General features: G+C 68.5%; 50 protein-coding genes and 7 tRNA genes (1 of these 57 only partly in view). 29 read left to right on the top strand and 28 right to left on the bottom strand.

From position 1 onward, the window contains the following. The 3 genes from rsgA to E0H92_RS13695 form a co-directional block, all read left to right on the top strand. Window positions 1-802: the 3' portion of a ribosome small subunit-dependent GTPase A gene (gene rsgA, locus E0H92_RS13705; protein WP_131496542.1), read on the top strand. Its footprint begins 266 nt before the window's first position; only the last 802 of its 1068 coding nucleotides appear in the window; the start codon falls outside the window, past its left edge; the stop codon is at window positions 800-802. A gap of 30 nt (window positions 803-832) precedes the next feature. Further along, entirely contained in the window at window positions 833-1576 is a 744-nt protein-coding gene (locus E0H92_RS13700) for an SDR family NAD(P)-dependent oxidoreductase (protein WP_131461903.1), read from the top strand. A 177-nt stretch (window positions 1577-1753) separates the two neighbouring features. Continuing rightward, window positions 1754-2578: an EamA family transporter gene (locus tag E0H92_RS13695; protein WP_131496541.1), complete on the top strand. Its 825-nt coding sequence runs from the start codon at window positions 1754-1756 to the stop codon at window positions 2576-2578. A 49-nt stretch (window positions 2579-2627) separates the two neighbouring features. On the opposite strand, the gene E0H92_RS13690 is transcribed toward E0H92_RS13695, so the two are convergent. From E0H92_RS13690 to E0H92_RS13675, 4 genes are all read right to left on the bottom strand, one after another. Next, a tRNA-Val gene (locus E0H92_RS13690) sits at window positions 2628-2699 on the bottom strand. A 3-nt stretch (window positions 2700-2702) separates the two neighbouring features. Then, window positions 2703-2773 (bottom strand) — tRNA-Cys (locus E0H92_RS13685). 14 nt (window positions 2774-2787) lie between these two features. Continuing rightward, window positions 2788-2860: transfer RNA gene (locus E0H92_RS13680), tRNA-Gly, on the bottom strand. A gap of 158 nt (window positions 2861-3018) precedes the next feature. Then, window positions 3019-3906, bottom strand: a complete 888-nt coding sequence (locus tag E0H92_RS13675) for a sigma-70 family RNA polymerase sigma factor (RefSeq protein ID WP_338068856.1) — start codon at window positions 3904-3906, stop codon at window positions 3019-3021. Between the two features lie 75 nt (window positions 3907-3981). Between E0H92_RS13675 and E0H92_RS13670 the strand changes: the two genes are divergently transcribed. Continuing rightward, window positions 3982-4422, top strand: coding sequence for a pyridoxamine 5'-phosphate oxidase family protein (locus E0H92_RS13670; protein ID WP_131496540.1), 441 nt, complete (start codon window positions 3982-3984; stop codon window positions 4420-4422). Window positions 4423-4710: 288 nt separating this feature from the next. Here the strand turns inward: E0H92_RS13670 and E0H92_RS13665 are convergent. Further along, window positions 4711-4782: transfer RNA gene (locus E0H92_RS13665), tRNA-Val, on the bottom strand. A 121-nt stretch (window positions 4783-4903) separates the two neighbouring features. On the opposite strand from E0H92_RS13665, the gene E0H92_RS13660 reads away from it, so the two are divergent. Continuing rightward, window positions 4904-5470 carry a CGNR zinc finger domain-containing protein gene (locus E0H92_RS13660; protein WP_238152678.1) on the top strand — a complete coding sequence of 189 codons (567 nt, stop codon included), beginning with the start codon at window positions 4904-4906 and terminating at the stop codon, window positions 5468-5470. A 276-nt stretch (window positions 5471-5746) separates the two neighbouring features. Here E0H92_RS13660 and E0H92_RS13655 read toward each other — a convergent pair whose 3' ends face one another. Then, entirely contained in the window at window positions 5747-6565 is an 819-nt protein-coding gene (locus E0H92_RS13655; RefSeq protein ID WP_131496539.1) for an aminotransferase class IV, read from the bottom strand. Window positions 6566-6752: 187 nt separating this feature from the next. Between E0H92_RS13655 and E0H92_RS13650 the strand changes: the two genes are divergently transcribed. From E0H92_RS13650 to E0H92_RS13640, 3 genes are all read left to right on the top strand, one after another. Beyond that, window positions 6753-6825: transfer RNA gene (locus E0H92_RS13650), tRNA-Gly, on the top strand. Between the two features lie 32 nt (window positions 6826-6857). After that, window positions 6858-6928, top strand: a tRNA-Cys gene (locus E0H92_RS13645). Between the two features lie 23 nt (window positions 6929-6951). Then, window positions 6952-7023: transfer RNA gene (locus tag E0H92_RS13640), tRNA-Val, on the top strand. A gap of 345 nt (window positions 7024-7368) precedes the next feature. Here the strand turns inward: E0H92_RS13640 and E0H92_RS13635 are convergent. Continuing rightward, window positions 7369-7866, bottom strand: a complete 498-nt coding sequence (locus E0H92_RS13635) for a GNAT family N-acetyltransferase (RefSeq protein WP_131461896.1) — start codon at window positions 7864-7866, stop codon at window positions 7369-7371. Window positions 7867-7981: 115 nt separating this feature from the next. Here E0H92_RS13635 and E0H92_RS13630 point away from each other — a divergent pair, with 115 nt between their 5' ends. After that, the gene (locus E0H92_RS13630) at window positions 7982-8953 is read left to right on the top strand and encodes an NADPH:quinone oxidoreductase family protein (RefSeq protein ID WP_131496538.1); all 972 of its coding nucleotides are present in this window, start codon (window positions 7982-7984) and stop codon (window positions 8951-8953) included. Here the strand turns inward: E0H92_RS13630 and E0H92_RS13625 are convergent. Both E0H92_RS13625 and E0H92_RS13620 read right to left on the bottom strand, forming a co-directional pair. After that, window positions 8942-9541, bottom strand: a complete 600-nt coding sequence (locus E0H92_RS13625; RefSeq protein WP_238173423.1) for a formylglycine-generating enzyme family protein — start codon at window positions 9539-9541, stop codon at window positions 8942-8944. The genes E0H92_RS13630 and E0H92_RS13625 overlap by 12 nt on opposite strands. A 21-nt stretch (window positions 9542-9562) precedes the next feature. Continuing rightward, window positions 9563-11020, bottom strand: a complete 1458-nt coding sequence (locus E0H92_RS13620; RefSeq protein ID WP_131496536.1) for an ArnT family glycosyltransferase — start codon at window positions 11018-11020, stop codon at window positions 9563-9565. A 101-nt stretch (window positions 11021-11121) separates the two neighbouring features. On the opposite strand from E0H92_RS13620, the gene E0H92_RS13615 reads away from it, so the two are divergent. From E0H92_RS13615 to E0H92_RS13600, 4 genes are all read left to right on the top strand, one after another. Continuing rightward, window positions 11122-12201: a GntR family transcriptional regulator gene (locus tag E0H92_RS13615; protein ID WP_131461892.1), complete on the top strand. Its 1080-nt coding sequence runs from the start codon at window positions 11122-11124 to the stop codon at window positions 12199-12201. A 47-nt stretch (window positions 12202-12248) separates the two neighbouring features. Continuing rightward, window positions 12249-13805 carry a sensor histidine kinase gene (locus E0H92_RS13610; protein ID WP_131496535.1) on the top strand — a complete coding sequence of 519 codons (1557 nt, stop codon included), beginning with the start codon at window positions 12249-12251 and terminating at the stop codon, window positions 13803-13805. Beyond that, entirely contained in the window at window positions 13802-14467 is a 666-nt protein-coding gene (locus E0H92_RS13605) for a response regulator transcription factor (RefSeq protein WP_131292518.1), read from the top strand. Before E0H92_RS13610 ends, E0H92_RS13605 begins: the two co-directional genes overlap by 4 nt. 224 nt (window positions 14468-14691) lie before the next feature. Beyond that, on the top strand, window positions 14692-16209 hold the full coding sequence (locus tag E0H92_RS13600; RefSeq protein ID WP_131496534.1) for a ParA family protein: 1518 nt from the start codon (window positions 14692-14694) through the stop codon (window positions 16207-16209). Between the two features lie 42 nt (window positions 16210-16251). On the opposite strand, the gene E0H92_RS13595 is transcribed toward E0H92_RS13600, so the two are convergent. Further along, a complete protein-coding gene (locus tag E0H92_RS13595) occupies window positions 16252-16716 on the bottom strand; it encodes a hypothetical protein (RefSeq protein ID WP_131461888.1) in 465 nt (154 codons plus the stop codon). After that, on the bottom strand, window positions 16713-17357 hold the full coding sequence (locus tag E0H92_RS13590; protein WP_131461887.1) for a DedA family protein: 645 nt from the start codon (window positions 17355-17357) through the stop codon (window positions 16713-16715). Before E0H92_RS13590 ends, E0H92_RS13595 begins: the two co-directional genes overlap by 4 nt. A gap of 133 nt (window positions 17358-17490) precedes the next feature. Between E0H92_RS13590 and thrS (E0H92_RS13585) the strand changes: the two genes are divergently transcribed. Together thrS (E0H92_RS13585) and E0H92_RS13580 are read left to right on the top strand one after the other, a co-directional pair. Next, window positions 17491-19512, top strand: a complete 2022-nt coding sequence (gene thrS, locus E0H92_RS13585) for a threonine--tRNA ligase (protein ID WP_131497411.1) — start codon at window positions 17491-17493, stop codon at window positions 19510-19512. Further along, entirely contained in the window at window positions 19509-20078 is a 570-nt protein-coding gene (locus E0H92_RS13580; RefSeq protein ID WP_131461886.1) for an HIT family protein, read from the top strand. Before thrS (E0H92_RS13585) ends, E0H92_RS13580 begins: the two co-directional genes overlap by 4 nt. A 45-nt stretch (window positions 20079-20123) precedes the next feature. On the opposite strand, the gene E0H92_RS13575 is transcribed toward E0H92_RS13580, so the two are convergent. The 4 genes from E0H92_RS13575 to E0H92_RS13560 form a co-directional block, all read right to left on the bottom strand. Next, window positions 20124-21059, bottom strand: a complete 936-nt coding sequence (locus tag E0H92_RS13575) for a hypothetical protein (protein WP_238173422.1) — start codon at window positions 21057-21059, stop codon at window positions 20124-20126. A gap of 110 nt (window positions 21060-21169) precedes the next feature. Continuing rightward, window positions 21170-21967: a hypothetical protein gene (locus E0H92_RS13570; RefSeq protein WP_131461885.1), complete on the bottom strand. Its 798-nt coding sequence runs from the start codon at window positions 21965-21967 to the stop codon at window positions 21170-21172. A 147-nt stretch (window positions 21968-22114) separates the two neighbouring features. Beyond that, window positions 22115-23035, bottom strand: coding sequence for a hypothetical protein (locus E0H92_RS13565; protein ID WP_131496533.1), 921 nt, complete (start codon window positions 23033-23035; stop codon window positions 22115-22117). Window positions 23036-23092: 57 nt separating this feature from the next. Continuing rightward, a complete protein-coding gene (locus tag E0H92_RS13560) occupies window positions 23093-24043 on the bottom strand; it encodes a hypothetical protein (protein ID WP_238173421.1) in 951 nt (316 codons plus the stop codon). 109 nt (window positions 24044-24152) lie between these two features. On the opposite strand from E0H92_RS13560, the gene pgsA reads away from it, so the two are divergent. Genes pgsA through E0H92_RS13545 form a run of 3 tightly spaced genes read left to right on the top strand, consistent with a single transcriptional unit; the run spans window position 24153 to window position 26786 of the window. After that, window positions 24153-24809, top strand: coding sequence for a phosphatidylinositol phosphate synthase (pgsA, locus tag E0H92_RS13555; protein ID WP_131461883.1), 657 nt, complete (start codon window positions 24153-24155; stop codon window positions 24807-24809). Next, entirely contained in the window at window positions 24809-25678 is an 870-nt protein-coding gene (locus E0H92_RS13550) for a phosphatidylinositol mannoside acyltransferase (protein ID WP_131461882.1), read from the top strand. The genes pgsA and E0H92_RS13550 overlap by 1 nt, the downstream gene beginning before the upstream one ends. 10 nt (window positions 25679-25688) lie before the next feature. Continuing rightward, window positions 25689-26786 carry a glycosyltransferase family 4 protein gene (locus E0H92_RS13545; protein WP_131461881.1) on the top strand — a complete coding sequence of 366 codons (1098 nt, stop codon included), beginning with the start codon at window positions 25689-25691 and terminating at the stop codon, window positions 26784-26786. Here E0H92_RS13545 and E0H92_RS13540 read toward each other — a convergent pair. Further along, complete coding sequence (locus E0H92_RS13540) at window positions 26762-27724, bottom strand: helix-turn-helix transcriptional regulator (protein ID WP_131461880.1); 963 nt, start codon at window positions 27722-27724, stop codon at window positions 26762-26764. The genes E0H92_RS13545 and E0H92_RS13540 overlap by 25 nt on opposite strands. Before the next feature lie 62 nt (window positions 27725-27786). Between E0H92_RS13540 and E0H92_RS13535 the strand changes: the two genes are divergently transcribed. After that, window positions 27787-28929: an epoxide hydrolase family protein gene (locus E0H92_RS13535; RefSeq protein WP_131496532.1), complete on the top strand. Its 1143-nt coding sequence runs from the start codon at window positions 27787-27789 to the stop codon at window positions 28927-28929. On the opposite strand, the gene E0H92_RS13530 is transcribed toward E0H92_RS13535, so the two are convergent. Further along, entirely contained in the window at window positions 28922-29329 is a 408-nt protein-coding gene (locus E0H92_RS13530) for an HIT family protein (RefSeq protein ID WP_131461878.1), read from the bottom strand. The two genes, E0H92_RS13535 and E0H92_RS13530, sit on opposite strands and share 8 nt — an antisense overlap. A 56-nt stretch (window positions 29330-29385) precedes the next feature. Here E0H92_RS13530 and E0H92_RS13525 point away from each other — a divergent pair, with 56 nt between their 5' ends. From E0H92_RS13525 to E0H92_RS13515, 3 genes are read left to right on the top strand one after another with little or no spacing between them, the layout of a single operon-like run. Beyond that, entirely contained in the window at window positions 29386-29850 is a 465-nt protein-coding gene (locus tag E0H92_RS13525) for a hypothetical protein (protein WP_131461877.1), read from the top strand. Next, entirely contained in the window at window positions 29847-30722 is an 876-nt protein-coding gene (locus tag E0H92_RS13520; protein WP_131461876.1) for a tetratricopeptide repeat protein, read from the top strand. Before E0H92_RS13525 ends, E0H92_RS13520 begins: the two co-directional genes overlap by 4 nt. Next, window positions 30719-31984, top strand: coding sequence for a tetratricopeptide repeat protein (locus E0H92_RS13515; RefSeq protein ID WP_131461875.1), 1266 nt, complete (start codon window positions 30719-30721; stop codon window positions 31982-31984). The genes E0H92_RS13520 and E0H92_RS13515 overlap by 4 nt, the downstream gene beginning before the upstream one ends. A gap of 1 nt (window position 31985) precedes the next feature. On the opposite strand, the gene E0H92_RS13510 is transcribed toward E0H92_RS13515, so the two are convergent. After that, window positions 31986-34148: an elongation factor G-like protein EF-G2 gene (locus E0H92_RS13510; RefSeq protein WP_131496531.1), complete on the bottom strand. Its 2163-nt coding sequence runs from the start codon at window positions 34146-34148 to the stop codon at window positions 31986-31988. Between the two features lie 120 nt (window positions 34149-34268). Here E0H92_RS13510 and E0H92_RS13505 point away from each other — a divergent pair, with 120 nt between their 5' ends. Both E0H92_RS13505 and E0H92_RS13500 read left to right on the top strand, forming a co-directional pair. Then, the gene (locus tag E0H92_RS13505; RefSeq protein ID WP_131496530.1) at window positions 34269-36161 is read left to right on the top strand and encodes a DUF2207 domain-containing protein; all 1893 of its coding nucleotides are present in this window, start codon (window positions 34269-34271) and stop codon (window positions 36159-36161) included. Between the two features lie 28 nt (window positions 36162-36189). Then, window positions 36190-38094 (top strand): DUF2207 domain-containing protein, encoded by a 1905-nt coding sequence (locus tag E0H92_RS13500; RefSeq protein ID WP_131496529.1) that lies wholly within the window; start codon window positions 36190-36192, stop codon window positions 38092-38094. A gap of 1 nt (window position 38095) precedes the next feature. On the opposite strand, the gene E0H92_RS13495 is transcribed toward E0H92_RS13500, so the two are convergent. The 3 genes from E0H92_RS13495 to E0H92_RS13485 are packed head-to-tail and all read right to left on the bottom strand — an operon-like array spanning window position 38096 to window position 41595. Continuing rightward, window positions 38096-38623: a ferritin gene (locus E0H92_RS13495; RefSeq protein ID WP_131461871.1), complete on the bottom strand. Its 528-nt coding sequence runs from the start codon at window positions 38621-38623 to the stop codon at window positions 38096-38098. A 51-nt stretch (window positions 38624-38674) separates the two neighbouring features. Further along, entirely contained in the window at window positions 38675-40582 is a 1908-nt protein-coding gene (locus tag E0H92_RS13490; protein ID WP_131496528.1) for a DUF2264 domain-containing protein, read from the bottom strand. After that, a complete protein-coding gene (locus E0H92_RS13485; RefSeq protein ID WP_238173420.1) occupies window positions 40579-41595 on the bottom strand; it encodes a hydroxyacid dehydrogenase in 1017 nt (338 codons plus the stop codon). The genes E0H92_RS13490 and E0H92_RS13485 overlap by 4 nt, the downstream gene beginning before the upstream one ends. Window positions 41596-41746: 151 nt before the next feature. Here E0H92_RS13485 and E0H92_RS13480 point away from each other — a divergent pair, with 151 nt between their 5' ends. The 3 genes from E0H92_RS13480 (at window position 41747) to thrS (E0H92_RS13470) (ending at window position 45081) form a co-directional block, all read left to right on the top strand. Further along, the gene (locus E0H92_RS13480; RefSeq protein WP_131461869.1) at window positions 41747-42661 is read left to right on the top strand and encodes a proteasome assembly chaperone family protein; all 915 of its coding nucleotides are present in this window, start codon (window positions 41747-41749) and stop codon (window positions 42659-42661) included. Window positions 42662-42824: 163 nt separating this feature from the next. Further along, the gene (locus tag E0H92_RS13475; RefSeq protein ID WP_131496527.1) at window positions 42825-43670 is read left to right on the top strand and encodes an acyl-CoA thioesterase; all 846 of its coding nucleotides are present in this window, start codon (window positions 42825-42827) and stop codon (window positions 43668-43670) included. Between the two features lie 103 nt (window positions 43671-43773). After that, entirely contained in the window at window positions 43774-45081 is a 1308-nt protein-coding gene (thrS, locus tag E0H92_RS13470; protein WP_337590444.1) for a threonine--tRNA ligase, read from the top strand. A gap of 44 nt (window positions 45082-45125) precedes the next feature. On the opposite strand, the gene E0H92_RS13465 is transcribed toward thrS (E0H92_RS13470), so the two are convergent. From E0H92_RS13465 to E0H92_RS13450, 4 genes are read right to left on the bottom strand one after another with little or no spacing between them, the layout of a single operon-like run. Beyond that, a complete protein-coding gene (locus tag E0H92_RS13465; protein ID WP_131461866.1) occupies window positions 45126-45983 on the bottom strand; it encodes a MaoC family dehydratase in 858 nt (285 codons plus the stop codon). Between the two features lies 1 nt (window position 45984). Further along, the gene (locus tag E0H92_RS13460; RefSeq protein WP_131461865.1) at window positions 45985-47331 is read right to left on the bottom strand and encodes a 3-oxoacyl-ACP reductase; all 1347 of its coding nucleotides are present in this window, start codon (window positions 47329-47331) and stop codon (window positions 45985-45987) included. An 8-nt stretch (window positions 47332-47339) separates the two neighbouring features. Next, window positions 47340-48617, bottom strand: a complete 1278-nt coding sequence (locus tag E0H92_RS13455) for an acetyl-CoA C-acetyltransferase (RefSeq protein ID WP_131496526.1) — start codon at window positions 48615-48617, stop codon at window positions 47340-47342. Beyond that, entirely contained in the window at window positions 48614-49390 is a 777-nt protein-coding gene (locus tag E0H92_RS13450; protein WP_131496525.1) for a TetR/AcrR family transcriptional regulator, read from the bottom strand. Before E0H92_RS13450 ends, E0H92_RS13455 begins: the two co-directional genes overlap by 4 nt. 84 nt (window positions 49391-49474) lie before the next feature. On the opposite strand from E0H92_RS13450, the gene E0H92_RS13445 reads away from it, so the two are divergent. Beyond that, complete coding sequence (locus tag E0H92_RS13445; protein WP_238152674.1) at window positions 49475-50785, top strand: acyl-CoA dehydrogenase family protein; 1311 nt, start codon at window positions 49475-49477, stop codon at window positions 50783-50785. A gap of 13 nt (window positions 50786-50798) precedes the next feature. Here E0H92_RS13445 and E0H92_RS13440 read toward each other — a convergent pair whose 3' ends face one another. The 3 genes from E0H92_RS13440 to istA all read right to left on the bottom strand — a co-directional run bounded on the left by E0H92_RS13440 (window position 50799) and on the right by istA (window position 54528). Beyond that, entirely contained in the window at window positions 50799-51953 is a 1155-nt protein-coding gene (locus E0H92_RS13440) for a tyrosine-type recombinase/integrase (RefSeq protein WP_131496524.1), read from the bottom strand. 524 nt (window positions 51954-52477) lie between these two features. Further along, window positions 52478-53281: an IS21-like element helper ATPase IstB gene (gene istB, locus E0H92_RS13435; RefSeq protein WP_131496523.1), complete on the bottom strand. Its 804-nt coding sequence runs from the start codon at window positions 53279-53281 to the stop codon at window positions 52478-52480. Further along, window positions 53281-54528 carry an IS21 family transposase gene (gene istA / locus E0H92_RS13430; protein WP_131496522.1) on the bottom strand — a complete coding sequence of 416 codons (1248 nt, stop codon included), beginning with the start codon at window positions 54526-54528 and terminating at the stop codon, window positions 53281-53283. Before istA ends, istB begins: the two co-directional genes overlap by 1 nt. Window positions 54529-55168: 640 nt before the next feature. On the opposite strand from istA, the gene E0H92_RS13425 reads away from it, so the two are divergent. Beyond that, window positions 55169-55495 carry a hypothetical protein gene (locus E0H92_RS13425; protein ID WP_131496521.1) on the top strand — a complete coding sequence of 109 codons (327 nt, stop codon included), beginning with the start codon at window positions 55169-55171 and terminating at the stop codon, window positions 55493-55495. Window positions 55496-56217: the final 722 nt, after the last annotated feature.

The raw sequence follows: 56217 nt of genomic DNA, 5'->3' as shown, positions 1-56217 counted from the left end.
GCCGCGCCGTACGACGATCGTCCGGGCGGAGGTCGGCGGCTCGTCCCGCGGCCAGGTACTCGCGTCGAACGTCGACGTGATCGCGATCGTCGTCGGACTCGTCCCGGAGCCGAACATCGTCCGCATCGAGCGGTTCCTGGCGCTGGCCTGGGAGAGCGGTGCGCGACCGGTCGTCGTCCTGACGAAATCCGACCTCGTCGGGGACGCCGAGTCGGTGGCCGAGGACGTAGCGGTCGCCGCGCCCGGTGCCGACGTACTCGTCTGCAGCGCCACCACCGGCGCCGGGATGGACGACGTACGGGCGCTGCTGGACGGGAACGCGACGCTAGCGCTGCTAGGTTCCAGTGGCGCCGGCAAGTCGTCGCTGGTGAACGTACTGGCGGGTGTGGAGCTGCTGGACGTGCAGGACATCCGCGAGGACGGGAAGGGCCGGCACACCTCGGTACGGCGCGAGCTGATCGCGCTGCCCCAGGGCGGGGTCGTGATCGACACACCTGGGCTGCGGGGGATCGGTCTGCAGGAGAGTGGTGAGGGCATCGCCGCGGCTTTCCCGGACATCACGGCGTTGGCGGAGCAGTGCAAGTTCAAGGACTGCTCACATGTGATGGAACCGGGGTGCGCGGTCCAGGCCGCGCTGGAGGACGGGTCGCTGCCGTACCGGCGCTACGACAGCTGGGTGAAGCTGCAGCGCGAGGCGGCGTACATGGCTCGTCGCACGGACGTCCGGCTGCGGAACGAGGCTAAGAAGGAGTGGGTCCGGGCTGCGAAGTCCTATCGCCGGGAGTGGAAGCCGCGACCGTGATGCCGTGCCTTTGATGGCAGGATCGGTTCTATGAACCGATCGGTGCTGGTGACAGGGGCTTCGCGGGGGATCGGTGCGGCGGCGGCGCGGGCGTTCGCTGCCGCGGGTGACCGGGTGGCCATCCACTACAGCGCCTCCGCGGACGCCGCGGCGCAGGTGCTGAAGGAGCTGCCGGGTTCGGGGCATCTGACGGTGCAGGCGGATCTGGCGGACCCGGCGGCCATCGAGGCGATGGTGTCGGATGCCGCCGCGGCGCTGGGCGGGATCGACGTACTCGTGAACAACGCCGGCGTGTATCACCCGCACCGGATCCGCGAGACGACGTACGCCGAATGGCAGCAGGCCTGGGCGGACACGCTCGCGGTGAATCTCGTGGGTCCGTCCAACGTCACGTGGTGCGCGGTACGGCACATGGCGCGCGGCGGCCGGATCGTGAACGTGTCGTCGCGCGGCGCCTTCCGCGGCGAGCCGAACCAGCCCGCGTACGGCGCCTCGAAGGCGGCGATCGTGTCTTTCACGCAGTCGCTGGCGCGGGCGCTGGGGCCGGAGGGGATCGCGGTGACCGCGATCGCGCCGGGCTGGACGGTCACCGACATGGCCGCGGTGAACCTGGCCGGTGACGGGTACGACCGGCGCCGGCTGGAGAGCCCGCTCGAGCGCGTGGCCGACCCATCGGAGGTCGCGGCCGCGATTCTGTACCTGGCGTCGCGTGAGGCCGAGTTCGCGACCGGGACCGTTCTCGACTTCAACGGCGGGTCGTACCTGCGGATGTAAATCCGTTCGCTCGATGGTTCCGGGCTGGTTAGGGTCCTTCTCGTGCATCGCATCATCACTCCGCCGGCCGCCGCTTAGCGGACGGCGTCCTCGCGCTCAGGCCTGGTGGCCTGGGCTTCTTCGGGCTGTTCGCAGACGCCCCGACCATTCGTTGCGAACACCTTCCCGGAGTGTCCGATGCATCATCGTCGCTCGACGAGGCGCGCCCTCGTCTACGTCGTCCTAGCCGCCCTCGCCTGGGGCACCGGCGGCCCAACCGGCGCCCTGCTATCCCAGCACGCCGACCTAACCCCACTAGCCACCTCTTTCTGGCGCCTATCCGCAGCCGCCGCCTGGCTGGCCCTCGCCCGCGTCGCCGCAAGCCGCGACCCTCTCCGGCCAGTGCTTGTCGCTGGCCCGCTCCGCTACGTCCTGAGCGGTTTGGGTCTGGCGGTGTGCCAACTCGGCTACTTCACCGCAATCCCGCGCGTCGGCGTAGGCATAGCCACCGTGATCGCCCTAGGCGCAGCCCCACTCCTCATCACCCTCGCCACCCGAGAACGACTGACCCCAGCCCTCTTCGCCGCCCTGGCCGGCCTAATCCTCCTGTCAGCAACCAGCGGCACAACGAACCTCACCGGTATCGCAGCAGCCGTCCTCTCCGCAGCCGGCTACTCCCTGACAACCCTCCTCAACCGCAACACCTCAGACCCCCTAACCACCGCACTCCTGGGCTTCACCGCAGGCGCCCTCTTCCTGGCCCCCTTCGCCGCCCTGCCCACCACACCCATCGGCTGGCTGCTGATCGCCTACTTCGGCCTGATCCCAACAGCAGTCGCCTACACCCTCTTCTACATCGGCCTAAGAACCCTCAAAGCCTCAACAGCCGCAGTGCTAGCGCTCCTAGAACCAGTAGTAGCCGCAGCCATCGGCGTACTCGCCTTCCACGAACACCTCACCCCGCTAGCACTGCTAGGCGCCGCCGTACTCCTGCTAGCAGTAGCAGCCCAAAGCCGCCGCTGAAATGCGAACAGGCGGTGAGTGCTTTCGCACCCACCGCCTGTTCGTTGCGTGGACGATACTGGGATCGAACCAGTGACCTCTTCCGTGTCAGGGAAGCGCGCTACCGCTGCGCCAATCGTCCTCGAGGTGGAGACGGGATTCGAACCCGTGTACACGGCTTTGCAGGCCGTTGCCTCGCCTCTCGGCCACTCCACCAGGTGGCCTCTCCGAGCGGACGACCGGGTTCGAACCGGCGACCTCAACCTTGGCAAGGTTGCGCTCTACCAACTGAGCTACGTCCGCACTGCGCTCCGTCGCGTTTCCGCTCGGTGCGAGAGCAGAACAGTAGCGCACTTTCCGCCCGGACAAAAACCCGATTTCACCGCCTCGGGACGAGTCTGAATCGCACCCCATCCGTCACACGAGTCCCATCGATCCTGTCCACTCGCCACGCCGTTCGGTCACCCCTTCAACGACACCAGATCGACGTTTTCGAGGTACTCCGCATCGCCCCGGAGATCGATCGCGGCGACACGCCCGTCGACCACGGTGAAAGAGAACACAACCAGTGGTTCACCACGCTGCATCCACACCAGGCCAGGCATTCCGTCGACGAGCACCAGCTTCGCCGCGGCCGCCCGACCGGAGAACACCTGTGCCACACGGTCGGCTCCCGCGAGCCCCGGCGTACCGCCGTAGGCAGCTGCGCCCGCGTCACTTCGTACGACGACCTCCGGGTCCAGCACGTTCAGCAGTGCTGAGAAGTCCGCACCCCGGGCCGCGGCGAGGAAGGCGGTGACGACCTCCTTCTGCCGCACCACGTCGACGTCGGTCGGTTCCGGCGTACCGCGGACCCGCCGTCGCGCGCGGCTGGCGATCTGGCGCGCGGCGGCGGGCGACTTGCCGATGATCGGCGCGATGTCCTCGAACGGTACGGCGAACAGATCGTGCAGTACGAACGCGAGCCGCTCGGCCGGCGACAGCGTCTCGAGAACCACTAGCAGTGCTAGCCCAACCGAATCGGCCTGTACTGCTTCGAGCTCGGGATCCGGTACGACGTCGTCCGCGATCCCCGGGGAGTGGTCGCCGACCGGCAGCTCGGGCCGTCCGCGCCGGGTCCGCAGCATGTCCAGGCAGATCCGCCCGACCACGGTCGTCAGCCAGCCGCCGAGGTTGTCGATCGTCGCCGTGTCGCTGCGACTCAGCCGGATCCAGGTCTCCTGGACCGCGTCCTCGGCCTCGGGTTCGGAGCCCAGGATCCGGTACGCGACAGCTCGCAGCCGGTCCCGGTTCTGCTCGAACCGCGTCGCGAGCCAGTCGTCCCCGCCCATTCCGACCACATCCTTCACCTGTCACACTGACCGGCCGAGCGCCGTCATGCGATTGACGGAGTACGAGCACCACATGTGACAGAGGAGTGAGCGATGACGGCAGAGGCCCGCCCGTTGGAGGTCCGCAAGCAGGACGTCCTGAACCGTCTGGAGAAGGACGTCGATGCGTGGGTTTCCACGGCGTCTCCGGACGGTACGCCGTACCTCATGCCGCTCTCGTTCCTGTGGAGCGACGGCACGCTGCTGCTGTCGACGGCGCGGACGAACCCGACGGCGCGGAACCTGCTGGCGAATCCCGTCGTACAGCTGACGCTGGGGGAGGTGCGCGACGTGATCCACGTGGCCGGCACGGTTGCGGTCGGCGACGTGTCGGAGGCCGAGGGCGACGCGTTCGCGGCGAAGGCCGGCTTCGACCCGCGTCCGCTGGCGAACTACCCGTTCTTCCGGGTCACGCCGACGAAGATCCAGGCCTGGCGCGAGGTCAACGAACTCAAGGACCGCGTCCTGCTGGACCACGGCACCTGGCTCGTCTGACCCGCGATCCGAACCCGCGGGTGAGCAACCGCCCAAACCAACCACCGCAGCCGAGCGAAGCGAAGGCGTCTAGGCGCGGGGCGGTTGGACGTGTGGTGAGCGACCCGCGAACTGGACCCACGCAGGTGAGCGAACTACCCAAGCCAACCCCCGCAGCCGAGCGAAGCGAAGGCGCAAGGGGGTGCGGGTGGCGGAGCCCCCGCCGCGCGGCAAGCGAAGCGCAGCCGCACAAATGACGAAGGCGAGCCGCTCCGCGCTTTCCGCGGACACGACTCGCCATCGCCTTCGTGGGCGATACTGGGTTCGAACCAGTGACCTCTTCGGTGTGAACGAAGCGCGCTACCACTGCGCCAATCGCCCGGGGTGGTGCTGATGTTTCTTGTGTGGTGTTGCGGGTGAAACCATAGCGCATGATGAAGCGACGATCTAATCGGGCCGGGCTACTCTTGCTGCAGGACGGAGACCCCGTCACGTTGGAGACGTGATTGTGACTTTCTCGCACGACACCGAGCAGGCGCTCGGGACGCTGGTCCGGCTGGTCAACACGATGCCCGGGCCGAACAGCCAGGTCGATTCGCTGGAGGCTCTGGAGGAACTGGAGAAGTTCGTCCAGGAACGGGAGTTCAGTGCGGTCGACACGCTGACGGAGAAGGACCTGGCCGAGGTCCGCGATCTGCGGCCGTTGTTCGCGCCGGTGTTCACCACGGATTCGGACGCGTCGGCGGCGTCGATGATCAACGCGATCATCGCGCGCGGTACGTCGACTCCGCGGCTGACCAACCACGACGGGCACCCGTGGCACATCCACTACTCCCGCGACGGCGCGTCTTTGGCGTGCCGGATCACGGTGGAGTGCGGGATCGCGCTGGCGCAGGTGATTTCGGCGGGCGAGCGTGAACGCCTCCGCAGATGTGAGGCGCCGGATTGCGACGACGCCCTGATCGACCTGTCCCGCAACCGTTCCAAGCGCTACTGCGACGCCCGCACGTGCGGCAACCGCTTGCACGTAGCCGCCTACCGCGAACGCCGCAAAGCCTCGGGCGAGTAACCGAACCGGCCGGCCACGCGGTCCCACGGCATACGTCCCACCACACGCACCACCGGTCTGCACCCGAGAGCCGGTCGGCCTCGCTCGACAACGCGAACGGATAACCCTTGCCGTTGGGGGTTCTCTGTTGGTGTGCCAGGGGAGAACCCCCGACACGCGGAGTTATCTGCTCGCGTTGGAACGGGCTTGGTGGCGGTGGGCCGGTCGGCGCCTGCCGGCGCTCTTTCCGGAAGTTTTTGTGCGTCTGATGGCAGTTATGTTCCGGAAAGGGCGGGGCTACGGGTTCGGGTTTTCAATCGAGCGTTCGGTGAAGATTTTGGCGACCTGAGCGGTGATGGTGCCGGGGGCGGGGAGGTCCCGGTTGTCGGCGCGGTGGATGGCCTGGACGTCGCGGGTGGTGGATGTGAGGAAGATCTCCTCCGCGTCGAACAGGTGCTCCAGCGGTACGTCGCGCTCGACGCCGCCGAACCATTCGAGGACGAGGCCGCGGGTCACGCCGGCCAGTGCGCCCGACTCGAGGGTCGGTGTGACGAGTTCACCGTCGTACACGCAGAAGATGTTCGAGCCGGTGCCTTCGCTGAGGTCGCCGATCGTGTTCGCGAAGATCGCCTCGCTGCCGCCGCGCTCCTTCGCGTAGGCGAGCGCGCGGACGTTCTCGGCGTACGACGTGGTCTTCAGGCCGGCGACCGCGCTGCGTTCGTTGCGCACCCACGGGACCGTGATGATCGCCGACACCGGCGACGGGCGCTTGATCTCCTGCGTCGCGATCAGGACGGTCGGGCCCGACGTACCGCGGTCCGACGACAGCGGAGAGACGCCGCCCGTGTACGTGATCCGCAACCGCCCGAACGGGATCCCAGGATCCGCCGCGACCACCGCGTCGATACCGGACTCGATCGCCGCGACATCCGGCGCCGGGAGGCCGAGCCCGACCGCCGAACGGACCAGCCGGTCGAGATGCCGCCGGACCGCGAACGGCCGGCCGCTCTCGATCTTGATCGTCTCGAAAACGCCGTCGCCGGTGGTCAGCCCGTGATCCAGCGGCGAGACCGTCGCCTCGTCGTCCAGCAACGCGCCGTTGAGCCAGATACGCATGTGGTGCTCCTTCCGCGGAACACCTTAGTGCGCAGGTGATCCCGGTCCGCGCGGGAGTCCGGGCGGGAGTCCGAAGGTGAGCAGTTGATGACCGTACGTCGACGGACCGGGGACCCCCGTTTTTGAACTCAGGCGGAGATGGGCTAATGTTCTTCTCGCGCCGGAGACACCGAAAACCGGTCGCACTGCGGACGTAGCTCAGTTGGTAGAGCGCAACCTTGCCAAGGTTGAGGTCGCCGGTTCGAACCCGGTCGTCCGCTCGGAGAGGGTTCGGCAGGCCAGCTTTCTCAGTGGTGGAGTGGCCGAGAGGCGAGGCAACGGCCTGCAAAGCCGTGTACACGGGTTCGAATCCCGTCTCCACCTCGAGAACCCCACCAGGTTCCCTTGGACGATTGGCGCAGCGGTAGCGCGCTTCCCTGACACGGAAGAGGTCACTGGTTCGATCCCAGTATCGTCCACGAAGCCGATAGGCGAGGTGTGTCGCGCAGATTCCTGCGCTGACCGCCTCGCCTTCGTCATTTGTGCGGCTGCGCTCCGCTTGCCGCGCGGCGGGGGCTCCGCCACCCGCACCCCCCTTGCGCCTTCGCTTCGCTCGGCTGCGGTGGTCCAGTTCGCGGGGCACTCACCACACGTCCAACCGCCCCGCGCCTAGACGCCTTCGCTTCGCTCGGCTGCGGGGGTTGGCTTGGGTAGTTCGCTCACCTGCGTGGGTTCAGTTCGCGGGTCGGTCACCACGCGTCCGACCGCCCCGCGCGTGGGTGCCTTCGCTTTGCTTGGCTTCGGGGGCGGGTTGGGCGGTTCGCTCACTGCGCGTCCGACTGCCTCGGTGTGTGGAGGAAGCGGCGGCTGGTGGTGGGGGGTAGTTCCTGCATGCCGGCGGATTGCATTACGTGGGCTGAGGCCGCGTTTGTCAGGTGGCATTCGCCCCAGACTGTTACGTCCAGGTGGGTGAGGGCGGCGGCTAGGGCTTCTGTGGCGTAGCCGTTGGTGCGGTGGGTGGGGTGGATGGCGTAGCCGAAGCTCCAGTCGGCGGTGGGGTCTTCGCTGGCGCCTAGGCCTAGCCAGCCGACGGGGGTGGCGTCGGTTCGGCGGGTGAGGATCAGTTGGAGGTGGGTGCCGTCTCGGTTCGTGCCGCTGGTGTGGAGGTCCAGCCATGCGCGGACGGCCGGCTCGTCGCGGGGGCCGAAGTCGTCCATGAAGCGGGCGACGCGGGGGTCGGTCCACAGTTCGACGAGGGTCTGGAAGTCGGACTCGATCGGCCAGCGGAGCGCCAGCCTGGGGGTGATGAGTGGCAGCTCCATTCCGGCAAGTTAGCTGCCGACGTCGTTCGGGAGCGACCGGATTTCGCGCCAACGGTTCGATTGACGACGAACAGATGTACGATCATCATCAAACAAGTCAGAGGATGGTGAAGTCATGCGGGCGCTGGAACAGCCTTCGTTGGACGGTCCGGGAGCGATGCGGTTCGTGGAGGTCGCGGTGCCGGTGGCGGGGCCGGGGGAGGTCCTCGTGAAAGTCGGTGCCGCTGGAGTGAACTTCGCCGACGTGATGCAGACGCGAGGCACGTACGACGGCGGTCCGAAGCCGCCGTACCTCGCGGGCTTCGAGGCAGCCGGGACGATCGTCGCCCTGGGGGACAACGTGACGAACGTGGCGCTCGGCGACCACGTCATCGGTACGGGTGCCGGCGCGTTCGCGGAGTACATGCTGATGCCCGCGAACGCCGTCGTACCGGTGCCCACCGGCTGGAGCGACGACGAAGCCCTCGGTCTGGTCCTGAACTGGGCGACCGCTCTCGCGTCTCTCCGCCTAGGGCAACTGACCGCGGGCGACACCGTGCTGATCCACGCCGCCGCCGGTGGTGTCGGGCAGGCGGCGGTGCGGATCGCCAAGCACTACGGCGCGACGGTCATCGCCACCGCGTCCGCGTCGAAGCACGACGTCGTACGGCGGCTTGGCGCGGATCATGTGATCGGGGCCGCGGACCTGGTGGCCGAGGTACGTCGGCTGACGGGCGGGCGTGGTGCCGACATTGTGCTCGAATCCGTGGGCGGTGAGACGTTCCGGCACAGCGTCGAGGTCGCGCGCCGGGTGACCGGGAAGGTCGTGGTGATCGGGGCCGCGGCGGGTGAGTCGTCGATCAGCAACTGGGAGCTCAACTTCAAGCACCCGGTGCACGTGATCGGCCAGCACCTGACCACCACGATCCAGCACGCGCCCGAGCTGTTCGCCCAGGTCCTCGAAGAGCTCGACGAACTGATCGACGCCGGTGTGTACCCACCCGGCCGCCCGACCGTTTACGACCTCGCTGACGGCCCGAAGGCCCTGGCCGAACTCGAAGCCCGCGCCACCGTCGGCAAGCTCGCCCTCCGGCCGTCAGACGACTGACTGCGCGACCCGAAAGCCGAGGTCCTCGATCGCGAACGTCGGATGCGATCGCCGGCGAACCGTGGAGCCAAGAGAGCGCTCCGAGTCCGCGAAACCGCCGCCGCGGAAGATCCGGTACGAGCCGTACGCCTCCGGGTCGTACAGATCCCAGCACCACTCCCACACGTTGCCCAGCATGTCGTGCAGCCCCCAGGCGTTCGGCGTACGCAGGCCGATGGGATGCGGATGGCCGTCGGAGTTCTCGGCGTACCAGGCGATCTCGTCGAGCGCGCCGTACCGATAGCCCGGTGTGCCGGCGGTGCACGCGTACTGCCACTCGGCTTCGGTGGGCAGCCGGTAGCCGGGGGAGGACTGATCCCAGTCCACCTGCTCGCCATCGATCGTGTAGGCAGCGGGCAGGCCAGCCTCGGACGACAACTGGTTGCATATGGCAACCGCGTCGTACCAGTTGACGCCCGTGAGTGGCAGTCCGCCGCGAGTCACCGGGCACCGGGCCAGACGGAACGCGGGCAGGTTCACGTGCCACCTCTTGCGGACGCGGTCGTCCCGCAAGAACACGAGCCCGGCAGGAAGGTCAACGAGGTCCACAACGTCCAACCGTAAGGGTGGTCAGTAGAACTGCCGGACCTTCGGCCACAAGGTGGACCACGGTTCCGCTGGTGCGCTGCACAGGACCAAGGCGGTTCCGTCCTCGTCGTTCGAGACGGTGCTGTCCACCGTGCCGACCTGATTGCAGTCCCGGAAGTGCGACTCGAAGCCCGGGTTCCGTTCGATCTCGACGAGCAGCACCGGGCCGGTGTTGGTGTCCGGCGGCCGCGACCAGTCCCAGAAGCTCATGTGCGGGGAGTACGGCGTTGGCAGGCCGTGCGCGGGCCCGTAGCGCATGAGTGCTCCGGCCTCGCCGTAGTTGCCGGTCAGGAGAGTCGCTCGCTCCGGGGACGAGATCTGTCGCCAGGCGCTCGCGACGGACGTGGTGAACGCCGGCCACCCGATCTGCTCGCCCTGCTCCTTGTTCACCGGGATGACGAAGTCGGCCGCTGACGCGGGTAGCACCGGAAGCGTGAAGACGGCGGACGTCGCGGCCGTCAGGACGAGACCGACGACGGCCTGGGTTCGGTGACGATCCACCCAGCGCAGCGCAGGCTCACAACCGGCCGCCACGAGCACGAGCAGCAGCGGTAGCGCGTAGTACGACTTCCCGCCGGTGACGAGCACGACGACGCACAGCACCGGGTAGGCGAGCGCGACGGAGCGAGCCCATTGGAGCTGCCGCCAGATCCGCAGGAAGCCGGCCACCCAGATCGGGACCAGGAACGGTGACAGCTGCAGGAGTTGGAGCGGGACGAACATGATCCGGTTCTCGGCGCCGTCGTCCTCGCTGATGCCGGTGGCCACCGTGAGCTGTGGCCAGTCGTGCTGGAACTGCCACAGCACGTTCGGCAACGCGATCAACCCTGTGACCGCCACGCCCGCGACCAGCCACCAGGACCGCAGCACCCCGCGCGGCCCGACGATCAGCAGCGAGATGAGCAGGGCGCCGATCGGCAGTACGACGAGGTACTTGTTCTCCACCGCGATGCCGGCCGTCAGCCCGAGCGCGAGCCACCACCGGCCGTCACCCGTCCTCAGCAGCTTCACCGCGAACAGAGCGATCAGCATCCAGGCCAGCAGGTCGTACGTCGCCGTAGACACCAAATGCCCGACGCCGAGGACGAAGCCGGACACCGCGGCGCAGATGGCCGCCAGGATCTGACCGCGCCGCTCGCTGCCGAACTCCCGCGCGATCAGCGCGACGACGACGATCGTGGCGACGGTGCTCAGCGTCGACAGCACCCGCAGCCCCATCACGGTGTCGCCGAAGACGGCCGTCGACACGCGCGCGATGAACGGGGTCAGCGGCGGCTGGTCGACGTACCCCCAGCTCAGATGCCGCCCGGCGACCATGAAGTACAGCTCGTCGCGGTGGTAGCCGTAGCGTCCGGACAGCGCGGTCAGCACCGCGCCGACGATCAGCGCGACAGTCATCACGGGCCGGACCGCGAAGGCGGTCGCCGATGGGCGGGTCATGACGGAATGGTGGCAGTCCCGAAGGGCCGCCACCACCGTCCACCGACGGTTCCCGTGGATGATTGGATATGTCAACCGGACAACTCGCGAGGGGATGTGCTGTGGCACTGCTGTACGAGCGGATCTGTGCTCACGTGCTGGAGCAGCTTCGCCGTGGCGCGCTGCGGCCGGGGGACCGGGTCCCGTCGGAGATGGAGCTGGCGACTCAGTTCACGGTCAGCCGCATCACGTCCAAGCGTGCTCTGGAGGTACTGCGGGAGGCGGGTCTGGTCGAGCGCATCCGGGGCAAGGGGACCTTCGTCGTACGCCGGCTGCCCGATCTCACCGACCTGACCGTGCCGCTTCGCACGAGCCCACGGCGTGAGACGCTCTCGATCGCCTACATCGTGCCGTCGATGTCGGAGGCGTTCGGGCTGGACCTCCTCAACACGATCGAGGAGCGCTGCGCGGAGCACGGCGCGCACCTGCTGGTCCGGCGTACCCATGGGCGTCAGACGGACGAGGAGAAGGCCGTCGATTCGCTGGTGGCGACCGTGGACGGCTTGATCGTGTTCCCGGTGTACGGCGACTTCTACAACGCCAGTCTGCTGCGGCAGGTGCTTGACGGCTTCCCGGTGGTACTGGTCGACCGTCAGCTGTCCGGTATCCCGGTGTCCGCCGTACTGACGGACAACGTGGCCGCCGCGCGGGCTCTCACACAGCGGCTGCTGGACCAGGGGCATGAACACATCGCCTTCGTCTCGCCGCCTGCCGTCAACACGTCCTCGATCGAGGAGCGGCTCGAGGGCTTCCGGTCCGCCTTCGCCGGCCACAAGCACGCTCAGCCGTACGAGCTGACCGACCTGCGGAGCACTCTGCCCGGTTCGACGACCACCGAGAGCGTCCGTGCGGAGATGGACAAGATCCGGTCGTTCCGCGAGCAGAGGCCCGAAGTGACGGCGTACTTCGCGTGTGAGTACAACCTGGCGCGCATGGTGGACCGGGCCCTGGGCGGCGACCGTGTGATCGCGTGCTTCGACTCACCGGGGGACTCCATCGGCGGGCCGCCGTACCTGCACGTCCGGCAGAACCAGACGGAGATGGGCCAGCTTGCCGTGGACCTCCTGCTTGCGCAGCTGCGTGGCGAGCAGGTGCCGAACCTGTCGTACGTGCCGTTCGAGCTGATCGATGCGGAGACCTGACTTTCGGCAGTACGGCGCGCGCCGTGCGACTGTGTAGCGTCTACGTCATGAAGTGGCGGCGCCTGGGGGATGTGGGTCTGTGGGCCGCGCTGAGCTTCCTGGTGCTCGCGGAGAGCGGTGCACGGCACGACCCGTACTGGTTCCGTGCTGTCTGCCTCGCCGTACTGGCGTTTGCGGTCTTTGGGCGCCGTCGGTGGCCCCTGGTCGCTTTGGGCGTCGTGGCGTGGACGGAGATCGTCGTCCTCGCCTTCGCACTCGGTACGACGAACGGTGTGCAGATCGCCCTGGTACCCGCGATCAGTCTGCTGAGCTACCTGGCCGGACGGCGTGAGACGCAGCTCAAGCACTTCGTCCTGCTGTGCAGTTGGTCGCTGCTCGGGATGCTTCTGCTCGCCCTGACGGTGCGCAGGGGAGCTCAGGCGACAGAGGCCGTGCTGACGTGGCTCCTGCTGCTTCTGCTCGCGCTACTCCTGGTCGTGCTCCCGTGGCTGATCGGCCGCTACAGGGCACAGCAGGCCCTGCTCGCCTCGGCGGGCTGGGAGCGGGCCGAGCGGATCGAACGCGAGCAGCAGATGGAGATCGACCAGGAGCGCCTGCGCGAGAGGTCCCGGATCGCGGAGGACATGCACGATTCGGTCGGTCACGAGCTCAGCCTGATCGCACTGCGCGCTGCAGCCCTCGAACTCGACCCCTCCCTGCCAGACGCGCACCGACGGGCTGCGGGTGAGCTACGCGAGTCAGCCGCCACGGCGACCGAGCGGCTCGGGGAGATCGTCGGTGTACTGCGGGAGCAGGACGCACCGGTCGTTCCGCACGACGAAACCGTGCGTGCGTTGGTGGATCGGGCTGCGGCGTCCGGTCTGGCGGTGCAGCTGACCGAGGACGTCGACGGCGTACTGGCGCCGATGGTGGACCGTGCCGTGCACCGCGTGGTGCAGGAGTCGTTGACGAACGCGAGCAAACACGCACCTGGCGCGTCCGTGACAGTCAGCGTGACGACGCACGAGGACGCCGTACAGGTGGACGTTGTCGACACCGGGGCGAGTCAGCCGGTGGCTGCGCCGTCAGGCGGGCGTGGCCTCGACGGCTTGCGTGAACGAGTCCGGCTGGCCGGGGGTTCATTCACTGCGGCTCCACGACCAGACGGTGGTTTCCAAGTCACTGCCACGATGCCGCGTGCGGGAGGCCGACCGGAGCCACCCACTGCCGCGGTGGAACGAGCCACAGTACGGCGGAGCGCGCAGCGTGGCCTGATCACGGCCATTGCCGCTCCGGTCCTGCTCGGTGCGGTGGTGAGCGCGGTTGCCCTTGGCTACTACCTCGTCGCGGGCTACAGCGCCATCCTGCGACCCGCGCAGTACGACGGACTCACCATCGGCCAGTCCGAAGCAGACGTGGAGAAGGTGCTGCCGCGGATGCAGATGATCGACCCGCCGGGGGAGGGCTACCACCCGCCGGCCGACTGGAGCTGCCGGTATTACCGGCCGGCCGCTCCGTTCTCCACCAACTACGTGTACCGCCTGTGCTTCGCGAATGGCGCACTCGTCGCCAAGGCCGTCGTACAGAGCGGTTCCGTCCCACCGACCCCGGAAGGCAACGGATGATCAGGGTGATGCTCGCCGACGACGAGGCGATGGTGCGGGCCGGTGTCCGCGCGATCCTCGGCACCGACGACGAGATCGAGGTCGTTGCCGAGGCAGCCGACGGCGTGGAAGCGGTCGAGGCGGTACGGCGGCACCGGCCGGACGTCGCCGTACTGGACATCCGGATGCCGCGGATGGACGGACTGGCGGCCGGCGCGGAGATCCGGCGGACGGTCCCGGACACGGCGGTCGTCATCCTCACGACCTTCTCGGAGGACGCCTATATCGCCCGTGCACTCGGCGACGGCGCAAGCGGGTTCCTGCTGAAGTCCGGTGATCCGCGGGAGCTGATCGCGGGGCTGAAGGCAGTCGCCGACGGCGCCGCCTACCTGTCTCCGAAGGTCGCGCAGCGGGTGATCGCCGAGCTGAGTGCGGGGTCCGGCGGCGGTGCGATGGTGCGTGCGGCGGCTGCCAAGGAGCAGGTCGCCGCATTGACTCCCCGCGAACTGGAGGTGCTCGGGCTGGTCGGCGCGGGTCTCTCGAACGCCGAGATCGCGGCCCGGCTGTACTTGGTCGAGGGGACTGTGAAGGCGTACGTGAGCGCCGTACTGCTGCGGCTCGGCGTGAAGAACCGGGTCCAGGCGGCGATCGTCGCCTACGAGGCGGGTCTGGTGACGGGCTGACCGGCCTGAGCGGGTGGATCTGGCCGCTTCGGGTCATCGGGACGCATGGTCCGGGCGAGCCTGGATACTGGTTGCGGAACCGTCATCGAACGCTCCGGGTGGTGACGTGGTGAGGACACCGGGTCATGGGATAGTGGACCCTCCCGGCGACCTCACCTCTCCGGACCACCCAGCAAGCCTCCAGGGGCCACCCGCCCCCTCGTACAGAAACGGGGATCCAGGTCGTGACCGACTCGCACAACTCCGGACAGCACAAGGACCGGGAAGCGGCGGCGGCCGAGGTCCGGAGAATGTGGCAGCCGACCCCCTCCTGGTCTCAGCCGGACCCTAGCCAGACCGCCGACGCCGAACCCGTCGAGGAGACCGAAGAGCAGCAGCCGGACGCCCTGTCGCAGGAGTTCCCTGGCGACGCGTGGTCCGGACCTGCGACCAAGCCCGTCGACCAGCCTGCGCCGTGGACCCAGCCGAGCACGCCCGCCCCGTCGTGGACGCAGCCGGCCGCTGAGTCCGGTGCCGCGTCGTGGAGTCAGCCGGAAGAGCAGGACGACGAGGTCGAGCCGGCCGCCACCGAGGAGGCGCCCGCTCACGAGGCCGGTCCTAGCAGCCCTGTGTTCGGCGGTTCGTCGTTCCATGGCTCCGGGCAGGAGCAGGGCGCGCAGTCGCAGGCAGCTCAGTTCCCGCCTGCTCAGCCCCCGCAGCCCGCTCCGGGTCCCCAGCAGGGACAGGGCGGACAGCCGCTGTCGCCGGCGGCCCAGCACTTCTTCCCGCAGGGTGTCCCGGGTCAGCAGGCGCAGCAGCCGCCGCAGAATCTGTCGTACCGTGCCGACGAGCTGATCCAGGCGTTGCCGTTGCCGCGGGAGGCTCCGGCCGAGCGTGGCGTGCGGAGCATGCTGAAGCTGCGTCCGGGCACCACCGAGCGTTCCGAGCGGATCGCCCGGGCGACCGCCGCGACGGCCTTCCGCCGCCCGGTGACGATCGTCGTGGCGAACCCGAAGGGCGGCTCGGGCAAGACGCCGACCACGCTGATGCTGGCCGGTGCGCTCGGTCAGGCCCGTGGCGGCGGTGTCGTCGCCTGGGACAACAACGAGCTGCGCGGCAACATGCACCTGCGGACGCACGACACGAACTCGCGGTCCACCGTCACGGACATGCTGCTGGCGATGCCGATGCTGACCCAGCCGGACGCCCGGCTCGGCGACGTCGCGGCGTACCTGCGGCACCAGGTGGCCGGTCAGTACGACGTGCTCACCTCGGCGACCACGACGTACGCGCAGATCGAGGCCAAGGACTTCGACCAGATCCACCGTCTGCTGAGCCGGTTCTACAAGGTGCTCGTGATCGACACCGGGAACAACGAGGGCTCCAGCAACTGGCGCGAGGCGATGAAGGCGGCCGACGCCCTCGTCATCCCGATCAAGTGGAAGAGCCTGTCCTGCGCGGCCGCCGTGCAGATGCTGGAGGAGCTCGACAACCAGGGCCCGGAGGCGCAGCGGCTGATCCGCCGCGCGATCATCGCGGTCTCCAACGGCCCAGGCGATGTGAACAAGGAGGTCGAGAAGCAGCTCCGCCCGTACTTCGAGTCACGCGCGGCCGCCGTCATCGACATCCCGACGGACATGCACGTCGCGGCGGAAGGTCCGCTGGACCACAACGCCCTGCAGCCCGCCACCCGCCGCGCCGCACTGGAGCTGGCCGCCCGTGTGTCGGAGCAGATCACTACCGCTCTCAACACCCCACGCTGACAAGAAGTCCGGCGGCGCAACGCGGCGCCGCCGGACCTTGGCTCACGCGCAGAGGTTGATGTACCAGACGTCGTCCCAGTTGGTGATGAACTTCTTGCCGACCGACATGTACCGCAGGTGCTCGTGGCGCGAGCCGAGCAGTTCGACGCGGCGGGTCTGGTTGTTGAAGTAGTTGGTCGTCCCGAGCCAGTTGGTCAGGCTGTAGACCTGGCACCGGTAGAACTGGAACAGCGAGTAGCTGGTGCTGCTCGAGCTCGTGTACCTGATCCAGGTGCAGAACCGGCCCGCCGGACACCGGTTCACCCAGGCGGTGGCCTGCGCCTGGCTCCAGTTGTACTTCGTGTCCCAGATCTCGGGACTCGGGCTGACCGCCGGCCACTTGTACGGCGCCTGCACCACCGCCGAGGCGCCGTCGGGCCGCGGCTCGACAGCGACCGCACTCGGGGCGGACAGGCCAAGTACGAGGGCGGCCGCAACCGCCGATGCTGCGAGGATTCTCTTGATCATGCGACCAGTGAACGGTCCTGCTCTTTCAAGTCGCTTTCAGGGCGGTTCTTGCGGAGGCGGTGGCGGATCAGCTCGACGATGAGGGTGACTGCCAGGGCGAGGCCGATGCCGAGGGCTACGCCCTTCAACGGGTTGTCCTCGAAGGCTTTGCCGCCGATGTAGCCGACCAAGGTGCAGTACACACCCCAGCTGATGGCCGCGAGGGCGGCGTACGGCGTGAAACGGCGGAGGGGGAAGCGGACCGAGCCCATGGTCAGGGTGACCGCGGTGCGGCCGCCGGGGACGTAGCGGGCGACGACGAGGACCAGGCCGCCGCGTTCGGCGAGTGACCGGCGGGCCCACAGGACGGCGGCGTGGCGTTTGGTGCCAGGCTTCACGCGGTCGAGCAGCCGGCCGCCGGCACCGCGGCCGAGGGCGTACGACACGTGGTCGCCGATGAATGCGCCGACCGCCGCGACGACGATCACGGCGTACAGATTGGGTTCGCCCGAGGCGGCCGCGAACACGCCCGCGGTGACGACCAGGGTCTCGCTCGGGATCGCGGGGAAGAACCCGTCCAGCGCGGCGAACCCCCACAACGCGAGGTAGATCCACCACGAGGACATCAGTTCGTCGGCGAAGTGCAGGATGGCGTCGCTCATACCTAGAACCTAGAAATGCGGGCACCCCCGGCACATCGGACGAGCGGCTGGTCCCGACCCCTACTTTCGTCAGGTGTGTCGATACCATCTGTCCGTGACCGGTAATCGGCTGGTCGAGACCCTGGGAGTGAACGTGTCGGAAGTCAAGGTCCACCTGATCGGCGTCGAGGGCGAGGCTGAGCGGAGTGTGACCGAGACGACGACGATCGGGGAGCTGTTCGCCGAGATCTTCGGCCAGGACCGCTCCGCCATCGCCGCCCGGGTCAACGGTGAGCTGCGGGACCTGTCCCGGGTGGTCGCCGACGGCGACGAGATCGAGCCGGTCAAGGCGGCGTCCGACGACGGCCGCGCGATCATCCGGCACTCGACCGCGCACGTCCTCGCCCAGGCGGTGCAGGACCTGTTCCCGGAAGCCAAGCTGGGCATCGGCCCGCCGGTGGAGAACGGGTTCTACTACGACTTCGACGTACCGACGCCGTTCACGCCGGAGGACCTGACCAAGCTCGAGAAGAAGATGCAGCAGATCATCAAGGAGCGGCAGCGGTTCAGCCGCCGGGTGGTCTCCGACGACGACGCGCGCACCGAGCTCGCGGCCGAGCCGTACAAGCTGGAGCTGATCGGTATCAAGGGCTCCGCGGCGGACGCGGCCGAGGGGGCATCCGTAGAGGTCGGCGGTGGCGAGCTGACGATCTACGACAACGTCCGCCGCGACGACAGCGTCGCCTGGAAGGACCTGTGCCGCGGCCCGCATGTCCCGGCCACCGGGTACCTCGGCAACTTCAAGCTGATGCGTACGGCGGCGGCGTACTGGCGGGGGAGTGAGAAGAACCCGCAGCTGCAGCGGATCTACGGCACCGCCTGGGAGTCGCGGGACGAGCTCAAGGCGTACCTGACCAGGCTCGAGGAGGCCGCCAAGCGCGACCACCGCAAACTCGGCACCGAGCTCGACCTGTTCAGTTTCCCGGACGAGATCGGCTCCGGTCTCGCGGTGTTCCACCCCAAGGGCGGTGTGCTGCGGAAGGTGATGGAGGACTACTCCCGCCAGCGGCACGTCGAGGACGACTACGAGTTCGTCTACTCACCGCACATCACCAAGGGCCAGCTGTTCGAGACCTCCGGTCACCTGGACTGGTACGCCGACGGCATGTACCCGCCCATGCACCTGGACGAGGAGCGCGGCGCGGACGGGCAGATCCGCAAGCAGGGCCAGGACTACTACCTGAAGCCGATGAACTGCCCAATGCACAACCTGATCTTCGCGGCCCGCGGCCGGTCGTACCGGGAGCTGCCGCTGCGGCTGTTCGAGTTCGGCACGGTCTACCGGCTGGAGAAGTCCGGTGTCGTGCACGGTATGACCCGCGCCCGCGGCTTCACCCAGGACGACGCGCACATCTACTGCACCCGTGAGCAGATGCGTGACGAGCTGCGCAACCTGCTGACGTTCGTGCTCGGGCTGCTCGCCGACTACGGCCTGGACGACTTCTACCTAGAGCTCTCCACCAAGAACCCGGACAAGTTCGTCGGCTCCGACGAGGTCTGGGAGGAGGCCACCCAGACGCTCCGGGAGGTCGCCGAGGGCTCCGGCCTGGAGCTGGTTCCGGACCCGGGCGGCGCCGCGTTCTACGGCCCGAAGATCTCCGTCCAGGCCCGGGACGCGATCGGCCGGACCTGGCAGATGTCGACGATCCAGCTGGACTTCAACCTGCCGGAGCGGTTCGAGCTGGAGTACACCGCGCCGGACGGTTCCCGGCAGCGGCCGGTGATGATCCACCGTGCGCTGTTCGGTTCGATCGAGCGGTTCGTCGCGGTGCTGACCGAGCACTACGCCGGCGTGTTCCCGCCCTGGCTGGCCCCGGTCCAGGTGATCGGCATCCCGATCACCGACGGGCACGTCGACTACCTGTTCGAGATCGCCAAGCAGCTGAAGGCACAGGGGATCCGGATCGAGGTCGACGCGTCCGACGACCGGATGCAGAAGAAGATCCGGAACGCCCAGAAGGCCAAGGTCCCGTACATGCTGATCGCCGGCGACGAGGACATGGCCGGCGGCTCGGTCTCCTTCCGCTACCGCGACGGCACCCAGAAGAACGGCGTACCGATCGCCGACGCCGTCGCCGAGATCGTCGAGTCCGTAGCGAAACGCGTCCAGGTATGACGGACCACCCCGACTCGCCGTACACGCCTGAGGAGTTGGCGCGGCAGGATGGGGTCGGGGTGCCTGACCCGTTCATGCGGTTGTGGACGCCGCACCGGATGGCGTACATCGAGGGTGAGAACAAACCCACGAGCGACGAGGCCGGTGCGGGGTGCCCGTTCTGCCGGTTGCCGGGGCTGCCGGATGTGGATGCGCTGATCGTGCATCGAGGTGAGGCGGCGTACGCCGTCCTGAACCTGTATCCGTACAACCCGGGACACCTGATGGTCGTGCCCTACCGGCACGTCGCCGACTACACCGAGCTGACCGAGGCGGAGGTCGCCGACGTCTCGGCCCTGACCCGGCAGGCGATGCAGGCGATCCGCACGGTGTCGGGGGCGCACGGCTTCAACATCGGCATGAACCAGGGCGAGATCGCCGGCGCCGGCATCGCCGCCCACCTGCACCAGCACGTGGTCCCGCGCTGGGCGGGCGACACCAACTTCATGCCCGCCATCGCCCACACGAAGGTCCTGCCCCAACTCCTCCCGGACACCCGCGCGCTGCTCGCGAAGTCCTGGCCGTAACGAACGAATCGCCCCACCCGAGGGTGGGGCGATTCATTCAGAGAATCACTCGCCGTTGAGGTCCTGGCCGGTGAAGTTCTTCCAGAGGAAGTACGTCGGGTCGGTGAAGCTGCCCGCGGCCTTGCCGAGCGACTGGATCGTCGTGGCGGTGCCGTTGGCGTGACCCACGTGGTACAGGTAGCCGGAGTCGCTGTCCTTGTCGATCGCCAGCAGCAGCGTGCCGTCGCCGCACGGCGCCGCGACCAGCGACTCGAAGCCCTGCCAGGTCGAGCCCCGGACCTCCTTCACCACACCCGGGATGACCTGTCCGCCGGCCAGCGGCAGCCGGGCGGTGTACAGCTTCCCGCTGGTCATCGTCATCAGGAACGTGTCGTACGTCGAGGTCTGGCTGATGAGCGTCATCGCCTTCACCCCGCTGTACCCGGACTGCCAGCCGGTGACCTGCCGGCTCGTGACGCCGTCCTTGGAGACGACGTTGCGGCGGTACAGCGTGCCGTCGGTGTGCAGCGAGTACTCGGTGTCCCGCTGCGTGGTCGCGGTGACCACGGTCGAACGGTCGAGCGACCGGTACACGTCCCAGCCGCCACCCACGCGGGTGACCTGCTTCTGCGAGACCGTGCCCCCACCGGCCGGCGTCAGGTACGACGTGTCGTACAGGCTCGACCCCATGATGACGGGACCGGTGTGCGCGTCACCGCCGACCTCCGTCGCACCGAACCGCATCGTCGCGCTCAACCGCACCTGCCCGTCCGGGTAGATGTCCTTGGCAACGATCTTGTCCTCGATCTTCGCGGCGTCGGTGCCGAACGTCTGCAGCCGGTGATCCCCGCCCGCCGTCACCGAACCGATCTTGATACTGCACGTGGCGCCCGACGTGCTTGCCCCGCCGGTGGGCTGTGCCGCGGCGAAACCCCCGCCCAGCAAGGCCGCGCTGACAACCCCGGCCGCGACCGCTCCGCCGTACCTGGCCCACTTGATCATTCTGTTTCCCCCTGCTCGTGTGTATCGGACGGCAGTGAGATGCGGCCATGACCGAAAAAGTTCGGCCCGACTCCGAAGAGCCGGGCCGAACCCTTTGAATCAGTGCCGAATCAGTCGCCGGACGGGTGTTCGTTGGTGTCGCCCTGGAAGTGGAAGTAGACCGGGTCCTTGTAGGTTCCCGGCATCTTGCCGATCATCCGGATCGGCGTGGCGGCACCGTTGGCGTGGCCAACGTCGTACAGATAGGCCGAGCCGGTGTCCCGGTCGATCCCGAGTAGCAGCGTGTCGAACCCGCAGGGCGCCGAGACGAGCGACTCGAACCCCTGCCAGGTCCCGTTTCGAACCTGCTTCACCACGCCCGGGATGATGTGCCCGCCGGCCAGCGGCAACCGGGCTGTGTAGAGCTTGCCGGACGTCAGCGTCATCAGGAACGTGTCGTACGTCGCTGTCTGGCTGATCAGCGTCATCGCCTTGACGCCGCGGTAGCCGGACTGCCATCCGGTGATCTGCCGGCTGGCAACGCCGTTCTTGTAGGTGACGTTACGGCGGTAGAGAGTGCCGTCGTTGTGCAGTGAATACTCGGTCTCGCGGTGTTGGGTGGCGGTCACGTACGTGGACCGGTCGAGGGTCCGATACACCTGCCAGCCCGGCCCGACCCGCGTCACCTGCTTCTGGGTCGCATTCCCACTGCCGTCCTTGGTCAGGTAGCTGGTGTCGTACATCGTCGAGCCCATGATGACCGGCCCGCGATGGTCGGTACCGGCGCCGGATCCGCCAGCGAACCAGATCGTTGCGCTCAGCCTGACCTGACCGGGCGGGTACAGGCCTCTGGCGACGATCCAGTCGTCGAGCACGACCGCTTTGTCCGGTGAGATGACCTGCTGCCGATGATCGCCACTCGCCGTCACGGATCCAAGGTTGAGTCCGCAGCCCCTGGTCCCGCGGCTTGCACCGCTCGGTTGTGCTGACGCCGGTCCGGTGAGGAGGCCGGCGCTGAGAACCCCCGCGGCCAGAACTGCGCCGTACTTCGTCCAGTTCTTCATTTGTCCCCCAGATCACTCGCCGAAGAGCAGTGGGTCGCTGAACTTGGTCCAGCTGAAATACACCGGGTCCTTGAAGGTGCCGGGAGCCTTGCCGAGGCCCTTGACGACGGTGGACAGGCCGTTGGCGTGGCCAATGGAGTAGAGGTAGCCGTTGCCGGTGTCGCGGTCGATGGCGAGGACGACGGTTCCCTGGCCGCAGGGCGCTGCGACGAGGGTCTCGAACACCTGCCAGGTCGACATCCGGATCGGTTTCACCACCGACGGGATGATGTGCCCGCTGACGCGTGCGAGCCGTGCGGTGTAGAGCCGCCCGGTGGTGTGCGTCATCAGGAACGTGTCGTACGACGCTGTCTGGCTGATCAGCGCCATGCCCTTCACGCCGCGGAAGTTCGACACCCAGCCGTCGTGGTGCCGGTAGAGCCGCCCGTTGGCGTCGGTCTTGACGGTGCGGCGATCCAGCTCGTAGCCGGCGTTCCGCATCGACCACTCGACGCTTTGCGAGCCGACCGTCGACCGGTCGAGGGTCTTGTAGGCGTCCCATCCCGGCCCGACCCGCGTGAGCTGCTTCTGCGACACCGTCCCGCCGCCGGTCGGCGTCCGGTACGAGAAGTCGTACAGGACGGATCCCAGAACCACCTGGCCGGTGTGCAGCTCCGAGCTTCCGCTCGGGCCGTACCGGACGGCCGCGCTGATCCTGGTCTGACCGTCGGGGAAGACGTCCTTCGCGACGATCTTGTCGGTGACCTTCGTGACCGGTGCGGTCGCCGAGAACGTCTGCATCCGGTGATCCCCGCCGGCCGTCACCGAGCCGACCGAGATCGTGCACGGCGCCGTCGTCCCGCTCTGCTCCGCCGTCGCCGTGCCGGTCGTGAGCAGTCCCGTGGTGAGCGTTGCGGCGGCCATCAACCCGCCGTACCTGACAAGCGTGCGCATTTCCACCACCCCCATTGCTGATAGATGGAGGTTGGACGCTGGTATGTACCGGAAAGTTCAGCGCAGGAACAAGGGAAGCATCGGGTCGACGAGGTCGGTGAGAGTGGCCAGCGTGACCGCGCGCGGCGGGTTCGTCAGGGCGGTGACGCGGACCACCCGACGCCCCTGACGGAACACGAGTTCGCCCTCTTCCGGGAGGTAGTAGCCGGGCTGCCCGATCGGCGCGAACCGCGGCGGTGGCACCCGTTGTGCTTCCGGGATCGTCGGCTGGTCGAACGCCTCCACGATCGACACGGTCGCGTCGTACGTTCCCCAGATGCAGGTGAGCGCGCCCTTCACCCGGTAATCCCGCCGCAACTGCACCTGCAGCCGGATGAACCGCTCGGCCGCCGACGTGGCCAGCTGGCACGTCTCGTCGGACTGCCGTGCGGGCCGCAAACTCCGGGGTACGGCGTCCTGTGCGGCCAGCGCGATCGCGATAGCCCTTGCCCGCTCGATCCCGTCGGCCGGATCGCGGTCGATACCACCGGCCGGCGTGATCCGGACCGCCCGGTCGCCCACCCGGAAGACGATCCGCGACTCGCTGATGGTCGCTTCCGGCCCGAGCTCGGGAAGCGGTTCGACCGCCCCGGGGTTCTCCACCAGCCGGTCGAGCGTGTCCCGCTGGATCGGCAGAGCGCTCACGCCGATCGTGACCGGCAGGTCCCCGAGCAGCAGCGTGCACAGGTCCATCGCCGGGAGTCCGCCGTCGTTCCAGGTCTTCGGTCTCGCCGTGATCGGGGTGCGGAAATGCGCGGTGAGCGTGCGCGTGATCGCCGTACAGACCTGCGGTCCGGGCGCTCCCGCCGTACCGTCCAGGCCCTCGGCCTGCTGGGGAGCGATCGCGGTGGGGACGATCACGGAGGGTGGCAGCGGGTTCGGGGCGGTGCCGTTAGCGCGCTGCGCCACCGAGCAGCCGCCCGTCGCGAGGAGGAGCACCAGCGCACCCGCGAGTTCCTTCCGGCGCATGGCGGTCACCTCCTCACCCACCAGCATCCTCCGCACCAAGGCCTCCCGCAGGCCGAAACCCGTGCCTTGTCACCGGATCGCCATCCGGGTGAACTACGATCGCGTCGCCATGCTTAACAGATTCCGGCAGTTCTGGACCAAGGTGATCACGCCGATCGCCACCCTCCTGCTCAAGCTCGGCGTGAGCGCCGACGTGGTCACGCTGGTGGGCACCATCGGTGTGTCCGCCGGGGCGCTGATCTTCTTCCCGCGCGGCCAATTGTGGATCGGCGTGCTGGTCATCACGCTGTTCGTGTTCTCGGACCTGATCGACGGCTACATGGCCCGGACGTCGGGGACGTCGTCGAAGTGGGGCTCGTTCCTGGACTCGACGCTGGACCGGATCGCCGACGGCGCGGTCTACGGCGGCCTGGTGATGTACTACGCGAACTCGCAGGCCGGCGACTCGACGCTGATGGCGGCCGTGACGCTGTGGGCGCTGGTGATGGGCGCGGTCACGTCGTACGCGCGGGCCAAGGCGGAAAGCCTCGGTCTGAAGGCGAGCGGCGGCCTCGCCGAGCGCGCCGACCGTCTGGTCTTCACGCTGGTGCTGGCGTTCTTCTCCGACCTCTTCGACCTGCCGATCCTGCTCCAGATCGTGATCTGGTACGTCGCCGCGGCGAGCACGATCACGGTGATCCAGCGGTCGCTCTCGGTGCGCAAACAGGTCCTGGCCAACCCGTCTGACGCGGGCCTCGACACGCCGCCGCCTGACCCCAAGGCGTGATGGAGAACGTCCGGCATCGCGCCGTCGACCTGGCGTTCGCTCTCGCCTGGACCCTGGTACGACGCCTGCCGGAGCGGACCGTCACGTGGCTGTTCCAGCGGGCCGCCGACCGCACGTACCGCCGCAACGGCCGCGGCGTACGGCGCCTGCGCGGCAACCTGGCCGCCGTACGCCCGGATGCGACTGCACAGGAGGTCGACGAGCTCACGCACGCCGGCATGCGGTCGTACCTGCGGTACTGGCAGGAAGCGTTCCGCCTGCCCGAGTGGACCGACGAGCAGATCGTCGGCCGGGTCCGGACGGTCAACGAGAAGGTGCTGCGCGATGCGTACGCCGCGGGGCAGGGCGTGATCTGCGCGCTGCCGCATCTGGCGAACTACGACCACGCGGGGGCTTGGGCCGGACTGACCGGGATGCCGGTGTCGACGGTCGCGGAACGCCTGCGGCCGGAGTCGCTGTTCGACCGCTTCATCGCGTACCGCAAGAAGCTCGGCATGGAGGTGCTCCCGCTGACGGGCGGTGACGACGACGTGACCGGCGTACTCGCGGATCGCCTGCGGGCCGGGGGATTCGTGTGCCTGGTCGCCGACCGGGACCTGTCCGAGCGGGGTGTCCCGGTCACCTTCTTCGGGCGGCCGTCGCGGATGCCGGCCGGGCCCGCCGCATTGAGCCTGAAGACGGGTGCGCCGCTGATCCCGGCGACGCTGCACTACGAGGGCCGCGACCTGGTGATCACCTTCCACGACGTCGTCGACCCCGAGGGCGGTACGGCGCTGATGACCCAGCGCTGCGCGGATGCGTTCGCCCTCGGGATCGCCGAGCATCCCCAGGACTGGCACATGTTGCAAAGGATTTTCCTGGAGGAGTAACAATCCTCCTGTGAGGATCGGTGTGGTGTGCCCGTACTCGCTGGGCACGCCCGGCGGGGTGCAGAACCACGTCCGCGACCTCGCGGAGGCGCTGCTGTCCCTCGGCCACGAGGTGTCGGTCCTCGCCCCGGTCGACGACGGCGCGATCCCGCCGTACGTCGTCTCGTCCGGACGGGCCGTCGGCGTGCCGTACAACGGGTCGATCGCCCGCGTGACGTTCGGTCCGCGGACCGCGGCGCGGGTGAAGAGCTGGCTCGCCGACGGGAACTTCGACGTCGTCCACGTCCACGAGCCGACCACGCCGAGCGCGTCGATCATCGCGCTCTGGTCCGCCGATGGGCCGTTCGTCGCCACGTTCCACACCTGGCAGGTCCGGTCCCGGGCGATGAGCGTGGCGTCGAGCCTGCTCCGGCCGGCGCTGGAGAAGATCGACGCCCGGATCGCGGTCTCCGAGAACGCGCGCTCGATGATGGTCCAGCACATCGGCGGCGAGGCCGTGGTGATCCCGAACGGCCTCTACACCGCCCGTTTCAAGGGCAGTCCGCGCGCGGAGTGGATGGGCGAGGACGGCGCGATCAGCTTCCTGGGCCGGCTGGACGAGCCGCGCAAGGGCCTCGGCGTACTGCTGGACGCCGTACCGGCGTTGATCGCCGAGCGTCCGCGGCTGAAGATCCTGGTCGCCGGATCCGGTCAGGCTGACGGGGCGCGGCGGTCGCTGCCGCCGCGGTATCACGACAACGTGCTGTTCTTGGGCGCGATCGACGACGAGGCGCGCGCGGACATGCTGGCCGGTTCGGACGTGTACGTCGCCCCGCATCTCGGCGGCGAGAGCTTCGGCATCGTCCTGCTGGAGGCGATGGCCGCCGGAGCGCCGGTGCTGGCGAGTGATCTGCCCGCGTTCCGGCAGGTGCTGGAGGGCGGGCAGCTGGGGGAGCTGTTCGAGCCGGGCGACGCGGGCGAGCTCGCGTCCCGTGCACTCCGGCTGCTGCGTCGACCCGATGAGCGCGAGCAGCTCCGGTCTGTCGGGCTGGCCGCCGTACCGAAGTACGACTGGTCTGTGCTCCTCCCTGAACTCCTGTCCGTCTACGAGCTCGTCGCCAACCGGTAGCGCTCCGCCAGCCGCTCCAGGTACGCCGTCAGCTCCGGAGGCCCGTCCCGTACGACGAAATCCACGTCGAGCAGACTGAGATGCACCGCGAGACTCTGCACGCTGTCAGCACCTGTCTGCAGCAGACACCGCTCGTCGTCGATCGGCTCGACCGCGCCCACAGCAGCCGTCAGCTGCTCAGCGAGTACCGACGCAGGTACGGCGACCTCCACGGATGCCCTGTACCGCCAGGCCGCAGCAGACACCCGCCGAGACACGTACGCCGCCACGTCACCGTCCTCAGGCAGCTCGCGGGGAGTGAACCGCGGACCGGTCGGAATGCGCGGTCGCACCCGATCGACCCGGAACGTCCGCCAATCCTGCTTCTCCACGTCAAAGGCGACCAAGTACCAGCGGCGTCCCCAGTTCACCACTCGGTGCGGCTCGACGCGCCGGAGCGTCTCCGACCCGTCATGTGCCAGGTAGTCGAACCGCAGCTGCTCCCGGTCCCGGCAGAGCGCGGTCAGTTGCGTCAGCAGTTCCGGGTCGACCTGCGGACCCACCTCGTCCGGCGGCACCTGCACTGTGTACCCGGCGAGTGTGTTGACCCGCCGGCGCAGCCGCGACGGCAGCACCTGCTCCAGCTTGCTCAGCGCCCGCAGCGAGATCTCCTCCACTCCGGAGATGCCGGCGGCCTTCCGGAGCCCGATCGTCACAGCCACAGCCTCGTCGTCGTCCAGCAGCAACGGCGGCAGCGCGGCCCCCGCCCCGAGCCGGTAACCGCCGACGGACCCACGGGTGGCGTCCACCGGGTAGCCGAGCGACCGCAGCCGCTCGACGTCGCTGCGGACCGTCCGGGCGCTGACCTGCAATTTCTCGGCCAGCTCGGCGCCCGTCCAGTCGCGTGGCGACTGCAACAACGTGAGCAGCTTCAGCAGCCGCGCCGAGGTCTCGATCATGTCCGAAAGTCTCTCAGACCATTAGGAAGCTAACTCGCCTAATGGACTTCTAGGTTGAAGACATGACGAACAACACCGAGATCCGGCCCTTCCGCATCGACATTCCGCAGGCGGACCTGGACGACCTGCGCGACCGCCTTGCCCGCACCCGGTGGGCGAGCGAACTCGACATCGACTACACCGACGTCGTCCAGACCGGGCCGCTGCCGCCTGAGTGGGAGTACGGCGTGCCGCTGTCCTACGTGCGGCGGCTGGCCGAGCAGTGGCTGACGTCGTACGACTGGCGGAAGTGGGAGGAGCGCCTGAACTCCTACCCGCAGTTCGTCACCGAGATCGACGGACAGAACGTGCACTTCTTCCACGTCCGCTCGGCCGACCCGAACGCGATCCCGCTGATCCTCACCCACGGCTGGCCGAACACCTCACTCGAGTACTTCGACCTGATCGAGCCGCTCACCAACCCGCAGAACGGCGAGCAGGCGTTCCACCTGGTCATTCCGTCGGTGCCCGGCTTCGGCTTCTCCGGCCCCACCAGGGACCGCGGCTGGAACAGGTACCGCGTGGCCGCCGCCTGGGCCGAGCTGATGCGCCGCCTCGGCTACGACCGGTACGGCGCGCACGGGAACGACGGCGGCTCGTACGTGTCCCCAGAGGTCGGCCGGGTCGACCCGGAGCACGTCCTCGGCGTCCACGTCACCCAGTTGTTCTCGTTCCCGACCGGCGATCCGGCCGAGCTGGAGAACCTCACCGAGGAGGAGCAGAAGTACCTGCAGTTCCTCCAGTACTTCAACGAGAACCTGGGCGCGTACGCGAAACTGCAGGAGCAAGCGCCGCAGAACGTGGCGCACGCACTGGCGGACTCGCCGACCGGTCAGCTGGCGTGGATTGCGCAGCTGCTCAGCTCCTGCTCCGACGAGCACGTCCTGACCAACGCGACGATCTACTGGCTGACCAACACCGGTGCGTCGTCAGCCCGCTTCTACTTCGAGGACAAGCACGCCGACCACCCGAAGGAACCGACGACCGCGCCGACCGGTCTGGCCAGTTTCGCCTTCGACTTCCGTCCGCTGCGGCGGTTCGCCGAGCGGGATCACGCGAACATCGTGTCCTGGCACGAATTCGACCGCGGCAGCCACTGGGCCACGCAGGACGCTCCGGACCTGTTGGCGCAGGACCTCCGGGAGTTCTTCGCCGCGCTCAGCTGAGCTTGGCGGCCGTCGCCTTGATCTCGTCCAGGTCGCCGGCGTGCGGGTGCCAGGGCAGGACCATCGGGTCGTTGGGGTAGCGCGGGATTACGTGTAGGTGGGTGTGGAAGACGGACTGCCAGGCGTCCGCGCCGATGCAGCTGAGCAGGTTAGCGCCGGTCGCGTCGTCGAGGCGCTCGATGACGCGACCGACCAGCGACTGGGCGAGCGTGGTCGCGGCGATGAGGTCCTCGGGCGCGGCCTCGCGGAGATCGGTCGAGTGTTCGCGCGGAATCACCAGCAGGTGCCCGGGCGTCGCCGGGGCGATGTCCATGAACGCGATCGCCCGGTCGGTCTCCGCGACCCGCGTGGAGGGGATGTCGCCGGCCACGATCCCGCAGAAGATGCAGTTCTCGCTCATCCGCACAGGCTATACACTGCGCGAGCCGAACCTCTGCCCTCTGCACCTGGAGCCCGATGCCGGACGAACTCCTGCGCCCGACCGTCGGCGCCGGCGTGGACATGTCGGTGCGCCCGTGGCGCCTGACGTCCCAGACGTACGTCGCCTTCTTCGGCGGCGTGCTCGCGTCCACGGCCGTGGCGTTCCTGAACGCCGGCCGGCTCGGTGTCGACGCCGCGAAGCGCCGGCTGATCCTGCTGACCGGCGTCGTCGGCCTCCTCGCGGTGATCGGCGTGTTCGTCCTGCTGTACGGCACAGGCGACGCGGGCGACACCGGCGTCACCTCGGGTCTCCGGGTGAGCATCCGCGTGGTCGCCGTACTGTGCTGCCTGGTGCAGTTGCGGCTGCAGCGGCCGATGGACCGCGCGTTCCAGTTGCGCGGCGCGGACTACGGATCCCTGTGGGGCTGGGGGATCGCGGTGACGATCGGCGGCGCGATCGCCGAGGCGTTGATCCTCTTCCTGGTGACGGTGGTGTTGTGAACGAAACGAGTGAGGCGCGGCTGCGGATGGCCGCGCACTGGCTGCAGATCGGCCGCCCCGAGCGCGTGCTCGACGAACTGCAGGGGCTGTCCGGCGATGCTGCGGTGGACTACCGCGCGTACCTGTTCCGTGGCGCCGCCCTGCACGCGCTGGACCGGGACGCCGAGGCAGTCGACGTACTGCGGGACGGCCTCGCCCTGCACGGCCCGTTCCCCGCGATGCTGCACGTCCTCGGCTCGGCCCTGCGTTCGGAGGGCCGACTGCCCGAGGCCGAGGCCGCGTTCCTGCAAGGCCTGAGCCTCGACCCGAACGATCCGGACCTGCTGCTCGGCTACGCCCACGTCTGCCTGGCCGCCGGACAGGCCGAGAAGGCGAGCGCCCTGGTCGAGCGTGCCGCGTCGCACGCGCCGGAGAGCGTGGCGGTCTCGGCTGCGCGGGCGCAGGTGGCGTTCGCGCTCGGCAAGGACCGCGACATGCACCGGCACAGCACAGAGGCGCTGTCGTACGACCCTGAGGACCCGAACGCGCGGGCCTTGCACGGTACGGCGTCGATGCTGACCGGTGACTCGCGCGCCGGATACAACTCGCTGCGGTCCGCCGCCGCCTCGCAGCCCGACGACGCGGACCTGCGGGCCGCCGCCCGCGAGGCGAAGCTGTTCAACCACCCGCTGATGGTTCCGCTGCGCCCGTTCGCCCGCGTCAACCCGTTGATCGTCTGGGTCGGCGCGGTCGCGGTCATCTACGGCCTCCGCGCGGCCGGTCTCGCCCCGCTGTCCTTCCTCTTCGCGATGGCGTGGCTGGGTTTCTGCGTCTACTCCTGGGTGGTCCCACCGCTGGTCCGCCGCTGGGTCAACCGGAAATGGGGATCATGAGTAGTAACGACCGGATCGAGGCCCTGCGCAAGGCGGTCGACGCGGCCCCGGACGACGTACTGCTGCGGCTCGTGCTCGCGGAGTCGCTCGCGACGGCCGGCGAGACCGAGGAGGCACTCGACCAGTACGTCGTCCTGCTGGATCAGCACGGTCTGCCGGACGACCAGTTCGTAGCGGTCGGTGAACTGGCCGCGGCGAACGGGCGGCTCGCCCTGCTGCGGAACCTGCTCGAAGCGGCACGTCAGCGCGGTGTCGTCGAGGGGACCGGGCGGCTGCAGCAGCTCGTCGACGGCATGATCGCCGAGCGCAGCGGCGTACGGATCAAGGTCGGGCCGGAGGACGAGCAGGATCCGCTGATCCCGGACACGCCCAAGGAGACCACCACCTTCGACCAGGTCGGAGGGATGGAGGAGATCAAGCGGGTCATCCACCGGATGGTGATTCTCCCGTTGAGCCGGCCCGAGCTGTACGAGAAGTACGGGCGGAAGTCCGGCGGCGGCGTGATGCTGTACGGCCCTCCCGGCTGCGGTAAGACCCTGCTGGCGCGGGCGACCGCGGGGGAGTGCGGGCTGCCGTTCGTCAACGTCCGGATCGAGGACGTGATGGACCCGTACCTCGGGGTCTCCGAGCGCAACCTGCACGCCGCCTTCGAGCGGGCCCGCGCCAACGCGCCGTGCGTGCTGTTCCTCGACGAGCTCGACGCGCTGGCCTTCGCGCGCCACAAACACGGCGGGTCCGAGGCGCGCCGGCTGGTCGACGTACTGCTGCAGGAGCTGGACGCGATCGGCTCCGAGAACGAAGGCCTGCTGGTGCTCGCCGCGACCAACGCGCCCTGGGACGTCGACGAGGCGATGCTGCGCCCCGGCCGGTTCGACCGGGTGATCTTCGTGCCGCCGCCGGACGAACCGGCCCGCGCCGACATCCTGTCCGTGCTGACGAAGGAGGTCCCGGCCGACGGCCTCGACCTGAAGGCGCTGGCCGGTCAGACCGCGATGTTCAGCGGCGCCGACCTTCGCGCGCTGATCGAGCGCGGCGTCGACAAGGTGATCGACGAGGCGCTGTCGAGCGGTGGTGAGCCGCCGCTCGCGATGCGGCACCTCACCGACGCCCTGACCGCGGTGAAGCCGTCGACCCTCGACTGGCTGCACCGCGTCCGCTCGTACATCGAGTTCGCCAACCAGAGCGAGCGGTACGACGACGTGGCGGCGTACCTCAAGTCTCGCGACGTACGCCGCCGCCTCAGCCGCGACTCGAAGTCCTAGCTCATTTCAGTTTGGACGCGGCCGACTCCGGCATCGCCTCGTAGCGGGAGAACTCGCGGGTGAACGACGCCGAGCCGTGCGACAGCGAGCGGAGGTCGATGGAGTAGCGGGTGATCTCCACCTGCGGCACCTCGGCCTTCACCAGCGTCCTGTTCTCGCCGACCTTGTCGGTCCCGAGCAGCCGCCCGCGGCGCCCGGACAGGTCGCTCATCACGGCGCCGACGAGGTCATCGGGTACCAGCACCGACACCAGGTCGACCGGCTCCAGCATCGAGACCTTGGTCGCGGCCGCCGCCTCGCGGAGCGCCAGCCCGCCGGCCATCTGGAACGCCATGTCGGACGAGTCGACGCTGTGCGCCTTCCCGTCGCGCAAGGTGACCCGGATGTCGACCATCGGGTACCCGGCCCCGACGCCCTTCTCCATCTGCGCCCGGATGCCCTTCTCGACACTCGGGATGAACTGCCGCGGTACCGCACCGCCGACCACCTTGTCGACGAACTCGAACCCCGACCCGCCCGGCAACGGTTCGACCTCGATGTCACAGACGGCGTACTGCCCATGGCCGCCCGACTGCTTCACGTGCCGCCCGTGGCCCTTGGCCGGCCCGCCGAACGTCTCCCGCAGCGGCACCCGGAGCTCCACGGTGTCCACGGTCACGCCGTACCGGTTCGACAACGCGTCCAGTACGACGTCCGAGTGCGCCTCGCCCATGCACCACAGCACGATCTGGTGGGTCTCGGGATTCTGCTCGATCCGTAGCGTCGGGTCCTCGGCCGCCAGGCGCTGCAGGCCGGCGCCGAGTTTGTCCTCGTCGGTCTTCGCATGCGCCTGGACGGCGATCGGCAGCAACGGCTCCGGCATGTTCCACGGCCGCAGCAGCAGCGGGTCCGCCTTGTCGGAGAGCGTGTCACCGGTCTCCGCGCGGGTCAGCCGGCCGATCGCGCACAGGTCACCGGCGACCACCTGCCCCGCCGGGCGCTGCGTCTTGCCGAGCGGGAACGACAGGGTGCCGATCCGCTCATCCTCGTCGTGGTCCTCGTGCCCGTGCGTCGCCCCGCCGTGTCCACCGTTGTGGTCCCCGAAGAACGACGTGAAATGGCCCGACACGTGAACCGTCGTGTCGGGCCTGATGGTGCCGGAGAACACCCGCACCAGGCTGACCCTGCCGACGTACGGGTCCGACGTCGTCTTCACCACCTCGGCGAGCAGCGGGCCGGCCGTGTCGCACGTCAGGCCCTGGCGGGCGACTCCGTGCGGGGTGAAGACGTCCGGCAGCCTGTGCTCGAGCGGTGACGGGAACCCGCTGGTGATCACCTCGAGCAGTTCCTGCGTGCCGACCCCGGAGGCGCTGCAGACCGGGATCACCGGGAAGAACGAGCCGCGCGCGACCGCGCGTTCGAGGTCCTCGATCAGCACCTTCTGGTCGATCTCCTCGCCCTCGAGGTAGCGGTCCATCAGCGACTCGTCCTCGGACTCCTCGATGATGCCCTCGATCAGCGTGCCGCGCAGTTCCTCGACCTCGGCGGCGGACGACGGGTCCGGTTCCGCGGCCGAACGTTTGCCGTCGGCGTACTCGTAGTACGACTGGGACAGCAGCCCGATCAGCCCGTCACCAGCGGGCAGGTAGAGCGGCAGGACCTTGTCGCCGAACGCGGTCTGCGCCGTGGAAAGCGCGTTCTGGTAGTTCGCGCGGGCATGGTCGAGCTTGGTGATCACGACCGCGCGCGGCATTCCCACCTGGTCGCACTCCTGCCAGACCGTGCGGGTCGGCTCGTCGACGCCCTCGCTCGCCGAGATCACGAACAGCGCACAGTCCGCGGCGCGGAGGCCGGCCCGCAGCTCACCGACGAAGTCGGCGTACCCGGGCGTGTCGATCAGGTTGATCTTGACCTTGCCCTGGCCGCCGTCGTGCGGCAGCGAGGCGAGCGACAGGCCCACCGAGCGCTGCTGCCGGATCTCGGCGTCGTCGAAGTCGCACACCGTGGTTCCGTCCAGGACGGTGCCGGGTCTGTTCAGGACTCCGGAGGCCACCAGCAGGGCCTCGACGAGGGTGGTCTTGCCGGAGCCCGAAGGGCCGACCAGGACCACGTTGCGGATGGCGGCCGGGCTGTCCACAGCGGGCGCGGCTCCGGTGCCTTGAGAAGCGTTCGTCTTGTCTGCCATGACGTTCCTCCTGGTCCACCCACGATTCCCCTAACCGACACTTCGCACAAGGCCCCTCAGCTCGCGGATTCGTGTCGAGCCCGCGAACCCCGGACCCCGCCCCTCGGTAGTGTCGCGGGCATGCGTAGGGCACTCGGGGTCGTCGTCAGCACGTTGTTCGCCAGTCTGGCGCTGGCGGGTTTCGCCGTGCCCGCGAGTGCGCGGACGATGGAACCCGGCGACGAGGTCAAGAACTTCACGATTGCCTACACCGTGTCCGAGGACGGTGTGCTGCACGTCGAGGAGACGATCGCCTACCACTTCGAGGGCAGCGGCCGGCACGGGATCTACCGGGACCTGGTCACCCGCGAGCCCTACAAGGACGACGACTCCAAGGACCAGGAGTACCAGGTCTCGAACATCAAGGTCTCGTCACCGAGCGGCGCGCCGGACAAGTTCACCGTCGACACCTACGAGGGAAACAAGGGCCGGTACGGCGAACTCCAGATCAAGATCGGCGACCCGGACCGGGTGATCTACGGCACCGAGGCGACGTACAAGATCACGTACGACGTCCGCGGTGCGCTCCGGCACTTCGACGACCACAGCGAGCTGTACTGGGACGCCACCGGCAGCGCGTGGGACGCGGTGATCGACCAGGTCACGGTCAACGTCGACGTACCGCAGGGCGTCACCAGGACCGAGTGCTTCATGGGCACCGCCGGCTCGAACCGGACGTGTCCGCAGAAGTCGGTGGTCGGGGACAAGGGCGTGTTCGGCGCGACCCACCTGGAGTCCGGCGAGCAGCTGACGATCGTCGCCGGGATCACCGCCGGCGCGGTCCAGAACGACACGCCGATCCTGGTCGACCCGCCGAACTGGCTCGAGCGCAACGGCGTGTCCTGGCTCTCGCTGATCGGCTCCGGCGTCGCGACCGTGGCCGCCATCGTGCTCGCCACGCTCTACTCCAAGTTCGGCAACAAGGACCAGCGGTACGCCGGGATGCCGCCGGGTGCGTTCCCGCCGGACGGGGTCGCCGCGCAACCGGTGAAGGACGACCTGACCGAGGACCAGATCCCGGTCGCGTTCGCGCCGCCGCGGATCCCGGTCGCCGAGGGCGGTCTGCTGATCGACGCGAAGGCGAACACGACCGAGACGGCAGCGACGCTGATCGACCTGGCGGTCCGCGGCGGCGTCCGGGTCGACAACGACGGCACGTCGCAGAAGGCCGTGCTTCTGAACCCGGCGGCCGCGACGGCGCCGCACGAGCAGGCGCTGATGCTCGGCCTGTACCCGGGGCTGCAGCCGGGCATGGAGGTGCTGCTGGAGCGTGGCGCGGTGGGCGACAACACCATGCGGAACGCGCACAACGAGATGATCTCCGCGCTCCGCAAGCAGGTGAAGGACCGCCAGTGGTACCTGCGGATGCCGCGGGCCGGCGGCGGCTCGGCGTTCAAGAACGGGTTCGGCTGCGCCTGTATGGCGATGATCGCGATCTGGGTCGTCGGCGCCGGGCTGATGGGGACCGTGATCAGCGCCGCGACCGGCGGCTTCGGCCGGGCGGTGGTCGTCGCGGTACCGGTCATCGCCGTACTCGTTGCCATCGGCATCTGGATCGGGATCCGGGGCCGCGGGCAACGGAACCCGGCCGGCCGGGCGGTGGCCGACCAGCTGATCGGCTTCCGGAAGTACCTGGCCACGGCCGAGGCGGACCAGCTGCGGTTCGAGGAGGGCGAGGACATCTTCTCGAAGTACCTGCCCTGGGCGATCGCCTTCGGTCTCGCCGACCGCTGGCAGAAGGTGTGCGAGCAGCTCGTCGCCGCCGGCCGCATCACGCCCGACCCGTACTGGTACTCCGGACCGTCGTACTACGCCTCCGGCTGGACCGCGGGCGCGGTCGGCACGACCCTGTCGAACACGTTCGACCCGCCGCCCACGCCGTCCAGCTCCGGCGGTGGCGGCGGCAGCTCGTCCGGATTCAGCGGCGGATCCTCCGGCGGAGGTGGCGGCGGTGGAGGCGGCGGCAGCTGGTAGTGGCCTTCTGCACCGCTACATTCCCGTCATGCGCCGGGGGCTCGGGATCGTCATCAGCACACTGTTCACCGTTCTCGCGGTGGCGGGTTTCGCCGTACCGGCCGGGGCCGCGACCACGGCGTACGGCGACGAGATCGAGTCGTTCACGATCGCGTACACGGTCTCCGAGGACGGCGTACTGCACGTCACCGAGACGATCGACTACACCTTCGCGGAGTCCGGACGGCACGGGATCTACCGCGACCTGGTGATCCGCGAGCCGTACGCCGACGACCAGTCGAAGGACCAGAAGTACGAGGTCTCGAACATCCTGGTGTCGTCGCCGACCGCGCCGGACCGGTTCACGAAGGAGACGGCGAAGTACAACCTCGACCGGGACCAGACGCTGCGGATCAAGATCGGCTCGAAGGACCAGACGATCTGGGGGACCAGCGCGAAGTACGTGATCTCGTACGACGTCCGTGGCGCGCTCCGGCACTTCGCGGACCACAGCGAGCTGTACTGGGACGCCACCGGCTCGGCCTGGGACGCCCACATCAACAAGGTCACCGTGAGTGTCCAGGTGCCGCAGGGAGTGCAGCAGGTCGAGTGCTACAGCGGCAAGGCCGGCTCCACGAGTTCTTGTGAGAAGAAGTCCCTTGCCGGCGGCATCGGGCTGTTCACCGGCTCCAAGCTGGTCCGCGGTGAGCAGTTGACGATCGTTGCCGGGATCAAGGCCGGCGCCGTGCGGAACGACACCCCGATCGTGGTCGACCCGCCGAACTGGCTGGAACGCAGTGGGCTGTCCTGGCTCGCGCTCGCCGGGTCCGTCCTCGCGACTGTGGCCGGCGTCGCCGCGGCGTTCCTCTTCCACCGGCGCGGCCCCCGCGACCAGCGGTACGTCGGCGTGCCGCCAGGAACCGTCCCGCCCGCGAACGCACAGATCGGCAAGGACCAGCTCGCCGCGGACCAGATCCCGGTGGCGTTCGCGCCGCCCGAGGTCACGGTCGCCGAGGGCGCCGTGCTGGCTGACGCGGCCGACAAGTCCACCACCCTCGCAGCAACCCTGATCCACCTCGCCGTCCGCGGCGCGATCCGCCTCGACAACACCGACGAGGGCGCCCGCAAGGCGGTGCTGGTCGATCCGGAGGTCGCGACCGCGCAGCACGAGAAGGTGCTGCTGAAGGGACTGTTCCCGAAGCAGGAGCCGGGGGAGGAGCGGGCCCTCGAACGCGCCGAGGTCGGCGACTACTCGCTGGTGCAGGCAGCGGACAAGATGTACGACGCCGTGTGGACCAGCATCAAGCGGCAGGAGTGGTACCTCAGGTTGCCGGCTGCGTCCGGGAACGGCGACGGGTCGACCGCCCTCGGCTGGATGCTCACGATCGCGCTCGTCATTCTCTGTTTCGGCATCGGGCAGATCGGATCCGGCCCGGCGACCGCGGGCCGTGTGATCGCGATCATCGTCCCCGGGAGCGCGTTGCTGACCCTGCTCTGGATGTGGATCGGGCGGAAGCGGCGCGGGCTGCGGAGCGCGGAGGGCCGCGCGATCACGGACCAGGTCCTCGGGTTCCAGCAGTACCTTGCGACTGCCGAGGCGGACCAGTTGCGGTTCGAGGAGGGCGAGGACATCTTCTCGAAGTACCTGCCCTGGGCGATCGCGTTCCGGCTCGCGACCCGCTGGCAGCGGGTGTGCGGTGAGCTCGTCGAGGCGGGCCGGCTGACACCCGATCCGACCTGGTACGTCGGCCCGTCGTACTACCACTCCAACTGGTCGGCGAGCTCGATCAGCACCGCCGTCCAGAGCACGTTCGTGCCCCCGCCGGCTCCTGCGCCCGCAGCGGGCTCCGGCGGCGGCAGCTCGTCCGGCTTCAGCTCGTACAGCAGTTCCTCGTCGTCCTCGGGCTCCTCGGGCGGCGGAGGAGGCGGAGGCGGCGGCGGCGGGAGCTGGTAGGTCAGACCGTTCCGCCGGCGGCGGTCGGGGCCGTCGGGTCGGTGCCGGCGTCGCCGACGGTCTCGCGGGCGAGGAAGTCCTCGAGGTGGAACAGGTTGTCGCCGGCGCGCTTGGCGACGTTCACCAGGGTGTTCATCGCCGCGACCTCCTCGACCTGCTCCTTGAGGAACCACTGCATGAACTGCTCGCCGATGTAGTCGCTCTCGTCACGGGCTGTGCGCGCGAGCATCTCGATCTGCTTGGTGACCGTGATCTCCTGCGCCAGCGCGAGCTCGAGCGGCTCCAGCGCGGTCTTGAAGTCCGACTCGACCTCGCCGACCGACGGGATGTGCGGCCGGATGTCCTTGTCGAGCAGGTACTGGACCATCATCATCGCGTGGTTGCGCTCTTCCAGTGACTGCTTGTAGAAGTGCGCGGCCAGCTGCGGAAGGTCCTGGTCGTCGAACCAGACAGCAACTGCCACGTACTGCTGCGCGGCCGTGAATTCGTTACGGATCTGTTCCTGCAGGAGTTTCTCGTACGTGCTCATGCCGTCAATCTAACGGCCATCCGCCGAATCCACACCCTTGGCGAGCCTGACCTAACCGGCTCGATTCCGTCCCAGTTCGACCACCTCGGTACCGCCTCCGGGCAGGCTGATCCGCACCGTCGCACCGTCCACGGCCACATCGATGCCCTCGGCAAGCGCCTCCGGTCGCAGAGCGTCGCGGGTCAGGAGTACGGCGTTCACGAGCACCAGCGGCTGCCCGTGATGCGGCGCCGTCAGGTACGGCGTCGCCGAGTGCGCGCCGTACGGGTTCACTCCGAGCCCGCGGTGCACACCCGCCGCGTCGTACCCGTGCAGGCCGACCACCGCCGACACCAGCCCGTCCGAGTTCCGTGCGGAGGCAGCCTTCTCGCCGGATGTTGCCTCCGGCAAAGAGTCGCCCGCGACCGCGAACCCGCCGCTGCGTACCAGTGCACCGTCCGGGCCGTCGACCAGCGCGCATCGGATCTCCCAGCCGCTGTGCACGACCGACGTGATCTCGATCGTCCACGGTCCTTCGTCTCCGAGCCAGGCGTTGTGCCACGAGGACGCCGTACGGCCGTCCACGCCGAGCCGCCGGATCCGCCCGCGCCCGCTGGCCAGGCCGTCGGGGGAGACCAGCGAGATCAGGTTGTCGACGTGCGGCTCGTGATCGGACAGATCCGGGCCTGCGTGGTTCGCGTACGCCAGCCGGTTGTAGTGCGGATCGCCCGCCGGCTCCACGCCCTGCGGCTCGGCCACAGGCGCGTGGTCGGCGCCGTGGTTGACCAGTTGCACCACCTGGTCGTGGCGGCTCGCGTGCACGATCCACCCCGGCTCAGGCATCGCCTTGAGCTGGTCCGCGTCGTCCAGCGGAATCGAATCCTCCGGGTCCGCCCACACCGGGTGCTCCGGCGGCAGGATCAACCCGACGAACCCCTTCGAGGCCCAGTACGGCGAACCGGGACCGGAGTACTGCTGCGTCGTCGGCAGGAAGGTGTCGTACCACCCGAGCGTCAGCACGCCACGCTCGTCCGGTACGCCGTGCTGTACGAAATGCCGTGCGACTCCCGAGCACAGCCGCCGCGTCTCACCCGGTGTCAACGGCGTCGAGTCGAGGATCGCGCCCATCCAGTACGGCGCCGCGGCCGCCATCCGGTACGTCAGCGACCGCCCCTGGTAGATCGGCGCGCCGTCGTTCCCGACCAGGTGGACGGCGTCTTCGAGGAAGAGCTTGATCCGCTCCTTGTAGAGCTTCAACCGGTCCTCGTACTGCGCTCCCGGCGTCGCAGCGGCCATCCGCGCCCACAGACCCGGGTACAGGTGCATCGCCCAGCCGATGTAGTTGTCGAAGTTCTGCCCGTCGCCGTCGGAGTACCAGCCGTTGCCGACGTACCAGTCCTCGATGCGGTCGAGACCTGCGTCGATGTCGTCCTGCTGGTACGGCGCTCCGACCGAGGCCAGGAACTGCTCGCTGACGACTTGGAACAGCCGCCAGTTGTTGTCGTGGGTGGTCGACCCGTTGAAGCCGCCGAGCCACTCCGCGACGTGTTCCTGGGCGCGCGTGTCGAGGCGATCCCAGATCCACTCACGGGTCTCGTGCAGCGAAACGGCGATCGCCGCGGCCTCCACCATCTGCTGTGACCTCGGGGTGAGCCGGAGCCACGCCTCGGGGTGGTCCGGGTTCGCGCCGTTTGCGACGCCCCGCGCGTACCGCTCGATCAGGTCCTCGCAGCCCTTGCCCTGGACGCCGGCGATCCGGAACGCGGCCAGCATGAACGACCGGGCGAATCCCTCCAGCGCGTCGGACGCCGTACCCGACCGGCTCGGCCGGCCCGGAAGCTCGACCAGGGAGGCGCCGGGGGAGAAGTACGGGACGAGCGAGTCGAGCAGGTGGTCCGCGAGCGCCTCCCAATGCGCCCGCACCCATCCGGTCTGACGGGACAACTCACGGTCGGTGTCAGGCAGGATCAAGCGGGTCATGCGAGTCTCCCGATCTCGGCGGGGCTGATGGCGTGTTCGAGGGGTTGGCCGGCGGTGAGGCGTTCGAGTTCGCTGACCGCGAGTTCGCCGAGGCGGGCGATCTCGTTGCCGACGGCGCCGGCGACGTGCGGGGTGACGAAGACGTTCGGCAGGTCGAGCAGCGGCGAGTCCGGCGGCAGCGGCTCGGGGTCGGTGACGTCGAGGACCGCGTCGATCCGGCCGGTCACGCACTCGCGGATCAGCGCGTCGGAGTCGATGATCTTGCCGCGGGCCGTGTTGATCAGCGACGAGCCGTCCTTCAGCAGCGCGAGCAGCCGCGCGTCGACCAGGCCGACCGTCTCCGGGAGCAGCGGCGCGTGCACGCTGAGGATGTCACTGCGGCGGAACAGCGTGTCGTTGTCGACCAGTTCCGCGCCGAGCGCCGCGGCCCCGTCGGTCGTCAGGTACGGGTCGCTGATCAGCACTTCCAGGTCGAACCCGCGCAAACGCTCCGCGACCATCTTCGCGATCCGCGACGCCCCGAGCAGTCCGACCGTCGTACCGTAACTGCCCGGCATCCCGTGCGGGTCCGCCTTGCGCCGCTCCAGCCGGTACTGCGCCGCGAGCCGGAACGCCCGCTTCCCGGCCAGCACGATCGCCGCGACCGTGAACTCGGCGACCGGCTGCGCGTTCGCGGTGGCCGCCGACGAGACCTGGATCCCGCGATCGAACGCCGCCGGATCCACGATCGCCTTGACCGAGCCGGCCGCGTGCAGGATCGCCTGCAGTTTCGGCGCCGCGTCCAGCACCTCCGGCCCGATCCGCGGGCAGCCCCAGCCGGTGAGCAGTACGTCGACGTCCGGCAACGCCGCCCGTACGGCGGGGTCGGCGAGGAAGCTCGCCCCGGGGCCGACCGGCAGCACGGTGGCGATCGCGTCGAGGCGCTGCCGGACCCGCGGCACGAGGACGCGGTCCCGGCTGGCGTCGTTCATCGCCAGCATGACGGTCAGGGCGGAGTTTGGTTCAGGGCTCACAGCGATAACCTAGCAAGCGCTTTCCAACCTGTCGCGCCGGAGACCGAGTCTTGGAAGATCCTGAATCTTTCGCGGCAGCCGGAATTTGTCCGCGACACCCGGGCGTTGGTCACTGTAGAACGGCCTGCTGGCAATTGCGAAGGAGACGACGATGCTGCGACCGGACGACCTCTACGAGATCGTCGACGAGTCGGTGGCCACCGGCCCGGCGGCGACGCCGAAGGTGCTGGTGCACTCGCTGGACGGGTTCATGGACGCCGGCCAGGCCGGGCGCGTGACCGCGGACCACCTGCTCGAGGTGCTGGACCACCGGCTGCTGGCGCGGTTCGACGTCGACCTTCTGCACGACTACCGGGCCCGGCGGCCCGAGGTGACGTTCGCCGAGGACCGGTTCACCGACTACACCCCGCCGCACCTTTCGCTGCATCTGGTGACGGACGACGCCGGCGTGGACTTCCTGCTGCTCGAGGGCGCCGAGCCGGACAACCACTGGGACCGGTTCGCCGGGGCGATCCGGCAGCTCAACGACCTCTACAACGTGACGCTCACGATCGGTGTGCACGGCATACCGATGGGTGTGCCGCACACCCGCCCGCTCGGCCTGACCGCGCACGCGACGCGGCCCGAGCTGGTCACCCGCTCGAACATCTGGGACGGCGAGATGATTCTGCCCGCGAGCGCGGGGACGATGCTCCAGGTCCGTCTCGGCGAGGCGGGCAAGGACGCGATGGGCTTCGCCGTCCACGTGCCGCACTACCTGGCCGAGAACCGCTTCCCGGGCGCCGCGCTGGCCCTCGTACACGCGATCTCGGCCGCGACCGGCCTGCTCCTCCCTAGCAAGGCCCTGCTCGACGAGGCCGCCGTCACCGGCCGCCTGGTCGACGAGCAGGTCGAGGCCTCGGACGACGCCAGCGCAGTGGTCAAGGCCCTCGAAACCCAGTACGACGCCGCTGAAGGCTCCGTAACCCGCAAGAGCCTCCTCGCCGACTCCACCCCCTCCGCAGACGAGCTAGGCGCCGAAGTAGAACAGTTCCTAGCCGAACTCAACCGCGAAGACGACAAGTAGCCGGTCCGCACCACGTCTGGGGGCCTTGAACAGGAACCGGGGGCGTTACACAGGTTATTGCCTGTGTAACGCCCCCGGTTCCTGTGTGCACCCCCGGTAGTTGGTGACGGTTGACACAGGGGTGCACAGCGTGCGCGGGGCCGGGTGCCTGTCAGGATGAGGCATGCCTGAGTCGCTGGAGGACCTGGTCGAGTTGCTCGACCTGGAGAAGATCGACGTCGACCTGTTCCGCGGTCGTCAGCCGCAGACGTCGATGCAACGGGTGTTCGGGGGACAGGTGCTCGGCCAGGCGCTCGCGGCGGCCGGGCGGACCGTCGACGCCGAACGCCTCGTGCACTCGCTGCACGGATACTTCCTGCGCGCGGGCGACACGTCCGTACCGATCGTGTACCGGGCGGAGCCGACCCGCGACGGCGGATCGTTCAGCAGCCGCCGGGTGGTGGCGTCGCAGAACGGGAAGCCGATCTTCTACATGTCCGCGTCCTTCCAGCGCCCCGAGCCCGGCCTCGACCACCAGGATCCGATGCCGGACGACGTCGTACCGCCGGAGGAGGCGCCGCGACTCGCAACCGTCCTGGAGGCACGGTCCGGCCGCCCGGCCGCCGACTGGGACCGCGAGTGGGCCTCGCTCGACGTACGCCTGGCCGGTGTCACCGGCCGGCAGTTCTGGATCCGTGCCGCCGGCAAACTTCCCGACGACCCGGCCCTGCACGCCTGCGTCCTCGCCTACGCCAGCGACCTGACGTTGCTCGGGGCAAGCTTGCTCCCGCACGGCATCGTCATCGGCGACCGCCGCATCCAGCCCGCCTCCCTCGACCACGCCCTCTGGTTCCACCGCCCGTTCCGCGCCGACGAATGGCTCCTCTACGACCAGTCGTCCCCCTCAGCCTCCGGCGCCCGAGGCTTCGCCACCGGCCGCCTCTACACAGAATCCGGCCAACTCATCGCCTCAGTCGCCCAGGAGGGCCTGATCCGCCCCGTCGGCCTCGACCTCAATGAACCGGCTTGACCTGCTATCGTGAATGACATGTTGCAGCGCGCTGTAGTCACGACGACGCCGGAGTATGTCCCGGCGCGCTGACACCTGACTGTCGACCGAAGCCCCGGGGCGAGTGCCCCGGGGCTTCGTCGTTCCCGTGGTTCCTCGCCCCACCCTGAACGAGGAGACCACCATGTACGACCACCGCAAACTCGGCCGCGAACTCGGCCTGTTCGACTCCGACCCGCTGATCGGCGCGGGACTGCCCTACTGGTTGCCCGCGGGCGCCGCGGTACGCCGTGCGCTCGAGAGCTACATCGCCGAGGTCGAACGAAGAGCCGGCTACCAGCAGGTCTACTCACCGGTCCTCGGCAAGCGCGAGCTGTACGAGATCTCGGGCCACTGGGCGAAGTACCACGAGGACATGTACCCGCCGATGGAGATGGGCGGTGAGGAACTGGTCCTGCGCCCGAGCATCTGCCCGCACCACGCGCTGATGTTCCGGTCGCGCTCCCACAGCTACCGCGAACTCCCGCTCCGCTTCTCCGAGCTCGGCGGGCAGTACCGCGCCGAACTCTCCGGAGCGATCGGCGGCCTGAGCCGGGTCCGCGCGATGCAACTCAACGACGCCCACATCTTCTGCCGCCTCGACCAGGTCGCGTCCGAGGCAGCCGAGGCGCTGCGACTGATCAAGCAGGCGTACGCCGACATGGGCATCGCAGCGTCCCGCTACGTGCTCGCGCTCCCGTCCGTTGACGCGGAGTTCAACAGCCCTGCCAGCAAGTACGTCGGGGACGCGGCGAGCTGGGCGCAGGCTGCCGACCTGCTCCGCGAGGTGCTGAAGAACGCGGGTGTCGAGTACGAGGACGCGCCGGGCGACGCGGCGTTCTACGGGCCGAAGATCGACATCCAGATGGAGGATTCGGCGGGTCGTGAGTTCAGCCTGTCGACCGTCCAGATCGACTTCCACCAGCCGGAGCGGTTCGGGCTCGAGTACATCGGTGCCGACGGCAACAAACACCGTCCGGTGATGGTGCACCGGGCGATCGTCGGGAGCATCGAGCGAGCGGTGGCTCAGCTGATCGAGGTGCACGGCGGCGCGTTCCCCGCGTGGCTGGCTCCGGTCCAGGTCGTCGTACTGCCGATCTCCGACGACGAGGAGAAGCTGGCCGCGGAGGTCGCGCGACGGGCCTCGGATCGCGGGCTTCGCGTGGAGATCGCGCACGCGGACGAGGGCAGCCTCGGCGCCCGGATCCGCGAGAACCGGCTGGCGCCGTACGCCGCGGTCATCGGTGCGCGCGAGGCCGCGGCACGCCAGGTAGCGGTCCGCGAACGCGACGGCCGGCGCTGGGACGCTGCTCCGATAGGTGACGTGCTGGACCGGATCCGGCGCGACGCGGATCCCCAGGCCCTCGCAATTGACGACGGTGGCGAGCTGTGAGCGTGGAGGCCGACCGAGGAGCGCGATTGTGATGGGCTGGCGGTTCAGTTCGCCTGGAGTTGCCCGATCAGGTGGGTCACGTCGTGCGACTCGTCGTACAGCGCGAAGTCGACCGTCTTGCCGGTCTGCTGGTACCCGAACCCGACCCGGGACGGGAGCAGCAACGGCTTACGGAAGTCCACGCGGACCGTGAACGCGTCCGGCAACACGCCGGCCCGCTGGATCGACGCCAGCGCGGCAGCCTTGGCCCACATCCCGTGCGCGATCTGGCGCGGGAACCCGAACGCCTGAGCGGTCAGCTTGAACAGGTGGATCGGGTTCCGGTCGCCGGACGCCGCGGCGTACCGGCGGCCGAGGTTGCCCCGCAGGTCCCACCACGCGCTCGGGCTCAGCACCGGGTCGATCAGCAGGTCGGCGTGCGCGCCTTCCGTCCCGGCCGTACGGCTGAGCAGCGTGGTGAGATCGCTCCATACCAGCTCGTGATCGACGAAGACCTCGCTGATCACGTCGAAGACGGTGCCCTTCGGATGCGGGCGTTCCGCCGTACTGTGCACGCGGATCGCCGGTTCGGCGTGCAGCGGGATCGGCTGCTTCTGCGTGATCGTGTTGGACAGGTGCACGATCCCCATCGGCTTGTACGGGAACGAGGGATCGGACATCAGGTCCAGGTGCAGCGGGAACGCCAGGACATGCGGGTACGTCGGCGGCAGCGCGGGACCCGCCGCGAACCCGGTGACTTCTCGGTAGGCCTGGAGGTGGTCCTGGTCGATCGCGGACCGGGGGAGCTCGAGGGTCAGGCCGTCCTCGTCCGGCTCGTAGTCGGCGCGCCGCAGAGTGGCTTTGACGGTCCGCGCGTACAGCGCGCCGAGGCCGGGGGAGTCGTCGTACCGCCGGGTCGGCATCTCAGGCGCCCAGCATGCTCTGGCCGCAGACCCGCACCACGTTGCCGGTCACTCCGGCCGACGCCGGATCCGCGAACCAGGCGATCGTCTCGGCCACGTCGATCGGCAGACCGCCCTGCTGCAGCGAGTTGATCCGCCGCCCGACCTCCCGGATCGTGAACGGGATCTTCGCGGTCATCTCGGTCTCGATGAACCCGGGCGCGACCGCGTTGATCCGGATCTGCCGCTCGGCCAGCGCGGGCGCCAGCGCCTGCACGAGACCGATCACGCCGGCCTTCGAGGTCGCGTAGTTCGTCTGGCCGTTGTTGCCCGCGATCCCGGCCATCGACGACACCCCGATGATCGAGCCGCCGTCCCGCAGCGCCCCGGAATCGACCAGGTGCTTGGTGATCCGCTCCGGCGCGCGCAGATTCACGTCGAGTACGGCGTCCCACGCGTCGGTGCGCATGTTGACGAGCCGCCGGTCACGGGTGATCCCGGCGTTGTGGACGACGATGTCGAGCCCGCCGTGCTGCTCCTGCGCGTGCGCCGCGATCCGCTGCGCCGCGTCGACCGCGGTGACGTCGAGGAGGAGCTCGGTGCCGCCGATCTTGGAGATCACCTTGCGCAGCGGGTCCGCGTTCTGCGGTACGTCGACGCCGATGATCGTGGCGCCGTCGCGGGCCAGTGTGTCGGCGATGCTCGCGCCGATCCCTCGAGCCGCGCCGGTGACGAGGGCTGTGCGGCCGGCGAGCGGCCGGGCCGGGTCGTTGCTGACGAGCGGGCCGGTGCCGATCCGGGCGACCTGGCCGTCGACGTACGCCGACTTGGGGGACAGGAAGAAGCGGAGCGTCGAGTCGAGTTGCTCGTGCGCGTCCGGGGCGACGTACACGAGGTTGACCGTGGCGCCGCGCTTCACCTCCTTGCCGAGGCTGCGCGTGAAGCCTTCGAGCGCGCGCTGGGCGACCTGCTGCTCGGGGGAGCTCGCGAGTTCCGGCGTACGGCCGACGACGATCACGCGGCCCGCCGGAGCGAGCTGGCGGACAACGGGGGAGAAGAAGCGCTGCAGGCTGGTCAGGTCCGCGGTCGAGAGGGCGCCGGTCGCGTCGAAGACGATCGCCTTCGGCCGGATCGTGCTCGACGCGACGCCTTCGGCCGCCGTACTGAACGAGGCGCCGATATCGCGCAGCAGCGCCTGCACCGCCTTGCCGGCGTCGGTCTCGCCGATCGCGCCGAAGACGACCGGCCCGTCGATCACCGGCGAGCCCTCGGTCCAGCGGGGCAGCGGCGTCGGGTCGGGCAGACCCAGGTTCTTCACCAGCGTCTTGCCGAGCGGCGTCGTGGTGAAGGTCTGGTAGCGATCCGTCATCTCAGCTCCTACTTCTCGAGGATGGCGACGACACCCTGGCCGCCCGCGGCGCAGATCGAGATCAGCCCCCGCCCGCCACCGTTCTCGTCCAGTTGCTTGGCCAGCGCGGCGACGATCCGCCCGCCGGTCGCCGCGAACGGGTGACCCGCGGCGAGCGAGCTGCCGTTCACGTTCAGCTTGCCTCGATCGATCTCCCCGAGCGGCGCGTCCAGGCCGAGCCGCTCCTTGCAGAAGATCGGATCCTCCCACGCCTTCAAGGTGGACAGCACCTGCGACGCGAACGCCTCGTGGATCTCGTAGTAGTCGAAGTCCTGGAGGCTTAGCCCGGCCCTCTGCAGCATTCTGGGCACTGCGTAGGCAGGAGCCATGAGGAGCCCCTCCGCGCCCTTGACGTAATCGACCGCGGCGGTCTGCGAGTGGGTCAGGTACGCGAGCGGTCGCAGACCGTGCTGCTCGGCCCACTCGTCGGTGCTGAGCAGCACGGCCGACGCGCCGTCGGTCAGCGGGGTCGAGTTACCGGCCGTCATCGTCGCGGTCTCGCCCTTGCCGTACACCGTCCGGAGCTTCGCGAGCTTCTCGAGCGTCGTGTCGGGGCGCAGGTTCTGGTCCTTCTCGAGGCCCAGGTACGGCGTGATCAGGTCGTTCTGGAACCCACGGTCGTACGACTTCGCGAGGTTCATGTGCGAGTTGTACGCGAGCTCGTCCTGCGCCTCTCGGGTGATGCCCCACTCGAGCGCGGTCAGCGCCGCGTGATCACCCATCGACTTGCCGGTCCGCGGCTCGGCGTTGCGCGGGATCTCCGGTACGACGTCCTTCGGGCGGACGCGGGCGAGGACCTTCAAGCGGTCCGGGTACGTCTTGGCGCGGTTGAGATCGAGCAGCACGTTGCGCAGATGGTCGTTGACGCTCAAGGGCGCGTCGGACGCGGTGTCGACACCGCCCGCGATCCCCGCGTCGATCTGGCCGAGAGCGATCTTGTTGCCGACCAGGATGGCCGCCTCGAGACCGGTGCCGCAGGCCTGCTGGATGTCGTACGCCGGTGTGGTCGGGGCGAGCTTCGACCCGAGGACCACCTCGCGCACCATGTTCCAGTCGCGGGCGTGCTTGAGCACGGCACCGGCGACCACCTCGCCCACCTCCTGACCACCGAGTCCGGTGCGGTCGACGAGACCGTTCAGGGCGGCCGTGAGCATGTCGGAGTTCGAGGAGTGCCGATAGGTCTTGTCCTGCCGGGCAAACGGAATCCGGTTGCCGGCGACCACAGCCACCTTGCGCGGTTCGGTCACGATATGTCTCCTGCTCTGGCTCTCGCGGAGCGGGTCTGTTTGGTGGTCTGTTTGGTGGTCTGTCTGGTGGGCAGCTTGGTTGTCAGCGCCTTCTGCCCGACGGCAGTGGCGAGTGTCGCCGTGATGGCGGTCGACCGGACGGTGCCGACATCGGCATGATGCACCACCGGGTGACCCGGGCCGCTGCCCGACACGATCAGCCCGACCCTTGCCATGTGCAACGATCCTAGTGTCTGCGTGTACAGGTGGTTCGCGAGGTACGCGGTGTCGACCTCGTCGAAGACCCCGGTGCGCTGGCCGGCCTTCAGGATGGTGGCGATCCGGTCCAGCGGCGCGGCCATCGCCGTACCGAGTTTGACCATCACCGGCTCGGTGATCTCACCGAACAGCTCGTCGCCGGTCCGTCGGAGCAGGCTCATCGCACAGTCGGTGAATGCCGGGTACTGCAGACAGAAGTCGACGAACGTCTCGCTGAGGCTTCGCAGCCGGTTGAGCGGTTGGCGGCGCGGACCGTCGGCTTCTTGGAGGCGCCCGTCCAGCTCGGTCAGGTAGTCGACCAGGGTGAGCGCGAACAGCTCTTCCTTGCCGGCGAAGTGCCGGTAGATGAGGGCCTTGTTGATCCCGACCCGCTTGGCGATATCGTCGATCTGGGCGTCGATCGTGCCGCGCTCGTCGAAGATCTCGCGGGTGGCGCGGATGATGTCCCGCTCGCGGTCGCGCCGACGCTCCGCCGTGGTACGGCGGCGTCCGATCGCGAGCAGCGCGGAGCTCATGAATCGATCTTAGCCACAGTGGTACCCCTTGGTGCAAACGACAGTTACACTCGTCGGTAACATACCCGCATTTGTGAGGACCTGATGAGCGACCCTGTTGTGTCCGCAGACGTGATGTCGCTGGCCGGCGAACTCGGCGCCGAGCGCTCGAAGCCGGACTGGAGCACCTTCTCGCTGGCGATCAACGACGACCAGCGCGAGATCCGGGACTGGGCGCACACCTTCGCCGCCGACGTCATCCGCCCCGCCGCGGCCGAATGGGACGAGCGCGAGCAGACCCCCTGGCCGATCATCCAGGAAGCGGCCAAGGTCGGCATCTACGGCCTCGACATGAACATCAACCTGTTCGTCGACCCGACCGGCCTGCTGATGCCGCTGGTCCACGAGGAGCTGTTCTGGGGCGACGCCGGCATCGCGATGTCCCTGAAGGGCACCGGCCTGGCCTCGTCCGCGATCTTCTCCAACGGCACCCCGGAACAGTGGAGCCAGTGGATGGGCCGCTGCTACGGCACCGTGGACGACGTACGCGTCGCCGCGTTCTGCTCCTCCGAGCCCGGCGCGGGTTCGGACGTGTCCGCGATCCGCACCCGGGCTGTTTTTGATGCTGTTTCGAACGAGTGGGTCATCAACGGCCAGAAGGCCTGGGCCACCAACGGCGGCATCGCCGACATCCACGTCGTCGTCGCCACCGTAGACCCCTCACTCGGCACCAAGGGCCAGGCCGCCTTCGTCGTACCCAAGTCCGAAGTCCGCGGCCTCGAACAGGGCACGAAGCTCCGCAAACACGGCCTCCGCGCCTCCCACACCGCCGACGTCTTCTTCGACAACGTCCGCATCCCCGCCGCCAACGTCCTAGGCGGCAAGGAAAAACTCGACGAACGCCTGGCCCGCGCCCGCTCTGCCACTCAATCGACCGGCCGCAACGCCTCCATGGCCACCTTCGAGATGACCCGCCACATCGTCGGCGCCCAAGCAGTAGGCATCGCGCGCGCGGCGTACGAGGTAGCCCTCGACTACGCCAAAACCCGCGAACAATTCGGCCGCCCCATCATCGACAACCAGGGCATCGCCTTCAAACTCGCCGACATGGCCCTCGAAATCGACGCCGCAAGACTGTTGGTATGGCGAGCCGCCAACATGTCAGCCGCCCTCATGCGAGGCGAAACCCCCGACTACCGCCACGGCGAAGGCTCCATGGCGAAGCTGAAGGCCGGCGAAGTAGCCGTGAAGGTAACCGAAGAAGCCATCCAAATCCTCGGCGGCAACGGCTACACCCGCGAATACCCCGTAGAACGCCTACACCGAGACGCCAAGATCTACACCATCTTCGAAGGCACCTCCGAAATCCAGCGGTTGGTCATCGCCCGAGCCATCTCCGGCATGCGAATCCGGTAGACGTTTCCGCAGGTCACAGGCTGACTTGAGGTTGGTGAGCGTACAGGCCGTCGTCCGGCTCCCAAGAAGCGGTGGGGGAGCGTACGACGGCCTGCTCCGTGACTGCTCCGTGGGATTTCAGAGAGAAGAGACGGGCAAGTCTGGAGTCGACCGCCTTCCTCGCACGCTCGTGCGACGACGGCAGCATGTGGGTGTACAGCCTCAGCGTGAACCCCGGGTTGCTATGGCCTAGGTACTCGGCCAGCTCCTTGATGTTGACCCCATCCGCAAGGGTGATGCTCGCGAAGTAGTGCCGCAGCGCGTGCATCCCGTTTTCCCGGCTCGACACGTACTGCCGCCGCCCCCGCCGATCCGTCTTCGGCTCCGCGATCACACCCGCGTAGAACAACGCCGGCTTCCAGACCAGCTCGTCGTATGTCCGCGCCCGAATGTGCTTGTCGTCCGTCCACCTGAACATGAGCTTGACGGTCCGCGGCTTTCCGTCCGTCTTCTCCCAAGGCAAGCTGTACGGGCGTGGCTCGCGCGCATCGATGTGCTCCTTGAGAATCAGCGCCGTCCCGTCAGACATCGGCACCGTCCGCTCGGTGTCGTTCTTCGGCAGCGCAAACACGAACTCTCTCCCGAGCTTCTTCACCTGCCGCCGAACGTGAATGACCATCTCCTCGAAGTCGACGTCCTCCTCGGCCAGCCCAAACAACTCACCCTGCCGTAGTCCGCATGCCGCTCCTACCGCTGCGATCGGCCGGTACTCCGGTGCGTGTCCCTCGACGATCCGGAGCACCACATCATCGCTCCAGGCGACCGTCCTTCCGCTCTTCTCCGCCGGCACCTTGACGGCCCGACCCTTGGCGGGATTCTTCTTGATCGCCTCGTCATCGACCGCGATCTCGAGCGTTCCATGCAGCACGAGGTACGCCGTACGTGCAGTCGACGGCCCGAATCGCGCATCCAGATCGGCAACCCAAGCGGCGATCTCGGACGGCTTGATCGTCCGCAGTTGCCGCCGCCCAAACACCGGATCCACATGCAACCGGAGCGACGACTCATACCTGATCACCGAAGCCGGATCCACCACCCGGGATGCCAACCACCGCTCCGCAACCTCCCCAAACCGAACCTTCCCAGCCTCCGGATCGATGTACTCCCCACGCTCCCGATCTGTCTCCATCGCATTCGCATGCCGCTCAGCTGGTCCCTTGGTCCCGAACGCCTTAGTCCGCTCCCGCCCCTCCGGATCCACCCACCCCGCCAACCACCGCTTCCCCTTCCCCCACCGCTCATTCCGCACTCGGGCCGTCGTCCCATCCGCCTGCTTGACCGCCCGTGTCCACAGATCCTTCACATATGCCACCGCACCGCACCTCCGTCGTCGTCGATGTGCGGCAGATCAACGTGTGGGATCGGACGACTTCCGTGGATCGACAAAACCTGGACGACGTGCGCGGCAGACGACCTACGAACTTCCTCCGCGGTGGGCGACACCCGCGCTCGCCGGCTCGCACGACTGTGCGTGGAGAATGCGTGACAGCAGAGAAGGCCTAGGACCCTGGTGCGATCACGAAGTCGCAGTCGTGGCTTTGGAGGTCTCCACCAGCACCGTTTGTAGGTCAGTGCCGACAACACCACCCGGACTGTCAACGGCAGTTGAAATCTGACCAGTTGGCGGCAATTGAAATCTGACCACCTTCTGGTTCATGGTTCGTCGGTCGCGGTGGTTGGGATGCGGCCGAGGTTGCGGTCTTTGAGGCGGTAACTGTCGCCTTTGAGGGCGATGACTTCTGCGTGGTGGACGAGTCGGTCGATCATCGCGGCGGCGACCACGTCGTCGCCGAAGACCTCGCCCCAGCGGCCGAAGGGTTTGTTGCTGGTGACGATCAGCGAGGCGCGTTCGTAGCGGGATGAGACGAGTTGGAAGAACAGATTCGCGGCCTCGGGTTCGAACGGGATGTAGCCGACTTCGTCGACGACCAGGAGTGGGTAGCGGCCGAGCCGGACGAGTTCGGTTTGGAGGGTGCCGGTGGTGTGGGCGTCGGCGAGCCTTGCGACCCATTGAGAGGCGGTGGCGAACTGGACGCGGTGGCCGGCTTGGCAGGCGCGGATCGCGAGCCCGGTGGCGAGGTGGGTCTTGCCGGTGCCGGGTGGGCCGAGAAACACGACGTTGTCCTTGGCGGTGATGAAGTCCAGGGTGGCCAGGTGGGCGATGGTGTCGCGTTTGAGTCCGCGGGCGTGGTCGAAGTCGAACTCCTCGATGCTCTTGCGGGCGGGGAATCTGGCGGCGCGGATCCGGCCCTCGCCGCCGTGGGACTCCCGTGCGGCGACCTCGCGTTGCAGGCAGGCGACCAGGAACTCCTCGTGGGACCAGGACTCGGTCCGGGCCCGATCGGCCAGCCGGGCCGCCGATTCGCGCAGGGTGGGTGCCTTCAACGCTCGGGTCAGGAAGGCGATCTCGGCGGTCAGATCACGCTGTCTCGGGCTCGTCGCCGATCGGGTGGCCATCACGCCACCCCGCCATCGGTGAGACCGAGCGCGGTGTCGTAGTCGGTCAGTGCCCGTTGTTCGACCTCGGGCTCGCGGGTTGGCGGGGCGGGTCTGAGGATCTCCAACCGGTCGCGGCGCAACGCCCGCGCCGCGGTGAGATGATCGGGAGCCGAGATGGTCTGGTGCTTGGCCCAGATCCGTTCATGGTCGGCGACCTGGCGCCCGTCGCAGAACACCCGCACCCTGTCCAGGTCGGCGTGGATGTCGATCCGGCGGCCGATCACGCCGGGGTGGACGGAGTAGTCGTTGCCGTCGAGGCGGACATAGTGATCGCGCGCGAGCCGGGTCGACGACCGCCACCCAACTGTGGGCGGCACTGGCGGCAGCGCGAGCATCGCGGCTCGGTCAGCCGCGATCCGATCCGCCGGCCGGCAGCCCAATGCACGGTGCTGGCGGGTGTTCGCCCGGACCAAGAAACCTTGGAGTTGGGCGTTGAAGTCACCGGGACCGGTGAAGGTCCGGCCGGGCAGGAACGAGCGCTCCAGGTAGTCGTGCAGCCGCTCCACCAGCCCCTTGGCCTCCGGATCGGCGGGCCGGCAGACCACCACCTTGGCCGCCAGCGTGCCGCGGAACCCCTGACACTCCACAGTCAGTTCGCTGCGCCGGCCGCGCCACCTGCCGATCGCGCCCTCACCGTCCCAGACCAGCACCCGCGGAACCGCGCCCAACGCCTCGAGCAGCTGCCACCACCCGGAGAACAGATCCTCGGCGTGACGGCTCGGGATCAGCACCGCTGAGTCCCACCGGGCATAACCGGTCACCATCGTCAGCACCGGCAGCTGCTTCGCGGTGCGGGTCTGACCGAACCCGACCGGCAGCTCGATGTCGGGGAACCAGAAATCGCACTGCGCGATCTCACCGGCGGCATAACTGGTTCGGCTCGCGGGGTCCGGCGGCAGATACACCGGCCGCAGCTCGGCCACCCGGCCACTCAACGTCCGGATCGAGTACGGCCACCCGATCCGCTCGCCGATCACCGTCGCCGGCATCGTCGGATACGCCCGCAGCAACTCCCGAACCCGCGGCTCGAACCCATCCACCACCGAACCCGCCGCCCTGCGGCGATACCGCGGCGGCTCATCGCTGGCCAATGCCGCCTTCACCGTGTTCCTCGAGATCGCCAACACCCGCGCGATCTCCGAGATCGACACACCCTCCGACCGACGCAACCGCCGGATCTCGGCCCAGTCCTCCACGCTCAACACCTGGCTCCCTCCCCGGCTCGCTACAAGCCCAGGGTCTCGGGAAGCTGGTCAATTTTCAGTTGCCGTGCACTGGTCAGTATTCAGCTGCCGCCGACACGGACCAGGAGGGCACCCTAGTGTTGGTGGGAGTTGACACCACCCTGGCGGGCGCGCAAGCGGAGCTCGTAGAGCAGGCCAAGTGGCGGGAGCACCCCAACCGGGACGCCCCGAGCACGTCCGCGATCAGGCCGAACTGTGGGCGGGACAGGCACGCACCGAACTGCAGTCCTGAGCAAGTGACTGTCTGAGGGCGCCTACACCATGGCCGATGATCCGGGTTCGTGGCGAACGGTCCCCGATCACCTCAAGATGCGCTTCTAACCAAACTTGACTAGACGCTCCTTCTCGTGCACGCTGGCCAAGTAGCCAAACTTGACTAGTATCAACTAATCCGTTCGCAACACCGGGAGAAGGAATCGAACCCATGGGAAAGCTCGCGATCGAGACGAGAGGGTTGAGCTGCGTCTCCACTCGAACCTCGCCGCGCAGGTTCAGCGCAAGTTCAGTGCTGCGTCAGCGGCAGTCCATGGTGCGTGCTGTGCGGTTTGCTCGACGCTTATCCGTACCGAGCAACAGCCAGATCGGACGGGGTTAGAGGCAGATGCGAGTCGCTTTCGGGTACTTCAAGAAGCACTTCCTGATGAGCGACCCCGAGATCGCGGCACGTCGGCAAGCGATTGTCGACTGCGCGGGAGCGAACGGCTGTGTACTCATCGCGCTCTTCATCGACGAGCTGGAGACCGCGCCAGACGAACTGCACAAGGCGCTCGCCGCCGTGATGGAGGTCGACGAGGGCGTACTAATCCTGCCGAACCTTCATCATCTCGCGTCGGTTGGAAATCCGATCGCCATCCGCCAGCACCTCCTCGCCAGCCATGTCGAAGTCCTGCTGTCGGAGATTCCCAAGCAGGCGGGGCGGGTGTGCTGAGACGGGCTCTCCTCCTCAATGGCCCCTGCACTCCGCGCCCGTTCCGCCCTCCAACAGAACCTCACCGCCGGATCTCCTCACGGATCGCGGTCGAGGATCTGAGCCGGTTCGGTTGGTGCTGACACCTCTCAGCGCCAACCGAACCGGTGCATCTCCCGCGGACCAGATAGGCAAACGCGGCACCGCCCCACCTCCGCCTGCGTCAAGCATCGAACCCCGAACGCGAGCCGTACGTCTACGGTTGATCCCACGCGCGGTACAGGCTTCGAGCCGATATCAGACGCGTTTGCGCGTGCCTCAGGGCTTCGCGGAGGCCTGCATTGGCACGCTGAAGTTCGGCGACCTGATGCTGCAATCGGCCGACTTCCGCGAGCAACACGGTCACGTGTTCAGCCTCAATCGCGTCTGCCGACAACACCCGTCGGCGGCTTCGCCAGTGGCGGAGACGGCAGCGATCTGAGCAGAAGCGTTGGTCGGATCTGGCCGCGATGTAGGTCTCGCCGCAGCGCTCGCAGACGTGCCGGCGCGCAGTCAGATCGGGCCCGAACGGGAGTGGGAGGTCGTCCATACATGCTCAACGTGCGTACCGCGACAGAACCGAATACGCGTTGCAGATCGTTGAAGACCGGTAGCCAGTCCTATTCGACTGTCGCCAATCATCGGTGCTCGACGTTTGGCGTTGCTGCTGGGTTGTTGTCAGGTCCGGTCGGGCGGTGTGGATC

The organism is Kribbella speibonae, assembly GCF_004331375.1.
Lineage (GTDB): Bacteria > Actinomycetota > Actinomycetes > Propionibacteriales > Kribbellaceae > Kribbella > Kribbella sindirgiensis.
The sequence above is the reverse complement of the archived record's forward strand: the minus strand, read 5'-3'. Positions and strand labels throughout refer to the sequence as shown.

Bases quoted from the DNA above. Each gene is read 5' to 3' on its own strand.
- E0H92_RS13700 (WP_131461903.1), top strand. From the start codon at position 833: ATGAACCGATCGGTGCTGGTGACAGGGGCTTCGCGGGGGATCGGTGCG.
- E0H92_RS13695 (WP_131496541.1), top strand. From the start codon at position 1,754: ATGCATCATCGTCGCTCGACGAGGCGCGCCCTCGTCTACGTCGTCCTA.
- E0H92_RS13670 (WP_131496540.1), top strand. From the start codon at position 3,982: ATGACGGCAGAGGCCCGCCCGTTGGAGGTCCGCAAGCAGGACGTCCTG.
- E0H92_RS13655 (WP_131496539.1), bottom strand. From the start codon at position 6,565: ATGCGTATCTGGCTCAACGGCGCGTTGCTGGACGACGAGGCGACGGTC.
- E0H92_RS13635 (WP_131461896.1), bottom strand. From the start codon at position 7,866: ATGGAGCTGCCACTCATCACCCCCAGGCTGGCGCTCCGCTGGCCGATC.
- E0H92_RS13630 (WP_131496538.1), top strand. From the start codon at position 7,982: ATGCGGGCGCTGGAACAGCCTTCGTTGGACGGTCCGGGAGCGATGCGG.
- E0H92_RS13620 (WP_131496536.1), bottom strand. From the start codon at position 11,020: ATGACCCGCCCATCGGCGACCGCCTTCGCGGTCCGGCCCGTGATGACT.
- E0H92_RS13610 (WP_131496535.1), top strand. From the start codon at position 12,249: ATGAAGTGGCGGCGCCTGGGGGATGTGGGTCTGTGGGCCGCGCTGAGC.
- E0H92_RS13605 (WP_131292518.1), top strand. From the start codon at position 13,802: ATGATCAGGGTGATGCTCGCCGACGACGAGGCGATGGTGCGGGCCGGT.
- E0H92_RS13595 (WP_131461888.1), bottom strand. From the start codon at position 16,716: ATGATCAAGAGAATCCTCGCAGCATCGGCGGTTGCGGCCGCCCTCGTA.
- E0H92_RS13590 (WP_131461887.1), bottom strand. From the start codon at position 17,357: ATGAGCGACGCCATCCTGCACTTCGCCGACGAACTGATGTCCTCGTGG.
- E0H92_RS13580 (WP_131461886.1), top strand. From the start codon at position 19,509: ATGACGGACCACCCCGACTCGCCGTACACGCCTGAGGAGTTGGCGCGG.
- E0H92_RS13575 (WP_238173422.1), bottom strand. From the start codon at position 21,059: ATGATCAAGTGGGCCAGGTACGGCGGAGCGGTCGCGGCCGGGGTTGTC.
- E0H92_RS13565 (WP_131496533.1), bottom strand. From the start codon at position 23,035: ATGCGCACGCTTGTCAGGTACGGCGGGTTGATGGCCGCCGCAACGCTC.
- E0H92_RS13560 (WP_238173421.1), bottom strand. From the start codon at position 24,043: ATGCGCCGGAAGGAACTCGCGGGTGCGCTGGTGCTCCTCCTCGCGACG.
- pgsA (WP_131461883.1), top strand. From the start codon at position 24,153: ATGCTTAACAGATTCCGGCAGTTCTGGACCAAGGTGATCACGCCGATC.
- E0H92_RS13550 (WP_131461882.1), top strand. From the start codon at position 24,809: ATGGAGAACGTCCGGCATCGCGCCGTCGACCTGGCGTTCGCTCTCGCC.
- E0H92_RS13540 (WP_131461880.1), bottom strand. From the start codon at position 27,724: ATGATCGAGACCTCGGCGCGGCTGCTGAAGCTGCTCACGTTGTTGCAG.
- E0H92_RS13535 (WP_131496532.1), top strand. From the start codon at position 27,787: ATGACGAACAACACCGAGATCCGGCCCTTCCGCATCGACATTCCGCAG.
- E0H92_RS13530 (WP_131461878.1), bottom strand. From the start codon at position 29,329: ATGAGCGAGAACTGCATCTTCTGCGGGATCGTGGCCGGCGACATCCCC.
- E0H92_RS13525 (WP_131461877.1), top strand. From the start codon at position 29,386: ATGCCGGACGAACTCCTGCGCCCGACCGTCGGCGCCGGCGTGGACATG.
- E0H92_RS13515 (WP_131461875.1), top strand. From the start codon at position 30,719: ATGAGTAGTAACGACCGGATCGAGGCCCTGCGCAAGGCGGTCGACGCG.
- E0H92_RS13510 (WP_131496531.1), bottom strand. From the start codon at position 34,148: ATGGCAGACAAGACGAACGCTTCTCAAGGCACCGGAGCCGCGCCCGCT.
- E0H92_RS13505 (WP_131496530.1), top strand. From the start codon at position 34,269: ATGCGTAGGGCACTCGGGGTCGTCGTCAGCACGTTGTTCGCCAGTCTG.
- E0H92_RS13500 (WP_131496529.1), top strand. From the start codon at position 36,190: ATGCGCCGGGGGCTCGGGATCGTCATCAGCACACTGTTCACCGTTCTC.
- E0H92_RS13495 (WP_131461871.1), bottom strand. From the start codon at position 38,623: ATGAGCACGTACGAGAAACTCCTGCAGGAACAGATCCGTAACGAATTC.
- E0H92_RS13490 (WP_131496528.1), bottom strand. From the start codon at position 40,582: ATGACCCGCTTGATCCTGCCTGACACCGACCGTGAGTTGTCCCGTCAG.
- E0H92_RS13480 (WP_131461869.1), top strand. From the start codon at position 41,747: ATGCTGCGACCGGACGACCTCTACGAGATCGTCGACGAGTCGGTGGCC.
- E0H92_RS13475 (WP_131496527.1), top strand. From the start codon at position 42,825: ATGCCTGAGTCGCTGGAGGACCTGGTCGAGTTGCTCGACCTGGAGAAG.
- E0H92_RS13465 (WP_131461866.1), bottom strand. From the start codon at position 45,983: ATGCCGACCCGGCGGTACGACGACTCCCCCGGCCTCGGCGCGCTGTAC.
- E0H92_RS13460 (WP_131461865.1), bottom strand. From the start codon at position 47,331: ATGACGGATCGCTACCAGACCTTCACCACGACGCCGCTCGGCAAGACG.
- E0H92_RS13450 (WP_131496525.1), bottom strand. From the start codon at position 49,390: ATGAGCTCCGCGCTGCTCGCGATCGGACGCCGCCGTACCACGGCGGAG.
- E0H92_RS13445 (WP_238152674.1), top strand. From the start codon at position 49,475: ATGAGCGACCCTGTTGTGTCCGCAGACGTGATGTCGCTGGCCGGCGAA.
- E0H92_RS13440 (WP_131496524.1), bottom strand. From the start codon at position 51,953: ATGGAGACAGATCGGGAGCGTGGGGAGTACATCGATCCGGAGGCTGGG.
- istB (WP_131496523.1), bottom strand. From the start codon at position 53,281: ATGGCCACCCGATCGGCGACGAGCCCGAGACAGCGTGATCTGACCGCC.
- E0H92_RS13425 (WP_131496521.1), top strand. From the start codon at position 55,169: ATGCGAGTCGCTTTCGGGTACTTCAAGAAGCACTTCCTGATGAGCGAC.